The sequence below is a fragment of the Desulfallas sp. Bu1-1 genome (assembly GCF_015594625.1).
In the GTDB taxonomy this organism is placed as follows: domain Bacteria; phylum Bacillota; class Desulfotomaculia; order Desulfotomaculales; family Desulfallaceae; genus JADNRQ01.
Window position 1 is genome coordinate 57,672 of sequence record NZ_JADNRQ010000010.1, and the last position, 50,260, is coordinate 107,931.

Consider the following 50,260-nt stretch of genomic DNA (forward strand, 5'->3'; position numbering starts at 1 on the left):
TGCAGAACAACAAAATCGGCCCCGTCGTCCACCAGGTGATGGTTTTGCCGGGATACTTCCCTGTAGGTCTCAAACATTTTTTCATGCAACTGCACGGGCAGCCCGTGAAAGGCATTGTGGAACGTCTTGGTCACCATAAAAAAATCTTCCGTGCCCTGCAACACGTCCCAGCGGGGGTCAAGCCCCACGTCCATCATCAGGGGCACCAATCTTTTCAGGATCTCGGCCACCCCGCCACCCACCGCCGCAGAATTAATGTGCTGAATTCCGACCCCGCGCAGGGATCGACCCAACCGGCGAATGTTCTCGATCTGCTCACGCCCGGTGATGGGGGCGTAATCATTTAATCCGGCCAAACTGCTATTCTCCTCCCTGACCTTGGTGTATTACTTGGCGATCAGTGCGACTTGTTGCGATTGGCGCCCGGCACCACTGTTGCGATTTCGGATAAGAGGCACCGGACAAACACCCGCACTTCCCCGGGATTGCGCAGGCGGTAGCGGGCCATGGATGCCCGGGGCTCCTGAGCCACCAGCACGGTAATCCCCCTGCCCGCCAGGGCGGCAAAGGCATGTTCGTCGGTAATATCGTCACCCAAATACACCGGCAACGCGTCCGGAAACTCGTCCCAAAGGCGCAACACCGCATTGCCTTTGTGCACGCTCCGGGGACATATTTCCAGCACCTTTTTCCCGGACAGAAAAGTTAAACCGTACGTACGGGCCAGGCCGCGCGCCGCCTCCCGGAAGGCTTTCAACACCGCCGGCGTTTCGCCCGGATCGGCCAACCGGTAATGCAGGGCCAGGGAATACTTTTTTTCTTCCAGCCAAAACCCCGGCCTGCCCGCCAGCACGGGGCGCAGCGCCGCCGCCAGCTCCGCCGGCGCCGGAGTGGCTTCGGGCGCCAGGGACAGCACCCCGGCGGCGCCCGGAATCTGCAATTCCGCGCCGTGACCGCCGGCCAGGTACAAACCGGGCACTGGAAACATTCCGGCCAGGCCGGCCAGGTCCCGGCCGCTGACAAGCGCCACCCGTATTTCCGGCGTCGTCGCCAGAGCGCCCACCAACCGGACCAGTTGCGGATCCGGCCGGGCTTCCCCGGGCGTGGGAGCTATGGGCACCAGGGTGCCGTCGTAATCAAAAAACAGAAAAATTCGCTTCATTCCACCCAGCATTGCGGCCAGCGCCCGGGGAGCCACCAGGGAAGGCTGCTTGGTGCGGGTTTTAACCATCCGGCTGTTGCTTGGCAATGAAACCACCCGCTGCAATCCGGGTGCCGGCGGAAGTTTTGGCGGGCGGCGTGCCCGCGTCACCCCGGGCCAGGCCGGCCAAAACACCACGCCACCACCACTGGAGATCATATTGCCGCACGGATCGCTGTAACAGGATCATTCTGGCTTTTTGTTCCTTCTCCGGCATGTCCACGGCTTTTTTTATCTTTTCAGCCAGTTCAAACCGGTCATAAGGGTTAACCAAAATACAGCCCTTCAATTGTTCGGCCGCCCCGGCAAAGGGGCTCAGCACAAGCGCCCCGTCGCCGCCGGTGCGGCAGGCCACGTATTCCTTGGCCACCAGGTTTAGACCATCCCGCAACGGAGTGACCAGCATTACATCAGCGGCGCAATAATGCGCCACCAGGTCCGCCGGGTCCAGGGCGCTGAACTTGTACCGCACCGGCACTTGCCAGCCGGAGGAAAACTTTCCGTTGATGTTGCCCACCATTTCCTCCACTTTGCTGCGCAGGCCGGCATAACTCCGCACTTCGGTGCGGCTGGGCACGGCCACCTGCAAAAAGGCAACCTTGTTCCGGTATTCCGGGTAGCGGCTGAAAAACTCCCCTATACCACGTAATTTCTCAATAATTCCCTTGGTATAGTCCAGCCGCTCCACGCTGAGCACCAGCCGCCGGGCGCCCACCTCCCGCCTGATTTGTCCGGCCCTTCGCCTGGTTTGTTCCGCCCGGGCCAGTTCCTCAAATTTCGTATAATCGATACCGATGGGCAGGGCGCGGACCAGAATGTTCCTGTTTTGCCACCTGATCAGCCCCCTGGCGTAATCCACTTCCGCCTTGAGCAGCCTTTCCACCACCCTGAGGAAATTTTCCACGTAGCCGGGCAGGTGAAAGGCAAGCAGGTCACATCCCAGCAGCCCTTGCAAAATATCCCCGCCCCAGGGCAGCGCGCTGTATATTTCCCGGGGGGGAAAGGGAATGTGCAGGAAAAAGGCGATTTTCCCACCATAACCCTTGTTTTTGAGCATACCGGGAACAAGGGTCAAGTGGTAATCGTGCACCCACACCAATGCATCTTCCGCAGCTTCCATTAACGCGGATTCGGTAAAGATCCGGTTGACCCGCACATAGCTCTGCCAGTTATGATGGTCAAAAACAGCCTTTTCGATAAAACAATGAAACAACGGCCACAGGCAATCGTTGGCAAAACCGTGGTAATACTGTTCGTATTCCTCCCGGCTAAGGATTACTTCCCGTAATGCGTAGGTGGCCTGTTCCAGGGGTACGGGCAAACGCTTTCCCACCCGGGATTGTTCCGCGATCCGCCCTCCCCAGCCGATCCAAGTGCCGCCACAGGCGGTCATAACCGGTTCCAGGGCGGAAACCAGCCCGCTTACCGCCCGGGTGGCCGTTATTTCCCCGTCCCCGCCCTGTAAAACATAGGGGGCGCGGTTGGATAGCACAACCAAATTTTTCAACCCGGCTTGGCGCACCTGAAACTCCAACAACTTACGCATTGTATCCACCTCCGGTCAGGGTTCCATAATCACCCTCACATTGCCTTCACGCCGCAAAACGCTGCAGTAGGTCCTGCCCTCCTTACGGGCAAACTCCAAATCCACCACACCGCCGCCCGCGCGCAGGTTGTAAAGAACCACATTGTTCAACCAGCCGGGCAGCACCGGGCGCCCGACACGCAGGTTCCGCCCGCGGCATTCGATGCCCAACAGGGCCTGCAGCAGCAGGAAGATGCTGCCAACGGCCCAGGCCTGGGGATCGCAGGCCGTGGGAAAGCGAACCGGTCCCGCCGCCCCCCGCCGGGTAAACCCGCAGAATAGTTCGGGCAACCGGTTATACGGGAAAAATGCCGCGGCCCGGTACAGGCCGTCGGCCAGCCTGCCCATTTCCTCAAACCGGCCGTAACGGCGCAACCCCCGGGCAATAATGACGTTGTCATGGGGCCACACCGAACCATTGTGATAACTCATGGGGTTATAGGGGTATTCCTGGGCGCTCATGGTGCGGATACCCCAGCCGGAATACATATCCTCCGCAAAAAGCCTGCGGACCACCAGCGCCGCCTTGTCTTCCGGCAAAATCCCGGTAAACAGGCAGTGGCCGGGGTTGGAAACAGTGCAGCATACCTGTTGTTTTTTTCCGTCCAGGGCAAAGGCCAGATATTGCTCCCCGGGCAGCCAAAAATGCCGGATAAATTTTTGCTGTAACACCTCCGCCCGGCCTTCCAGGTCCCGGGCCCGGTCCCGGTTGCCCAAAGCACGGAGCAGCCCGGCGGCCCGCCGCAGGGCCAGGTAATAATAAGCCTGCACTTCCACCAGGGCGATGGGACCCTCGGGAATAACGCCCCGCCGGTCAACCACCCCATCCCAGGAATCCTTCCAGCCCTGGTTAACCAGGCCCCGCTCGGATTCCTTGATATATTCTATAAACCCGTCGCCATCCAGATCCCCATACCGGCTGCACCATCTTAGCGCCATATTAAGAGCGGGCGCCAATTCCGTTGCAAAATCCAAGTCGCCGGTCCAGTAATAGTATTCCGAAAGCAGAATAATAAACCAGAGAGTGGAATCCACCGATCCAAAATAAGGCGTATGGGGCACTTCCCCGGCGGAAGCCATTTCGCCGAACCGGATTTCATGGAGAATCTTGCCCGGCCTTTCCTCCCGCCAGGCGTCCACTCCCTTGCCCTGCAGCGCGGCCAGGAATCTCAGCGTATTGCGGGCAATATCGGAATTGAGCAACAAAGTCTGCCAGGAGGTGATCAAGGCGTCCCGCCCGAAAGGAGCCCCGTACCAGGGAATGCCCGCCTCGACAATGGAACCCAACCCCGGGTAATGCGTGGTCAGGGCACGTAAATCCGTAATGTAGCATCTGATCATTTCATTGAATATTTCGTTGTCGGTAACGAAACTGGTGCATCTCTGCTGCCAGTGGCTGTATTCCTCGATCAGTTCACGAGCGGAGCGGTGAAATAGTTCTTTGAGATCGGAAACATCTACGTTACCACCCCCGCCACCTTCCAGCACCCGGGGAGATACCCGCATGAACAGGTATTGTTTTTCCCGCGGCGGCAGGAGGAAAGAAAAAGTCACTTCCGCGCGCATCCCGTTGATTACAACCCGGTCCGGAGACCGGGAAAACAGAATCTCGGTCAGGCGCCTTTTACCGTCCAACCCGTCGTAGAAGAAACAGATCCCGCCGGAAACAAGTTGCGGGGCCAGCAAGTCACCCCGGCGCGGTCTTTTGAGCCCCCGGATCTCGAAAACATCCAAATAATCGGCACCCAACACCAGCTTAAGCCGCAGCCGGGCGTGGAAATTGTTGAAATTGATCAGCCGGAAGCGCTGCAGGAACGAATCCCGGAGCACCCGGGAAATGCGCAGGTGCACGGTTTGCAGCGGCAGCACCCGCTCTTCTCCGGCGGATATTTCGTGGTTGGTCAGTTCAATTTGCGCGTAATGGCTGTCCCGGGTAACCCCTGAAAGCAGCACCGGCCTGGTATTTTCCAGCCATATTTCATGGCAACTCAAAAACCGGGTGTCCTGGTAATATAATCCCAGCTCACCGGGGTTTTCCGCGGGTATCTCGCCGGAGGGCAGCGACGTTAAAAACATGCGTCCCTCTTTGAGCACTTCGGTTACGTTTTTGATGTCCTCCGGGGTGATGCCCCATTCTTCCTGTTTTACCACAGTACTCATGGTTCAACCTTTCACAATTTGGTTCCGCCAACTTCCCGGTAAAACGCCAGCGTGGCTTCCACCATGGTTTCCTGGTCGAAACGGTTCTCCACAACGGCCCGGCCCAAGCGCCCCATTTTTGCGACCAGCCCGGGGTCGCCCAGCAGTTGCAGGCATCGCCTGGCCAGTTGCAGGTGATCATGCATTTCCACAATAAAACCATTGACTCCGTCCGTAATTATTTCAGGCATGCCGCCGGCCCGGCTGACCACGATGGGCTTGCCGCTGGCGTTCGCCTCCAACAAAGCCAACCCGAACGGTTCCTCAAAACAGGAGGGATAAATGCAAAACTCGGCGTCCCGGTAAACACCAGGCATTTGATCCCAGGGAATAAACTCGATATGTACATTATAGTGCAGGTTATACTCCTTTATACGACAGGCAATCTCTTCCATGTAGCTTTCTCTTAAATGCAGCCAGTCCACCATATGGCCTGTACCGGCCATAACCAGCAACACGGCGGGGAAATCAGCCTTAATTATTTTCAACGCCTCAATAGCAACATGCGTACCCTTGTCGTAACACATCCGGGCCGGGTGAAAAATCACCCTCCGGCCCGCAAACCTCCCCCGCCCCGGCCCGGGCTTGAACTGCGCGGTGTCTATGCCGTGGTGGATGACCCTGATCCGGTCCGGGTTGTAACCCATGCCGGCCAATTCTTTTTTGATGTAATGGCTGACGGCGATTACTCCGTCCCATTGGCCGGCCAGTTCGCTCATCCGGCGGCCCAGCTCGTCATGCCAGACATTATGCGCCGTAAGCACCATGGGAAGGCCGGTTTGGGCCTTTATCTCCACCAGCGCTTCCGCATGAACCGGGCTAAAGTAGTGAAAGTTATGGGCATGTACAATGTCAGGCCGGGCTTCCCGGATAAAAGCCGTCAACCTTTCCCTTATGGCCGGGGCGCAGGCCGCCAGTCGATCCCCGGACAGTTCATTTAAATCCATCAGCGGAGTACGGTACACCCTGACGCCCCTGTAGTCCTCACTACCCGGGCGGCCTTGCGCCGGGCAAGTTAATATGTGGACCTCCAAACCCCGTTTCACCAGGCTTGGCCCAAGTATGGCCAGGTGAGTTTCCACCCCTCCGATCATGGGCGGGAAGGCCCAGTGCAGCATGGCGACACGCATCCCGCTTCACACCCCCCGACCAAATAAATATGCCACACAATGTTGTTCATGCGCGTGATGATCTATCGCGACATAAATAACTGCGTGGCAGTATCATAAATAAAAACTGATTATTTTAATAATTGTTGAAAAACCAATTGCAGCTTAATACCCATATACTAATATATACCATTAGTGCTGCATTTGTCAACTACTGTCAATATTTTAACCGGGTTCATCATTCCCTTCCCCGTTACCCCGCAATGGCCCCAAACTCGCAATAAAAAACAGGTACCAATCGTCACTTTTAAAACCCCTTGCTTTTACTTGTTGAAAATGCCGGCAGTTAGCGCCAAATGAGCAAAAGAACCATGGCCTGCCCCAATCAATACCACCTTGAGATGTTAGATCAACACCGCCATCTCGTCCCGGTCCAGTACGCTGCGAATGTCGTTCATGGCCAGCCTGAGGGCCGTATCCTCGCCGGCGGCCCGCTCAATCTGCCTCAATATGTCGATTTCCCGGCGGATAATGGAAAATATATCGCCCTCGTGCAGGTTGCAGCGTTTTTGCAGTTCTTCAAAGGTGGCGCCCTTGTACCACGCTTCAGCCAGGGGGCCGGGCAGGGGCGACCAGACGCAAAGATGTTCGGGCACACCGGCGTTCAGTAATTCGCTACGTAACAGGGCCACGTTGTCCATGGGATATTCGCCGGGCAAAACCACCTCGTCCCGGCCGGGCTGGTAGTCGATTCCAGCCAAAATGGACGCTGCTTCCGCGGGAGAGGCGTCGCGGAGAATTCCGGAAAACACCAGTTCCGTGACCAGTATTTCCTGCACGTGCACATGCAGGGCAAACAATCCTCGCGGCAAGAGTTTTTTGTTTTCGTCTATAAACCCCAGTTTTTCCAGGAGATCGCACATGCGCCGGAATTCCTGGTGATAATCCGTGGCGTGTTTTTTCAGGTACCGGTTGCGCCTGACCAGTTCCTTTTTCCGTTCCACCAGGGCCGCGATTTCATCATGGGCGTCCCGGCAGTCGTGGTACAGGCATCCCTTGGCGGGCTGGGCCAGGATGGACTTGATCTCGGCGATCCGGCCCGGCGTTTCGGGATTTTTACGTCTCTTCCGGTGGCGCAGGCGGTTCAGTTCTTTTTTCAGCTTATTCCGCAGCAGCGGGCAGGCCGGCCCGTCCTTATCCTCGCAAAAGGAACCGCGCAGGGCAAAAATCTTCTCCTCCAGCGTTTTCAATTCCTGTTCCAGGTTTCTGGTTTCCTTGCTGTTCTGGTAAACCGCCAGGTTTTGGGATAAAAAACGCTCTATTTCCTCACCGGTTTTCCAGTGCAGCAGGCTGAGCACGGTGTTGGGGGAAATAATCAACCGGCCCCGCACCGGTTCCACTTCGTTTTCATCAAAGAACCCCGTTTGTTCGGGAAATTTCTCATCTATATTGATGTAAACATGGCCCACCCGGTCAAAACCGCGCCGCCCGGCCCGCCCGGCCATTTGAAAGAATTCCCGGTTCAACAGGCCGCGGTGGTTGCGCCCGTCCCATTTGCGGGTGGTATCGAACACCGTGCTTGCGGCCGGAAAATTAATCCCCACGGCGAAAGTCTCGGTACAGAACAGGACAAAGATCAGCCTGGCCTCGTACAGGTTTTCCACCAGTTCCTTCAAGGCCGGGGACAGGCCGGCGTGATGGTAACCGATCCCCTGCAGCAGCAACCGCCGCAGGTGCTTGCGCCTGCCGCCGAACAGGCCCGGGTTGCCCTTTTCGGCCCCGGCGATATATTCACTGACCCGGTCTTTTTCCTCGGGCAGCAGGAAATCCCATTCCCGTCCCAGTTCCTCGGCCAGCTGCTCCGTCCGTCCCCGGCTGAAAACAAAGTAAAGGGCGGGCAGGTGGTCCTGAATGGCCTCAATTACGCCGGCACATGACGTCGTGTTTGCCAAAACCAATTATTCTTCCTCCCGTTAAAAACACTAAACTGTATGGCGATCCGGCGGATTTCCGGAGTGAGTGGAGCACTGGATGAGGAAAAGAGGTCAGGGGACACACCTCCTCTTTAGAGCCATGGCTTTTGGGTCGGAGGTATGTCCCCAATAACACGTCGTCAGTACATATACTGGCGCCTGCTGCCAGCCTGGCGCAGCGCCTCAATTTCATCCAGCGCCTCTTCTTCGTCCAGCACCTCGTTGTCCGGGCTGATCCAGTTGATCTCCAGTGGTACCGCCCGCCGGTACTCTTCCACCACCACCACCCCGGTGCCGCGTACCTCTTCCATCCAGGCCGCCAGCTCGTGAATATTGGGTACCGTGGCGGAAAGGCCCAGGATCCGGATATGGGGCGGTGCGAAAATGATGCTTTCCTCCCATGCCGTACCCCGTTCCACGTCGTCAAGGTAGTGGATCTCGTCAAATATAACGTGAGAAATGCCTTCCATCCATTCCGGGTTGGCAAAGCACCAGTTGCGGAAAATTTCAGTGGTCATCACCAGCAGTTGCGCCCGCTCGTTGATGGATACGTCGCCCGTAATCAGTCCCACCCGGTCGTACCCGTACAGGCGGGCAAAGTCCCGGTACTTTTGATTGGACAGCGCCTTGAGCGGCGAGGTATAAATTACCTCCCGGCCCTGTTCCAGTATCCGCTCCACCAGTTTTTCCGCGATCAGGGTTTTGCCCGTCCCCGTGGGTGCCGCCACCAGCACGGAATGGCCTTCCCGCAAGGCTGCGATCGCCTTTTCCTGGTACTCGTCCAGCTTCAGCGGCCCCGGTGTTTCCACGGCCACGGGCTTTCTATTTCTGGGGCGCCGCTTTTTACGCCGGGCGGGCCGCTCCGCGCCCTGCCCGGGTAATTCCTCCCACCCCGATTTGATTTCGGGCAACCGGGCCAGCAGGTCCTCCACATCGCCCCGGCGCAGCTGGTGAACACCCTGGGCGGAACGACCGGCGCTGCGCAGGTGCCCCTCCCTGATCAATCGCTTGATTTGGTCCGGGGTGAGGCCCAGGATGCGCGCGGCGTCGGTAACTTTTATTTTTTCCACGCGCCTCAAGAAACGATCCATATTTGGGGAATTGCGCAGCGATTGAACGGAGGGGCGCCAGTAACGCATCGTTCCTTCCAGCAAAAACCCCTGCAGGTAGCCCTGTTCTTGCAGGTTGGCCACGTCGCCGGGATGTACGCCCAGCATGCGCCCCGCCTCCCGGGCGGTGAGCGAATTGTCCACCAGGTAAGCCACCGGCACCGTGGAACCCCCCCGGGAAGGAAAGTCCAGCCCGGTAATTTCGGTAAGTTCGCGGGCAATCTTTTCCTCCGGAGCCTTGATGGGAGCGCAGAACATTTCCCGCCGCCCCACCTTCAACTCCACGCACCCGGCGTCCAGCGCCTCCTGCCTGGCCAGGGCGCGCTCCCGGGGCGTAAAATCCTCCAGGGTGAAAAACGAACGCCCGCCCATTTTCTCTTTCAGGGTATAATGAACGTAAGCCAGAATCTCCCGGCGGCGCAATTCCTCCCGCCCCTCGGGCCGGGTGTCCACGGTCACGCGCCCGTCGGGCAAGATGACAAAGGGCGGTTCCTCCCGCCCCCTTTTAATCTGGGACACCAGCTTTTTATGCCGTTTGAACATGCGCGCAAATTCCTTGCGGGCCACCGGCTCGGTCCGGGACAGGTACCTGCCCACTTCCTCCCAGGCGGCATTGCTGTCCGGGTGCGTGTACTGGCCGCCGGACAGCCGCATCAGGTGGGAAACCGACTCGGGCAGCAATTTTTCTCCCAGGGCCCGCTCGATTTCTTCTCTGGCCAGCGCTTCGTGTTCCTCCAGGAGTTCGTCGACCCGGCGGCGCTGCCGTCGCACCGCCTCGCTCCGGGCGAGCGCTTCCTCCGCGCGCCGGGCCAGTTCGGCTTCCCCGGCCGGCGTGTCCTTTAGCGTATACGCGCCGCCGGGCAGCATCACCACGTCGGGCAGCGCTCCGGGCATCCGGGGCGGTAGTTCCGTCATGGCAGCCAGTTCCTCCCGGGTGCGGGGTACGCCGTCGCGCAGAATCTCCCTGATTCTGTCCGCGGCCTGCGCTCTAAGCATGGCCTTTAACCCGGGCATGCCGGAGGCCACCAGCTTGCCGGCCCGCACCCTGTCTTTCCCGGAAGGAGCTCCGGCCGGGTCCCCGGCGACGTTTTCCGCCCGGCTAAGCAAGATTTGTTCCGGGTCGCCGCCGTTGGAGCCCGAAACCATTAAATCACCATGATAAGCCAGGGATTGCAACGCTCCGGAAAATAGATCAACCCCACCGCCCACCCGGCTCCATAATTCCTGCAAACTGATACTGCCGCCGGCTGGTATGAGTTCCAGCAACTTTTTTTTGATTTCTTCGGTTCTGGCGTTGGTCAATGTAACAACTCTCCTGACAGGTCTTGTTTTTTTTAATTAAACCTTACCGCGGCTATGCAACTCGTTCCACAATAAATCCATGGTTTGCCCGGCCCGGTTGTTAATAACCAGCAAAGCCCTGCGGTCGGCCATGGTCGGCCCGAGGTTGACAATGGCCAGCTTACCGGCCAGCATGGGCAGGTAGTTGACCGGGGATACCTCCAGGCTGGAACCAACCACCAGCAACAGCTCGCTGGTTGTCGCTTCCCTGGTGGCCTCCGTAAAATCCGCCGTCATGCTGTCACCGAAAAACACGCAGTCGGGCTTGTAAATCCCCCGGCAGTCGCCGCACCGCGGCGGCACCTGGCCCGCAAATACCTTATCGAGCAAGTGATCCCAGGTAATTTTCGAGCCGCAACTCATGCACGTCGCCGAGCGCAGGTGCCCGTGCACTTCCAGCACCCTGGTTGAACCGGCACGCTGGTGAAGGCCGTCCACGTTCTGGGTGATCACACATGAAATCAACCCCGCCTTCTCCAGGCCGGCCAGCACTTCATGGGCCCGGTTCGGCCGGGCCGTAGTTATTGAAGTCAAGTGGGGCAACCCGGCCTTGTAAAACACCTCCGGCCGGTGAATAAAGGTTTCCGCTGAAAAAGCGTACATCGGGTCGATTTTGGACCACAGTCCGCCCGGGCTACGGAAATCGGGGATTCCGCTTTCCGTTGAAATGCCGGCGCCGGTGAGCACCACCGTTTTTTTACTGGCCAGCAGAATATCGGCCAGTTCCGCCACCCGCTCCTGCAGGCTGTTCATTTCATATCCCCCCTGTGATAAACAAAACCAAAAGCCACCGGATCGCCCTTCAACACATTGATATTACCTACATCACCACGGAAATTTTTTCCCCGCACCCGGCGCAGGCACCCTCCGCCAGCTTACCTACCCGAACCTGGTAGCCCTCCCGGTTCACCAGCACCTCCCTGCAACCCGGACAGAGGGTGCTGGAGGCTCCTAACTGCGGGGCGTTACCAATATAAACATAACGTAATTTACGCCGGGCTATCTCCCGGGCCCGCTGCAGCGTTTCCAACGGGGTCGGGGGCAAATCCATTTTATAATTGGGAAAATACCTGGAAAAATGTAAAGGTATCTCCGGGTCCAGGCCGGCCAACCAGTCCACCAGGCTTTCAATTTCTTCGGGGCTGTCATTGAGGCCGGTCACCAGCAGGGTGGTAATTTCAATATGGCAATGTCCATGTGACGTTTCCACCGTGCGCAACACTGGATCAAGCCGCCCCGCGCACGTGGTCCGGTAAAACTTGTCGGTAAACGCTTTGACGTCAACATTCATGGCGTCAATATAGGGAAGCAGATCCCGGAGCGGTTCCTCGTTGACATACCCGTTGGTCACCAGCACGTTTTTCAGGCCGGCTTCCCGGGCCAGTTTCGCCGTGTCGTAAACATACTCGTACCACATGAATGGTTCGGAATAGGTATAAGCCAGGCCGACGCAGGGGTAGCCGCGCTCTTTTTGCTGCAGGGTCAACTCCACCGCCCGCCGGGGGCTGAGATAAGTGGTGGGCGGGTCCTCATGGGCGATCTGCCAGTTCTGGCAAAAACCGCAGCGCAGGTTACACCCCACGGTGCCCAGGGAAAAAATGAAGCTGCCCGGGTAAAAGTGGTACAGGGGTTTCTTCTCAATGGGATCGAGGGCATAGGAGGAACACTCGCCGTAATTGGTGGCGTAAAGGGTCCCCTCCCGGTTTTCCCGCACCCGGCAAAATCCCCGCTTGCCCGGAGGTATATTGCACAGCCGGGGGCACACTTTGCAATTGGCCGCGCCTCCGGCGCCCCTGGTATAAAACATGACCTCGCGCCTCATTCGGGATCGCCCCCTACTTTAAATGATTCCATTTATCCACCAACCACCATTATTTGTACCTGATTACTTCGAACCGCTCCAGTTTTACCGGTTCACCGGGCGCGATGCCCGCCTTTTGCCTGGCGATGGCCACCTGCTCCTCCACGGTATTGATGCCCTCCAAGTCGGGCAGCAAAAGCCCCCGCCTGCCGCCGGCGGAAACAATCACCCCGTATTTTTTGGGGTCCAGTTCGTCCATGCCTCGCACCGGTTCCGGATCGGTAAGAATATCCACGGAGATGTCCAGTTCGGGTAATTCTTCCGGTTCCACGGCGTAAAATCGGGGGTCCCGGGTGGCGGCGCTGACGGCGTTTTCGGCGATTTCCTCAACAATGCTATCGTACACGGGAGCGACGGTCCCGATACATCCCCTCAACTGCCCGTGCTTTTTCAGCGAAACGAACACGCCCGCCCGGCGCCCGGCAAATTCGGGGGGCGCCCCCTCAAGATCGAATAGCTTGTAATTCTTCCCGCTGTAATACCGTTCCAGTGCCTTGCGCGCAACTTGCACGGGGTAGCTTTCCCCGGCTCTTTTTTGCCTGGTTCTTTCGGATGCCTCATCCAGCAACTTCCTTTCCAGGCTGCGGCTGTCGTCCGGCGCCCCCGGCTCCAAGGCGGCCACCAGGTAGCCGACGCCGAAGGGCCCCTGGTAGGATAGCACCTCGCTCCGCACCGCCATGCCGTCCAGGGCGCCCAGCATCATGATAATGGGCCGCAGGCCGCACTCCCCGGCCCTCTCCACCAGCTCGGGGTCCAGCTTCAAAATGCCTTCCACGTCCACCACGCCGACCAGTTCCACCAGCCTGCGGTCAAAATCCCCGCCGGACGGATCGTAACCCGCCGGAGCGCCGGGGGACAGCCGGTGGGAAAGATCGCCGCTGGCCAGCACGGCAACTTTTTTGCCCCGCCTGGCGGCGGCTTCGCGCACCGCCACCCCGAAGGCATACAGCTTGGAATAAGGCAACATCCCCATGGATACATGCACCAGCGGCAGGTTAACGCCCGCTTCCCTGATGAAGTAAAGGGGGGCGGTAACGCCGTGGTCCAGGCCCGCTGAGAGCTCATGCCTGGCGGCCATCTCGTTGTCGATGCCCACCACCATGATGCCCTTTGCCCTTGCCACCGCCTTGATCTCCCGGGCCAGGTCCAGATCACTGGGCAGTTCAAACCGCACACCCGGCGCGCCAAACTGGCCCAGGTCTCCTTTTAACTTCGGAAAAGTGCTGATGCCGATACCATCCGCAAAAACCGTGCCGTGCGGGGTAATCATCACCAGGGTTTGGGCGCCGCTTGCCGCGACCCGCCGCCCCAGTTCAAGCATGGCTCGCTTGGTTTCGGCCACTTCCTCGTCCCTGCCCCGCCCCACCTCGGGAACCATGATGGGCGGGTGCGGGCAGATTCCGCCAAAAACTACCGACATTTCGTTCCCCTCAACGGCAAGCGCCGTAACCGGGTATTCAACTCCTTTCCTTAAATTCCGGCCAAAATTCCACCTGGATATACATATTTCGCCTGCCGGTTAAATTGCCGCTTGAAAATAACTTCCACCATAATTTTGCCATAAATATTTGTTAATGCAGCAAATTTAAACGAATTTTTATCCAGTGCTCCACTCACTCCAGAAATCCACCGGATCGCCTGTCACTGTAGTGTTTTTGCAGTTAAATCATTTTTAAATCTAATAACTTACACCAGCCCGCTGTATACGAAATATGCCCCCAAACCCACCAGAAATATACCACAGGCCACGATTAAACCGCGGTAGACAGCCTGGCTCATAAAGCGGCGCCCGCCGGCCACCGCGCCCGACACCGCCCCGTACCACAACAAGTCGGCCAGCAGGTGCCCGCTTAAAAATGCCACCAGACCGGATACACCCCGGGCCATGGAAGTGGTGATATAGGTCAGGCCCACCGTGGCCCACCACAAGCTCCAGTAGGGATTGGACAGGCTGATTAGAATTCCCGCCGGGACGGGGTGCAAGCCCGCCGGAACTTTTTCGTTGCCGCTTTCTTCTTTATTGTTATTGTTCTCCAACTGCAAGGAAACCCGTCCTTTCACGGCATCCCGGTACATGGACCAGCCCATGAAAACAAGAAAAGCGCCCCCCACCACGGCAATGGCCGTATGAACCCGGCCGGAGGCCAGAAATTCGGCCGCCCCCAGCACAAGCAACCCCACCAGCGTTATTTCCAGTATGGCATGGCCCAGCACCAGCAGCAGACCGGCCGCGAAGCCCCGCCTGGCGGTTTCACCAATGGTCATGGTCAACAGCGGGCCCGGCATCATGGCGCCGGAAAAACCCACCAGCAGTGCCGTCCAAAATATAGTACCCAGTTCCAACCCCGATCACTCCCGAAAATTTGTCAACACTTTTGTTTTTGTTTTATTTTATGCTTATTTAGTGGTTGCCACCGTTAAATTTTTACAAAAACTTTCTTGATCCGGTACTACAATTCCTTCTCTCCATCCTGAAAAAAATTAATCGTCCAGCGGCACGGGTTTATGCCCAACAATAATTGCGGGGCGGGCCCCAACCGGTCAGGTGGAGATGGGAAAGCGGCGCCCGGTTGACAGCGGCGCCGCTTGATGATCATGCAATTAATTTATTTGTTGACCCGGGATTCACCCTGAACCCTGGCCTGGACATATTTAAGTAAACCGCCGGCCAGCAAGATTTGAATTTGCCGTTCCGACAAGCTGTGCTTAACGGAATAGGTATTGCCCCTGGTTGCATTGAGCACTTTGATTGTGTTGGCGGCCAGGTTATCCCGCAACCCTTCGATCACCAGCCTGTCGCCGGGCTGGATATCCTCAAAATCATCTTCATGCTCAAACATCAACGGCAGCAGGCCGAAATTGACCAGGTTTTGCATGTGAATCCGGGCAAAGGACTTGGCGATTACCGCCTTGACACCCAGGTATAGCGGCGCCAACGCGGCGTGTTCCCGGCTGGACCCCTGACCGTAATTCAACCCGCCGACAACGATGCCTCCCCCGGCGGCCAGCGCTCGCCCGGCGAACGTGGCATCCACCCGCTCAAAGGCGTGCATGGATATGGCCGGTATATTGGACCGCAAGGCTAAAATCTTGGCGCCCGCCGGCATAATGTGGTCGGTGGTGATGTTGTCGCCCACTTTCAGCAGCACTTCGCCGGAAATTTCTTCCGGCAGCGGCGAAGCCACGGGAAGGGGTTTGATGTTGGGCCCCCTGACCAGCTCAATATTCTCCCCGTGTTCCGGCGGTGGAATAATCATCCGGTCGTCCACCGGGAATTTTTCCGGCATGGTCACCTCAATGGGCTCGCCCAGGTCACGGGGATCGGTAATTTTCCCGGTGATGGCGGAAGCAGCCGCGGTTTCGCAACTGACCAGGTAGATTTTGGCGTCGGCAGTACCGCTGCGCCCTTCAAAGTTGCGGTTGGAGGTGCGCAGGGACACGCCGCCCGATGGGGGAGACTGGCCCACCCCAACGCAAGGACCGCAGGCGCACTCCAGGATGCGGGCACCCGCGTCCACCAGGTCGGCCAGCGCGCCGTTGGCGGCCAGACTCTTCAGCACCTGGCGCGACCCCGGGGCGATCACCAGGCTGACTTCCGGGTGCACCATCTTCCCCTTGAGGATGGCGGCCACCCGCATCAAATCGGTGTACGAGGAATTGGTACAACTGCCGATGAATACTTGATCCACCTTTTGACCCGCCACCCCGGCAACTTTAACCACGTTGTCCGGCATGTGCGGCAGGGCAATCAGCGGCTCAAGCTCGCTTAAATCTATATCCACCACCTGATCGTATTCCGCATCGGGGTCGGGCAGCAGTTCCACGAAATCGCCCTCCCGGTCCTGGGCCGCCAGAAACTTTCTGGTGATTTCGTCGCTGGGGAAAATCGAAGAGGTGGCCCCCAGCTCGGCGCCCATGTTGGTGATGGTGGCCCGCTCCGGCACGCTCAGGTAGGAGATGCCATCACCGGTATACTCCATTACCTTGCCCAGCCCGCCCTTGACGCTCAGGCGCCGCAGCACCTCGAGGATGATGTCCTTGGCGGCCACCCAGGGCGCCGGTTTGCCGTGCAGCCTGACGTTGACCACCTCGGGCATTTTGACATAAAACGGGTATCCCGCCATGGCGGCGGCCACGTCCAACCCCCCGGCACCGATGGCCAGCATGCCCAGGCCGCCACAGGTGGGGGTGTGGCTGTCCGAACCCAGCAAAGTTTTCCCCGGCACGCCAAAGCGTTCCAGGTGCACCTGGTGGCAAATCCCGTTACCCATGCGGGAGAAATAAACCCCGAATTTGGCGGCGGCGCTCTGCAGGAATCTATGATCGTCGGCGTTTTCAAACCCGACCTGCAGTGTATTATGGTCGATGTAGCTGACCGAAAGCTCGGTTCTCACCGAGGGGATGCCGATCGCCTCGAACTCCAGGTAAGCCATGGTGCCTGTGGCATCCTGGGTGAGGGTCTGGTCGATCCTGAGGGCAATCTCTTTCCCCGGGACCATTTCACCTTCCACAAGGTGAGCAGCGATAATTTTTTGCGTAATGTTCCGGCCCAATTCAGGCAACTCCTTTCTCCTACTTACATCGAAATCAGGTATAAATTTCGACCTGGCCGGTTCCGATACCTTTCTCTGGAACGTAATTCATAAAATTTAAACAAACCTTAACCTCTTGACCGTTTACATTATCACTTGACGCCGGCCGGCTGACGTGTTACGCTGGGTAAAAATTACATTTACCGGGGGAAATGAGCATGGCCAGAACAGCCCACACGCCCGGATTAATCAACATTGAGCCATTTATTCCAGCCCTGCTTAAATATTTTGCCAATAATAACGATATTACAGCTGCCTACCTTTACGGTTCCTACGGCACGGACGCGCAAACCCCCCTGAGTGATGTGGATCTCGGCATTTTACTAACTCAAGGGGTTAAACGAACTCTTATCAAACAAATGGAAATTGAAAGCGATATTGCCGGGATATGCCGCAATAATGATATCAACGTGTTGATTCTCAATGACGGCCCAGTGTTGCTTCAATTTAAAGTTAAGAGTAATACTATCTGCATTTGATGAAGTTTGAAGTTAATGCTATTCTCTGAAATTCCCCTTTTTCAGGGAGAACTAGCAATAAAAAGATTATATATTAGTAGCTTTGGAGGTGTTTGTTTTGAAGTTGCCAGATATTGTAAGAACTCATTTTATTGTAAAAGTATCTATGTTATGCGTGTACCTCATTGGCTTATTGTTATCGATTTTAGAACATAAATTAGGTTATATTTGGCTACAAGGTTTAGTAAAAAATGTTTGGAATGTCTTTATAATGTTGGTTTTTATAAATGCTTTTGTGTATTGGAAAAAAAAATCGAATTCTATCCAAAAAAAGGACACTTAATATTGATTAAGTGTCCCCGAATGATTAAATTTGTTTTAGTAATAACCCAGAACGGTAACTGAATAAGGTAAGTCAAATTGTTCATTAGTATTTGGATTAGTATATGTTTTAAAATAAATAGATAATCTGACTTTACTTACCGCAGGGTCGTATTGCAATCTATTTTTTATGTCCTGGAGTTTATCAAGAGTAACCTGAATTCTACTGTCTTGTTCGTCTAAAGCTTGCATATGGGCCTGCCATAACAATGTGAGTGCGGCAGCTCCGTATGGACATACTAGACCAGCCAGGAAAGACCAACCAAATACTACCCACGTTGATACTTTTTCGTATTTATCGTACATTTGTTTTATGTCTTCCAACTCCGCTATTGCTGCTTCAACTTGACTTTGATTCATCTCACGTACTTGTGTAAAACCCATAAAAACATCTCCTTTTCATTTTAAATTTGTAAGACTTCTTTTGGTCGACTGTTTTGAGAATTTACCCCTTGCAGCCAAAGCCAGGAGGAAATAAAATAAAGCATTCTTCCCTGCCTTCGGGTACGAGGTGATTGCCCATCCTGGATGAGGCTCTATCTGACGGTGGGTTCGTCCAGGACAAATTGTTTTTTTCACTCCTAAAAATCTGAAAAGCTCACTGAAGGGAACGAAGAAATTTTACTGAGCCGTTCCCAAACTTAGAAAATTTCTTTTCAGTTGACCCTTTCACTTATAAAGGTAAATTGGATGATATAAAGATATAAATACAACCCAAATCATAAAATATGGCTTACATGGTACACTTATCATAGTCCCTAAGATTCGGGAGGCTACGAGGTGTCTACAACGATATAGAACGACGCCTGCGGGAAAAAGGACTCTCGGAATCACCTCCCGCGGTATTAACCCAACTGCAAAAATGCCAGATTAATCGTTTGGAGTTCAAAAAGCAACAGCAGAGTAAATTGAGTATTACCGAACTCTCTAAGGAACAGAAGAGATACCTCCAAGTTTTGGGTTGTGAAAGCACTATTGATGCCTACCGGATAAAACGTGTACTAAAAAAGATGGAAAACTGGTTGTAGTGACGAAACTGTTTTTGATGATCACCTCAAACCCTTGATATGCTTAGCATTGGAAAATTTTGTCGCCAAACTCGGGTTATGCCCTAAAACATTTCGCGTTCATTTCCTAAAGAAATAATAAACCTGCCTTTTAAAACATGGGCAGGTTTTTTATTATAGTAGCAGCTAGGCTGTCATGATACATTAGTACTTTAAACCCATTAGCTTTGTGTCTCCACCTTTCGATGAGTTTGCCCTTAGCACTATATTTGACTTTAATTACTATAATAAGGATTATTTAACATTATGACGTTCAAAAATTGAAAAAGGTTTCCTGTTGAGCACAATAAGGTGTCGTATTAATCCGGCATTGTTCGACGGATATTGCTGGTGATTCAAACGATTCAGAATCCGTCCTTAAACTGTTAGAATTTATTAGGAAAGACATCTTAACATTAAGCCAATTTGCCAGTCGGCCCGGGAAGACGCCATACAAAGCCGTGTTTGGCAACAAAAAATAATGACGAATTCGGCAATTTAACAATACCATAGTTTGATCTATGTCTTGCCTGGTAAAGCTACCAGGATATCCACGCGTTTTGCGTGACAGTAAACACACATTATCACTTGACGCCGGCCGGCTGACGTGTTACGCTGGGTAAAAATTACATTTTAATGGGGAAATGAGCATGGCCAGAACAGCCCACACGCCCGGATTAATCAACATTGAGCCATTTATTCCAGCCCTGCTTAAATATTTTGCCAATAATAACGATATTACAGCTGCCTACCTTTACGGCTCCTACGGCACGGGCGCGCAAACCCCCCTGAGTGATGTGGATCTCGGCATTTTACTAACTCAAGGGGTTAAACGAACTCTTATCAAACAAATGGAAATTGAAAGCGATATTGCCGGGATATGCCGCAATGATGATATCAACGTGTTGATTCTCAATGACGGCCCAGTGTTGCTTCAATTTAAAGTTATCAGCACGGGACGCCTGCTTTATGAACGTGACCCGCACACGGTAAATAATTTTCAGGAAATTTTTTATCCGAGGAGCATTTTTTAAGCCCTCCACTGGCTGAACGCTTGATCCAAATGGCCAAGTTCCGCAACCTGTTAATCCACCGTTATGGTGACATGGATGATCGCAAGGTTTACAACATCATTTGCAATAACTTGGGCGACCTGGAACTATACCTGGCTGAAATTGCAGCCGGGTTAAAATGCGATCTGTAACTATTCGAAAGGAATGGTTTTATGCACAGGCGATTTACCCTGCCGGAAAAAGAACGCCAATCGATTTGCCGGCTGGCCACCCGCCTGCTGGCTAAAAGAAAAGAAGTTATCTTCGCCTATGCCTTTGGTTCTTTTTTGGAAGAAGCCACCTTCCGGGATATTGACATAGGAGTGTATTTGCAAAAGGAAACCATCCCCCGGGAAAAGGCTCTTAAATACGAACTTTCTCTAGGCGCGGAACTGGAGCGGGAAGTACATTACCCGGTGGATATCAAGGTATTAAATTATGCTCCCGTAACCTTGTGCCATTCGGTTACCGGCGGCAAGGTGCTTTTCAGCCGCGACGACGAGGTACGGTACGAATGGGTGGAAAAGACCTGGGATATATACCTTGACATGCAATATTTTTTGCGCAATTCCCTGCGGGATTTGTTGTTACCCCATACGATATCCACCGGTACACAGTGGGCTCGTGATCAAGGTTACCGGTCCAGTTTAGACTAATTGAAAGGGGCTGGGCCATGCACGTCTCCAGCATCATCCCGGTGCTGCTGAACATCATTTTAAGTGAGCAGCAAAGCCGGAAGAAGGCGTCCCGGGAACAGGTCATATCACAGACCACTCCCCAAATGCGACCGCAAGCGACCGCTGCCGCCGAAACGAAAACCGAGGCAGAACCCCGGCAGTGGAACGCTGCCGCTGAACCGTCATTATTTCCATTGCCGCTGAAAAGCCCCCTCTTTCCGGACACCCAATTTTTTGTCTTCCACCGGTATGGAAAAGAAAAGAATAAACAGCAGGACGGTGAAAGCGAAACGGGGATTGTGTTCAGCCTGGCCACCGCCAGCCTGGGCCGGTTGTTTTTTCTAATCACCAGCCGGCCGGAAACTGTAAATATCACCTGTCATGTCGAAAATGCAGAAATTGCGGCACGGTTGAACGCGCGCTCGGCCGAGCTGGAACAACAGGTGCGAAAAACCGGTTTTAAGCGGGTTGTTTTGAGATGGACCGTGCTGGAACACAGCCTGGCCGGCCCGCAAAAGGACTTTACAACTCCCGGCCTGCTGGACCGGAAAGTTTAGCTATGCGCTGCATGACGTGGTTTGAACGGACGATTGATACAGCCGGAGCGCCGGATACAAGTAACGGTTTTTGCTGCGAAATCGAGAGTGTATTCATCAAAGGCAAACTTAAAGGCGGTTGATATTGATTATGGATGATCAAGACAAAAGACACTCGGAACAATATGCCGTCGCCCTGCGCTATGAACCGGGCCGGGACGACGCACCCCGCGTTACCGCCGCGGGCCGGGGCGAGCTGGCCCGCAAGATCAAGGAGATGGCCGAAAACAGCGGCGTGCCGGTGTATGAAGACGCCGCCCTGGCTCAAACATTGTACAAACTGGGCGTAAATACCGAAATACCACCCGAATTGTACGAGGTGATAGCCCAAATCCTGGTTTATGTAGCCCGGATCGACCGGAACAAGACCCCCCACAAAAAATTCTGATTATCCCCCAAATGTCACTTTTAGCATCTAAATGGTTAAATATAAGCGGTGAATGGTCGTTCAGCACAATTGAGCGGTCGGGCGTATCCGGCCTCGCCTATTGATTTTTCTTTGATAATGCAATATCTTTATATTAACAAATGACTGAACGTTCAGTCAGTTAAACTTGTCGGGATTTGGGTTCAAACCCTTTTCCGGATCACGCCCGCACTTAACGGCGCGGGCACATTAAGCAAATTTTGCGGTCAAAGGAGGAACCGGAAGATGAAGCGCAGCATCAACAAGGCCGCCGTTCTGGGTGCCGGCGTAATGGGCGCCACCATTGCCGCGCACCTGGCCAACGTGGGCATCCCCACCTACCTGCTGGATATCGTACCCAACCAGCTCACCCCCGAGGAGGAGAAAAAGGGCCTGACCCTGGAAAGCCCGCAGGTGAGGAACCGTCTGGCGACGGGCGCCATTCAGGCCTTGCTCAAGGCCAAGCCGGCGCCGTTTTACGTGCCTGAAAACGCGGCCCTTTTGACACCCGGCAACTTTGAAGACAACATGAACGTACTGGCCGAGTGCGACTGGATTATCGAAGTGGTTGTGGAAAGGCTGGACATCAAGCAGGGCTTGCTGAAAAAAGTGGAGGCAGCCCGCAAGCCCGGGTCGATCGTATCCTCCAATACTTCAGGCATTTCCATCAATAAAATGTGCGAGGGCCTGTCGCAGGAATTCAAGCAGCACTTCCTGGGCACCCATTTCTTCAACCCGCCCCGGTACATGAAACTTCTTGAACTCATCCCCTGCAGTGAAACCTTGCCGGAAATCATGGAGTTTATGCGCGATTTCGGCGAAAGGGTCCTGGGCAAGGGAGTTGTCATTTGTAAGGATACCCCCAACTTTATCGCCAACCGCATCGGTGTTTACGGCATGTGCGCAACCATCAAGGCCATGATGGAGTTCGGCCTGACCGTGGAGGAAGTGGACGCGCTGACCGGGCGCGTTATGGGCAGGCCCAAGAGCGCGTCATTCCGCACGCTGGATATGGTGGGCCTGGACGTAATGCTGCACGTAGCCAAGAACGTGTATGACGTGGCCACCGATCCCAAGGAAAAGGCCGTATTCGAGCCCGCCGGGTTTCTCCTGAAAATGCTTGATAATAAGTGGCTCGGGGACAAGACCAAGCAGGGATTCTACAAGAAGGTCAAAACCGAAAAGGGCCGCGAGGTCCTGGTTTTGGATTACAACACCATGGAGTACAGGCCTAAACAGGAAGTCAAGTTCGCTTCCCTGGAAGCGGCCAAGCAGGCCGGCAAGCCCGCCAAACAAATGAAGGCGCTTCTGTCCGGCAAAGACAAGGGAGCGCAGTTTGTCTGGTCCGTAACGAGAGACGCTTTGATCTATGCCGCCAACCTGCTGGGCGAAATCGCCGGCGACATCCAGTCCATCGACGACGCCATGAAATGGGGCTTCAACTGGGATTTCGGCCCGTTTGAAACCTGGGACATCCTGGGCGTGCAGGAGGTTGCCGACCGGATCAAGGCGGAAGGCGGAACCGTACCCAAAGTGGTGGAAAACCTGCTGGCTTCGGGCCGCACCAGTTTCTATGAGAAAAAGGACGGTGTGCGTTTCTACTTTGATCACAATACCGGGGAAAGCGTTCAAGAGCGTATCCCCGAGGGCGTTATTTTCCTGGCCCCGCTCAAAGAACAGAACAAGGTGCTCAAGTCCAACAGCGGCGCCAGCCTGATCGACATCGGCGACGGCGTGCTGTGCCTGGAATTCCATAGCAAGGCCAACGCCATCGGCGATGATATCGTCAACATGATGAATTACGCCGTCAAGGAAGTGGAGCAAAACTACGAGGGCCTGGTGATCGGAAACTTTGGCCAGCATTTTTCCGTGGGCGCCAACCTGTTCCTCGTGTTAATGGAAGCTGAAGACGACGAGTTCGATGAATTGGACATCATGGTGGATGAGTTCCAAAAGGCCAACATGCGCCTCAAGTATTGCAAAAAGCCAGTGGTGGCGGCGCCGCACGGCATGACCGTGGGCGGGGGATGCGAAATTTGCTTGCACTCGCACAAGGTCAACGCCGCGGCCGAAACATACATGGGCCTGGTGGAAGTGGGCGTAGGCCTGGTGCCAGGCGGCGGCGGCTGCAAGGAGCTTGCTTTCCGGGCTGCGGACCTGATGCCGCCCAAGAGCATGGTCACCGTCGGCGGTGTCAATACCGTACAACCCATGATCAACCGCGCCTTTGAAAATATCGCCATGGCCAAAGTAGCCACCAGCGCCTACGAGGCAATCAAGCTCGGGTATATGCGTCCCACCGACCTGGTCAGCGCCAATCGCGACCGGATCATCGGCGACGCCAAGCGCCAGGTGCTGAAAATGGCCGAAGAGGGATTCAGGCCTTTACAACCGAAGAAAATGAAAGCCGCCGGCGACGCGGGGTACGCGGCCCTGGAACTGGCCATCCAAACCATGGTCTGGGGCAAGCAGATCAGCGAACACGACGCCAAAATCGCCAAAAAAGTGGCTTACATCCTTACCGGCGGCGGCGTAACGCCGGGAACCGAAGTTACGGAGCAAGACCTGTTGGATCTGGAACGGGAAGCATTCCTGAGCCTGCTTGGCGAGCCCAAAACCCTGGACCGGATGAGATATATGCTGAAATACAATAAACCGCTGAGGAATTAGGGGGGAGAAAAATGCAAGAAGCCGTAATCGTTAGCGCAGTCCGCACGGCAGTAGGCAAAGCGCCCCGCGGCACGCTGAGGAACACCCGCCCGGAACACATGGGTGCCACTGTAATTAAAGCCCTGCTGGAAAGAACACCCGGCCTGAACCCCGCTGAAATAGACGACGTGATATTTGGTTGTTCGTTCCCTGAAGCCGAGCAGGGCATGAACCTCGCCCGCATGCTTGTGCTTAAAGCCGGCCTGCCCAACACTGTAGCGGGCGCCACGGTAAACCGTTTCTGCTCTTCCGGGCTGGAAGCCATTGCCATCGGCGCCACCCGGGTCATGGCCGGGTTTGCCGACGTGTACCTGTGCGGCGGCGTTGAAAGCATGAGCATCGTTCCCATGGGCGGCAACAAGACCATGCCAGACCCGGAACTGATGCAAATTTGCCCCGAAGCGTACATGGGCATGGGTTTGACCGCGGAAAACGTGGCGGAGCAGTACGGCATCACCAGGGAGATGCAGGACGAATTTTCCGTGGGCAGCCACGCCAAGGCCGCCCGGGCCATCCAGGAGGGCCGGTTTAAAGAACAAATCGTCCCCCTGACCGTCACCCAAAAGTACCGTGAAAAGGGCAAGCTGGTGGAAAAGAGCATTATTTTCGATACCGACGAAGGCGTCAGGCCGGGCACCAATATGGAAGTTCTGGCCAAACTGCGCCCCGTATTCAAGGCGGGCGGTACAGTCACTGCCGGCAACAGCTCCCAAACCAGCGACGGGGCCGCGGCCGTAATGATCATGAGTAAAAGGAAAGCCGAAGAACTGGGCCTGAAACCCCTGGCGGTGTTCCGTTCCTATGCCGTGGGCGGGTGCCCGCCGGAAGTCATGGGGATAGGTCCCACCGTGGCCATACCCAAAGCGCTGAAACTGGCCGGCATCACCAAGGACCAGGTGGACGTGTTCGAACTGAACGAGGCATTTGCCGCCCAAGCCCTGGCCTGCATCAAGGTGCTGGAACTGGACCCGGCCAAAATTAATCCTAACGGCGGCGCCGTCGCCCTCGGCCACCCGCTGGGCTGCACGGGAGCCAAATTGACCACCCAGCTGCTCTACGAAATGAAGCGGCAAAACGCCCGTTACGGCGTGGTCAGCATGTGTATCGGCGGCGGCATGGGCGCGGCCGGCGTATTTGAAATGATCGACTAAATGGGCAAGCGCCGCGGCTGCCCGAACGGGCGGCCGCGGCAGCCGAAATAAAAACCCAAATATTCAGCAAAATATGAAGGGGGAAATTGATCATGCAAAAGGGAGCCATGTTCTTATTGGAAAACATCGACCCTGAAAACATTTTCACACCGGAAGATTTTACCGACGAGCACAAGATGATTGCGGATACAGTAGCCGATTTCGTTGAAAACGAAATTCTCCCCAACATTGAAGAGCTGGACCACCAAAAAGAAGGTTTAATGCGCTCCATGCTGGAAAAAGCCGGCGAGCTGGGCCTGCTGTCCGCCGACATTCCCGAGGAATATGAAGGCGGAGAAATGGGTAAAATCGCCGCCGCCATCATTACCGAAAACGTGTCCCTGGGCGGCTCCTTCGCGGTGAGCCACGGTGCGCATACCGGTATCGGCTCCCTGCCGATCATCCTGTTCGGCAACGAAGAGCAAAAGAAAAAGTACCTGCCCGGCCTGGCCACCGGTAAATTAGTGGCGGCCTACGCCCTGACCGAACCCATGGCCGGATCCGACGCCCTGGGCGCCAGGACCAAGGCCGTGCTGTCGGAAGACGGCAAGTACTACATCCTGAACGGCGAGAAAATATTCATCACCAATGCGGGATTTGCCGACGTTTTCGTCACCTACGCCAAAATTGACGGCGACAAGTTTACCGCTTTTATCGTAGACAGGGGTACCCCGGGCTTTACGGTGGGAGCGGAAGAAAAGAAACTGGGGATCAAGGGTTCCTCCACCTGCTCGCTGGTGTTTGAAGACGCCAAGGTGCCCGTGGAAAACCTGCTTGGTGAAATCGGCAAGGGCCACGTCATCGCCTTCAACATCCTGAACATCGGCCGCTACAAGCTGGGTGTGGGCGGTGTAGGCTCCGCCAAGGGAGCCCTGGCCGTTGCCGCCAAATATGCCCTGGAGCGCCAGCAGTTCGGCCTGCCCATTGCCAAGTTCGGCATGATCAAGAATAAAATCGCCCAAATGGCCGCCAAGACTTATGCGTCTGAAAGCCTGGTCTACCGGCTGGTGGGCGAGATTGAAGAAGCGCTGGAAAATAAAACCGACGGCAGGGAAATCGGGGCCGCTATTGAAGACTATGCCATTGAGTGCTCCATTGCCAAGGTGCACGCTTCCGAGACCCTGGATTACGTGGTTGACGAATGCGTACAGATTCACGGCGGCTATGGCTATACCCAGGAGTTCCCGGCCGAGCGTTTTTACCGCGACGCCAGGATCAACCGGATTTTTGAGGGCACCAACGAGGTAAACCGCCTGATCATCCCGGCCACCCTGCTGCGCCGCGGCATGAAGGGACAGTTGCCTCTGCTCCAGGCCGCCCAGGCGCTGGCCGGCGAAGTAACCTCACTGCGGGCCAAAGCTCCAACCGGAGACGAAGCCCCGCTGGAAATTGAATTTGACATGGTCGACCGGGCCAAGAAGCTGTTCCTGATGGTTGGCGGAACCGCGGCCCAGAAGTTCATGCAAAAAATTGCCAAGGAACAGGAAATTATTGAAATCATGGCCAATATGGCCATTGAAATCTACGCCATGGAAAGCGCTCTGCTCAGGGCCAAGAAAGCCCTGAACCAGGATCCCGAAAACGCCGAAACCAAGGTCGAACTGGCGCTGGCCTACGTCTACGACGCATTCCCGAAACTGGATGCGTGGGCCAAGCAGGCATTAACCTATATGTTCGAGCCCGGCGACATGCTGCGCACCAACCTGAGCATCGCCAAGCGCCTGGCCAAATATCATCCCATTAACCTGATCGGCGTTCGCCAGAAAATTGCCGCAAAAGTCCTGGATGCGGGCAAGTACGCAGTGTAAACCGGTTTATCCCCTCCAAGTGCCGTTTCATAACCCTCAGGTTATGTACACAGGGAGTTCAGGGAGGCAATTGATTCCCTGGCTCCCGGCGGCCTTTTTTTAAAAAAATAAGGGAGGAGGTGGCACATGGCAAAACGTACTGGAGAAAAATACCACGCCATCATTGAAGCAGCCGTCAAGGTTATTGCTGAAAACGGCTACCATAACTCCCAGGTATCCAAAATCGCCAGGGAAGCGGGAGTGGCAGACGGTACTATTTACCTGTATTTTAAAAACAAGGAGGACGTCTTGATCTCCCTTTTCCGGACCAAAATGGGAGAATTTACCGCCAGTGCCCGCAAAGAACTAAAAAATCTGCAAGACCCGTTTGATAAGCTGGCCAAATTGATCGAACTTCACTTTACCCGGTTGGAAGCCGACCGTAACCTGGCACTGGTCTTACAGATTCAATTACGGCAATCCGATGCGTCCATCCGCTCGGGCATCGCCGCTCCCCTCAAGGAATACTTCAATATTATTGAAGATGTTGTCAGCCAGGGCATCAGCGAAGGCTATTTCAGAAACGACGTCAGCCCAAAACTGGTTCGCCAAATGATTTTCGGCACCATGGATGAGGTGGCCACTTCCTGGGTGATGTCACACCGGGTTTACAAGCTGACGGACCAGATCGAGCCCGTATATAGCTTACTGGCCCGGGCGCTGGCAAAGCAATAGGATTAAAACCATTCACCAGAAAAAAAGCCGGGAAATCTCCCGGCTTTTTTTCCGGACTGGTGTCACTGGAGCGCAACTCCCATATCATTGCTGGCGCCGAATTCTTCGGACTGCCCCAGCAATATATTAAACGCTTGAAAAATATCCCTTACCTTGGAGCACGAAAAAAATAGCAACAGAAGTAAAACCCCGCATAACCCGTTACAGGAATTTACATTTGGAACGTCCCCAATGTGGCTTAAATCAAGCCACCGGCTTTCAGTTTTTCCATTATTTTGTTTATCGCCAGCAACGTTTTTTCTTTGCCCAGTTCCTGCTTGGCCAGGCCGATTTCAAACATGTTCCGGTCCCATTTAATTTCCCTGGCAGCCATGTCCGGCTTGATATGCTCGTTTATCATTTCAATGCCATCGATAAAATCGTTAAATGCAACCAGCAAATTGTGATGTTCGGGGCTTGTTCCGAAAATGTCGGTAAAAGAACAAAGACTTCTCTGGCACCTTTTATATTCTTCAAAACAGGTATTAAATTTGTCGTAACATGACCATAGATTTTCGCTGCCTTCATTACTTTGCTGAAGCATGTTTGACAGCTCACCGGATAAGTCAATTACAAGGTTCCCAATCAGGTTGATTAGTTCGGCATATTTAACCGTATGGTCTTTAACCTGTGCCGGGTACGCCATCAACATCAACCCCCTTTTGGTCTTTTGTTCATTATATGCCAAAACAGGGGGTGTTGTCTTTATCTAATCAAGTCGTTTTTTGTCGCTTACATTAATTGCGGACCTTGATAAATGAATCGTTCAAAGCGTCTTCAAACATCTCACCCAGCGCCACCACTTCACCACAGTTCGACAAGGCCAACCATAACCCCTCGCATTGCACAAGCACCGGATACTCAAATGCCATTCCCAAAACCTCCTTGAAATAAAATTAGGCCACCCCAACAAGGGGTGGCCGGTTTAATGCCGAAAATACAGGCCTGGTTTTATTCCCACTCCATGTCCGGGGGTCGCAATGCTTTTAAATTAAGCAGCACAAAATACCCACACATGCCCATGCACATGAGGGTCATGGTAGTACCCATGCAATTGTTTTGCACCGCTTTAATCAATGCATTTTCCTCCCGAAACAATCTTGTATACAATATAACATTTGCCGGCCAAGCTGTAAATAAGTTTGCAAAAAAAATTTAAGGAGCATTGAAGACTTTGCCTTCGTTATTCATGAATGTTTCCAGCGCCCTTTCCTTATCCACGGGGCCGTTGGTAACGGTGGCGCTGCTTGCAAAATACTTGACTATCCCGGAATAGATCGCATAGGCCACCTTGCCCTGGTAATCGGGATCGCACATCAACCGTTCTTCCCGGGGGTTGGATATGAAACCTATCTCCACTATCACCGCCGGCATCTTGGCGTTGCGGGTGGTATAGTAATCCACCGCTTTGGCCCTGCGCTTGGTGTTTTTTAATAAGCGTACCAGTTCGCCCTGAATGCTTTTAGCCAGCTTTTCCCCTTCTTTGGACCCGGGCTGGTAAAATGTCTGGGCCCCGTGTTCCCGGGGACCGGACTTGAAACTATTGACATGAACACTGATAAACGCGTCGGCATTGCGCTCGTTGGCCATGCCCACCCGCTTGGCCAGGTCCTCCCGCTTGCGGGTAATCAACCGGCCGCCTTCCGAATCACTCAGATCAACATCCGTTTCCCTGGTCATCAAAACTACCGCTCCGGCCTGGCCAAGTACGGTGGCCAGTTTGCGGGACACCTCCAGGGTTACGTCCTTTTCGATTACTCCGCCGGGCCCTTTTGATCCGGGGTCGATTCCTCCGTGCCCCGGGTCGATAACAACCAGTTTATTGGCCACCGACCACGACAGCGCGGACACTCTGCGGTTTTCCAGCCCGTCCACCACTATCCGGGCGGTGTAATAACCCGTTAAAATTAAAAAAGCCAATAGCAAAACATAGCGTCCCCTGAACCTTAATACCCTGATCATTTGGCGCATCCCTCCCGGCACTTTAACGGAGGGCTTATTTAGCCCCCGTAAAAAAGTATGCCGGTCCGGGTGCAGTTATGAAAAAGGTTGGCCATGCTGTGCATAAAAAAGGTAGATATCGTGCAACACGGTATCTACCTTTTTAAGTCATCAGTGGCCGGTGGTCGGTTGTCGGAATAGCCAAAGCAACATCCAACATCAGTATATTCGACTCTCTTTCCCAACACCACCCTAAACCACCGGATTGCTTTGTAAACCAGTTATGCAAATGCGCGTGCAGCCGTTTCGACTTTATACCCGCTATTGATTTACGGTACCGGCTGCAGGGCCATTTCCTTGACGGATGCTTAAGATTAGCGCTTGGAGTATTGCGGTGCGCGGCGGGCCTTTTTGAGGCCGTACTTGCGCCTTTCCTTCATCCGCGGGTCCCTGGTGAGAAATCCCGCCTTTTTAAGCACCGGTCGCATATTGGGGTCAGCCTGGATTAACGCCCGGGCAATGCCAAGCTTGATGGCTCCCGCCTGGCCGCTGACACCGCCGCCCAGCACTTTGGCAATCACATCGAAACGCCCGCTGGTTCCGGTTAATTCCAGTGGCTGACGGGCAATAATCTCCAGCGTTTTTCTGCCGAAATATTCGTTTATATTTTTGTTGTTTACCAGGAACTTGCCTTCACCGGGGCGCAAAAATACCCGCGCCACTGAATTTTTTCTGCGTCCGGTGCCGTAAAACTGGACCTGAGCCACTTATGCTCCTCCTTCCCGTCCGTTACATTTCCCAAACTTCAGGCTTTTGCGCCTGGTGGGGGTGCTCACTGCCGCGATATACCCGTAACTTTCTGGCCATATCCCTACCCAGGCTGTTATGGGGCAGCATGCCGGTGATGGCCTTATACACCGCCAGTTCGGGCCTGGTTTGCATCAATTTGTCATACCTGGTGGCTTTCAAGCCGCCCGGGTAACCGGAATGCCGGTAATACATCTTTTGCTGCAATTTTTTGCCGGTCAGCACGACTTTGTCGGCATTGATGACAATCACGTGATCTCCGGTATTAACATGGGGAGTGAAGTCCGGCTTGTGCTTTCCCCGTAAAATCCTGGCCGCCTCGGCTGCCAGCCGTCCCAGCACTTTACCTTCAGCGTCGATGATGTACCACTTGCGTTTAACCTCACTGGGCTTGGCCATGTATGTCGTTCTCATTATATTTACTACCTCCCATGACAGAAAGAAAACCCGTGGCACGCCGGGGGCTCAGCGGCTGCCATAAGGTCACACATATGTATATTTTATTATAGAGAATTACCAGTGTCAAGTTTTTCCCGAGCGGCTTTGAGCAGCTCGAGCAGCTTTTCCCCCGGGCAGCAACAATAATAATTAACACCGACCGCCATTTAGTATTCCACCTGCTCCAGGCATAGCCCCTGGGGCGGCATTGTCGGTCCCGCCTCAATCCTGTCCCGGGATTCCAAAATCAGCTTAACCCGTTCCGGAGAGATCTTGCCCGTTCCAACCTGCACCAGCGTACCCACCATAATTCGCACCATGTTATACAAAAAACCGTTGCCCTGGAATATAAACTGTACCAGGGGCCCTTCCCGCCGGATGTCAGCCCGCCACAAAACGCGCACCGTGTCCGTCACGGCGGAGCCGGCCGCCTGGAAACATTTAAAGTCGTGCCGGCCCAGCAGGTAGGCAGATGCCCTGGACATGGCCTCAAGGTCCAACGGCACCGGTAAAAAATAGCTATACAAGCGATGAAAAGGCGAGGGAAGGCGGTCGTTCCAAATACTGTAACGGTAAGTCTTGGACCGGGCGGAAAACCTGGCATGGAAGTCGCCGGCCACCTCCTCGGCGCCGGTTACCACAATATCGCCCGGCAGTACACCGTTCATAGCCAGGGGAATGCGTTCCACCGGTATGGGCCAGCCTTCCGCGTTAAAATTTACCACCTGCCCCCGGGCATGCACTCCGGCGTCGGTGCGCCCCGCCCCGATAACCTGCACCCTGCGGCCTGCCAGGCGGGAAAGGCATTTTTCCAGCGTCTCCTGCACGGTGGGCAAACCCGTGCCCCTCTGTTCCTGAAACCCGTGGTAATTGGTGCCGTCATACGCCACTATGAGCTTGATATTCCGCAATCAACCACCTCAAACTTAAAACAACCGGCATACCAATAGCGTGGCAAGTATGGCCAGGCCGGTGAAAACCGCCACGTAATCAACGATTGAAAACCGCAGTACAATCATGCGGGAACGGGCCGCCCCCACCCGGTAACACCTGATCTCCATGGCCAGGGCCAGTTCGTCCGCGCGTCGAAAAATATTAGCCAGCAGCGGTACCAGAAACGGTATCAACCCCCTGACCCGCTCCCGGATACCGCCCCGGGTAAAATCAGCTCCCCTGGATCTTTGTGCCATAAGCAATAACTGTGCCTCATCAAACAGGGTGGGCACAAATCGCAGGGCCAAATTGACGGTCATCGCCAGTTCCCGCACCGGTAATCCGAGTCTGGTCAGTGGCGCCAGTATCCACTCCAGGGCCGCCGTCAATTGCAGGGGAGTAGTGGTGAACGAAAGCGCGGAAGCCAGCACCAGCAACAAAGTCAGCCGCCAGAGCATCCAGCCGCCTTCCACCAACCCCTGCCGGGAAACCCTTAAAAAGCCGGCGGCAGCCAGCGTATCACCAGGTGTAAACAGCACTTGGACCAAAAAACTGATTAATAATAACAGCCAGATGATTTTTAAGCTGCGCCAGTAGATCAAGGGCCTGATTCCGGACAACCCGGCCCCCAGGAGCACCCACGCCGAAACCGCCACCACAGAAGGCGGATCCGCGGCAACAAGCACCGCCGGAGTCGCCAGCGCCGCAACGATCAGCTTGGCCCGTGGATCCATCCGGTGGACCGGCGAGCCGGCCGGCAGGTATTGTCCCATGGCAATGCCGTTCAACATAAGACGCCGCCTCCCGGTTTTCCGCGGGCGGAAGCCAGCATTCGGCCAACAACCCGGGTGGCTTCCTCGAGGGTCAACGGCAGTTCCGGCAGATTTACGCCGGCACGGGCCAGCCTGCGAGCCAGTTCCACGGCGCGGGGGGGTTCAAGCCCTGCTTCCTCCAGCAAGCCCACACAGCTGAAAACCTCCCGCAGATTCCCGGCGCGGAGCAGTTTTCCCCGTCGCAGCACAGCCACCCGGTCGGCGTAAGTGGCCGCATCCTCAAGGTCATGCGTGATTAATATCACCGTGGTCCCGCCGCCCGCCTGAACTTGTTTGATCTTGTTCAGAATATCCTTCTTTGCCCCCGGTTCCAGCCCGGCCCCGGGTTCATCCAGGATTAAAATTTCCGGCCGCATGGCCAGCACCCCGGCGATGGCAACCCGCCGGCGCGTGCCGCCGCTTAGCGTGCTCGGATCAGCACGGCCCGCTTCCCGGGGCAGGCCCACCGTTTCCAGCGCTTCCTCAACCCGCTCGGCCACCGCGGGCTCGCCCAGCCCCATGTTACGCGGTCCGAAGGCCACGTCCTCAAAAACCGTCGCGTTGAAAATTTGTCGCTCGGGAAATTGGAACACCACCCCTACCCTGCGCCAGAGCTCTTTACGGTGTTTCGGGTCCGTTACGTCCCGGCCCAGAACATTCACCCGCCCGGACGTGGGCAGGAGTAAACCGTTAAAATGCAGCACCAGGGTTGATTTACCGCTGCCGGCGGCGCCCACGAGGGCCAGAAACTCGCCCCGGTTCACCGCCAGGTCAATATCCCGCAGAGCAACGGTCTCCAGCGGCGTGCCGGGAAAATATACGTGGGTTAGCTTGTCTGTTTCAATACAGAACATAAAAAGCACACCAGGTCTTCCATGGTCACAATACCGGTCGGCACATCAACGCCCGGGGCGGCAACGCTACACGCCAGTTCGGCGCTGAAAGGCAGGCCAAGCCCCAGTTCGCGCAGCATTCCGGGCCGGCTGAAAACCGCCCCGGGGCTGTCATTTGCCGCCAAACCGCCATCCGCCAGAACCCATACCCGGTCCGACAGGGCTGCCTCTTCCATGAGGTGGGTGATCAAAATGACGGAAATACCGCTTTGCGCAAGGTTACGCAACACCCGCAGCACCTCCCGGCGACCCAACGGGTCCAGCATGGAGGTGGGCTCGTCCAAAACCAGGTACCTCGGGCGCAGCGCCAGGATGCCGGCGATGGCCAGCCGCTGCTTTTCGCCCCCGGAAAGCAGGTGGGGCGGGCGCGCCCTCAGTCCGCTTAAGTTCACCGCTTCCAGAGATTCATCAACCCGCCGGCGAATTTCCGCCGGCGGTAAGTTCAGGTTTCCGGGGCCAAAAGCTACATCTTCCTCTACTTGCACGGCCACCAGCTGGTTGTCCGGGTTTTGCAGAACCAGCCCGACCCGGCGCCTGATTTCTTCCCGGGCTTCCGGCGTGCCTGTATCCAGGCCGTCGATTAACACCTGTCCCCGGGCAGGCAGCAGCAGGCCGGACATCAACCGGGCCAGGGTGGACTTGCCTGAGCCGTTGGGGCCGATCACCGCGATAAATTCACCGCATTCCACCTTGGCGTCAATCCCGCGCAACACAAAGCGATCACTGCCCGGGTAGGTGTAGAAAACATTCTTTAATTCGATCACGATGCACTCCAACTCCACCAGTGGGCCGGCGCCCCCCCGCAGGTGATGGTGCGGAGAGGCCCCGTAAAATGGCAAGAGGAAACCGCAACGGCGATTTCCCGGCCAGCAAAGAGAGTTAAACCATTTCCAAAAGTACCATTTGAGCGGCGTCGCCACGCCTGTACCCAAGCTTGACAATCCGGGTGTACCCGCCCTGACGGTCGGCGTACTTGGGCCCGTAGGTGTCAAACAGTTTTCGTACCACTTTTTCCTCGTAAATATATTCCAGTGCCTGGCGGCGGGCGTTCAGATCCCCCCGCTTGGCCAGGGTGATCATCTTTTCCGCAATGCTTTTTACTTCCTTGGCCCGGCTCTCGGTGGTGGTTATCCGTTCGTCACGCAGCAGTGAAGTCACCAGGTTGCGCAACATGGCCTTTCTGTGACCGGTGTTGCGACCCAACTTAGCGTAAGCCACCGTTCATCCCTCCTTACTCGTCGTCCTTGCGCAGGCTCAAACCAAGTTCAGCCAGTTTGTTGATAACCTCTTCCAGGGACTTTTTGCCGAGGTTGCGCACCTTCATCATGTCCTCTTCGTTGCGCTGGATCAATTCCTCCACGGTATTGATACCCGCCCGTTTCAGACAGTTGTAAGAGCGCACGCTTAAATCCAGCTCCTCGATGGGCATTTCCAGAATTTTATCTTTCTGTTCTTCTTCCTTTTCCACCATTATCTCCACATCGTCCGCCGATTCGGTCAGACCGATGAACAGGCGCAGGTGTTCGCTTAAAATTTTGGCGCTGAGGCTAATGGCCTCCTCGGGCCCGATACTTCCGTCCGTCCACACTTCCATGGTCAGCTTGTCGTAATCGGTGCGCTGTCCCACCCTGGTGTTTTCAACATAATAATTCACCTTTTTCACCGGGGTGAAAATGGAGTCCACCGGTATAACCCCAATGATGTGGTCGCCCTGCTTGTTGCGCTCCGCAGAAATATAGCCCCGCCCCCGGGCAACGGTCATTTCCATGAACAGCCTTGCCCCCTCCGCCAGGGTGGCAATATGCATCTCCGGGTTTAAAATCTCCACATCGGCATCGCCCAAAATGTCACCGGCTTTAACCACGCCCTCGCCCTGGGCTTCGATGCGTAAAATTCTTTCTTCATCGGTATGCATCTTCAGGCACAAGCCCTTGAGATTCAAAATTATCTCAGTGACATCTTCCTTGACTCCGGGAATGGTGGAAAATTCGTGCAGCACCCCGTCGATTTTAATTGAAGTAACAGCGGCACCGGGCAGAGAGGAGAGCAAAATGCGCCGCAACGAATTTCCCAGGGTTATCCCGTAGCCTCTTTCAAGCGGCTCAACTACAAATTTACCGTAGTTATTTTCCTTATCGGATTCCACACATTCGATTCTCGGCTTCTCTATTTCCAACATACTCAGGTTTAACCCCTCCTTGGGACGGAATGGGATCGACGCGTAATCACCCGCATTACTTGGAGTAAAGCTCCACGATAAGGGTTTCTTGAACGGGGGCGTCTATCTGTTCCCGGGAGGGAAGCGCTACCACCCGGCCCTTGATTTGGTCGGCGTTATATTCCAGCCATGCCGGGGGAGTGTTGTCAGCAGCGCGTTCCAGTAATTCCTTAACCCGCGGCGATTCCAAACTCCTTTCTCTGACCGTAATCTCATCCCCCACACGCACCAGGAAAGAGGGGATATTGGTTTTACGGCCGTTGACCTTGAAATGCCCGTGGCGTACCAGCTGGCGGGCCTCATTGCGGGAGGCGGCCAGCCCCAGGCGATATACCACATTATCCAGGCGGCGCTCAAGCAGGCGCAGCAAATTTTCCCCGGTCATCCCCGGCTGCCTGGAAGCCTTGTGATAATAGTTTCTGAATTGCTTTTCCAAAACCCCGTAAAAACGGCGGGCTTTTTGTTTTTCTCTTAATTGCAAACCGTATTCGGATATCTTTTTCCGGCTCTGACCGTGCTGACCCGGAGCATAGCTGCGGCGATCAATGCCGCATTTACCAGTGTAGCAGCGGTCTCCCTTGAGGTACAGCTTTTGACCTTCACGACGGCACAGCTTGCATTGCGCTCCCGTATATCTTGCCATAAACCGGTAAATACACCTCCTTAAACTCTCCGGCGCTTGGGCGGCCGGCAGCCGTTATGAGGAATCGGCGTAACATCCTTGATCATACTGACTTCCAAACCGGCGGCCTGCAGGGAACGGATAGCGGCCTCCCTGCCCGCACCGGGGCCTTTTACCGTTACCTCGACTTCTTTCATCCCGTGTTCCATTGCTTCCCGGGCTGCCTTTTCGGCGGCCATTTGCGCGGCAAAGGGGGTACTCTTTCTCGATCCCTTGAAACCGACCCCGCCGGCGCTGGCCCAGGAAATCGCGTTACCCTTCATATCAGTAATGGTAACGATAGTGTTGTTAAACGTGGACTTGATATGTGCCACGCCCTGTTCGACGTTTTTACGCTCCCGCTTTCTGGTTCTGGCAACTCTTCGCGCCAACTATTTTCCCCCCTTATTTCTTCCTTTTCACACCGACAGTCCGCCTGGGACCCTTGCGCGTTCTAGCATTGTTTTTGGTGTTTTGCCCGCGTACCGGCAAGCCGCGGCGGTGACGCAGTCCCCGGTAGCAGCCGATTTCCATGAGCCGTTTGATATTCAGGGCCACTTCCCGGCGCAGGTCGCCCTCCACACGGTAATTCTTTTCAATTATATCCCTTAATTTGTTGACTTCTTCCTCGGTCAGATCCCTGATGCGGGTATCCGGGTTGACTCCAGCCTGCTGCAAAATTTTTTGCGAGGTTGACCGGCCGATTCCATAAATATAGGTAATGCCCACTTCAACTCTTTTATCCCGCGGTAAATCAACGCCCGCGATACGTGCCATTCCTTATCAACACCTCCAATTCTACCCTTGCCGCTGTTTATGCTTGGGGTTTTCGCAGATCACCATAATTCTGCCTTTACGGCGGATTATTTTGCACTTCTCGCAAATCGGCTTAACAGAAGGCCTGACTTTCATAATACAACCTCCCCCGGCCAAAAGCAAAGCTTTCAGCTGTACTGCAAATTTATTTAAACCGGTATACAATCCTGCCCCGCGTCAAATCATATGGAGACAACTCGACCATAACCCTGTCTCCGGCCAAGATTCGAATAAAATTCATTCTAATTTTCCCGCTAACGTGTGCCAGTACCTTGTGCCCGTTTTTCAGCTCCACGCGGAACATAGCGTTGGGCAACGGCTCGATCACGGTACCTTCCACTTCAATAACATCCTTGCCTGACATTAGGTAAAAAACCAACCTCCTTTTAAATGGTTACTCTTCCGGTCTCCTCCATAAGACGCTGAACAGCCTGGCGCAATTCCGTATTGGTAATGCGCTCGCCCGATTTCAGCTTTTCCGCGAGTTCACCGGCGACCTGGGAATGAAAATTAAGATGTTTAACGTTCTTTTTCTTGGGGTTTTCCAGTCGCCTGCTCGAACCGTCGGCAACAAGAACATAATTATCCCCGATAACTTCCATCACCAGATAAAACCTGCCGCTATCTCGCCCGGACCTGGATTCCACCAGTTGTCCCGGGATAGCTTTTACCTCCATTATCCATCACCCTCCCGATCGGGTGCAGGCCCCATCACACACAAACATCAATCGACATCGTCCTAAAGCGCTGGCATTTTAATCAACGCACCAATTTAGCGGCCCCTAACATCTGCCGTCGGGTAATCGACCAGCGCATCCAGCGCATCATTATTACCGGCGACTGGCGACCGGCGACCAATCTAAGGTAAGGTAAGGATTAACGGCTCATCGTCGGTAATGGCGATTGTGTGTTCAAAATGAGCTGAAGGTTTGCCGTCCCGGGTAACCACAGTCCAGTTATCCGGAAGAGTGTGCACCTCGTAGGTGCCCATGTTCACCATCGGTTCTATTGCTAATGTCATTCCAGTTCTCAGGCGTGGCCCCCGACCGGGCCTGCCGAAGTTAGGTACCTGGGGTTCCTCGTGCATCCTGGTGCCGATACCGTGCCCCACGTAATCTCTAACCACCGAGAAACCGTGTTGTTCCACGTAAGACTGCACCGCGTGGGATATGTCGGACAGCCTGTTGCCGTTGCGGGCCATGTTGATACCCCTTACCAGCGCTTCCCTGGTTACATCCAGCAATTTTTCCAACTCGGGCGAAATATCGCCCACTGGAAACGTTTGCGCGGCATCCCCGAAGTATCCATTTATTTCCGCCCCGATATCAATACTGATAATATCTCCATTTTCCAATTTTTTTAAACCGGGTATGCCGTGCACCACCTGATCGTTGACCGAAGCGCAGATGGTGGCCGGAAAGCCATAAAGGCCTTTAAAGGCCGGCCTGGCCCCCCTGGAAACAATGTACTCCTCGGCTATCCGGTCCAGTTCCGCGGTGGTCACCCCCGGCCGGATCGCCTTCGCCACCGCTTCAAAAGCGCCCGCCACCACCCGGCCGGCTTCACGCATAAAACTTAGTTCCCGTTCGGACTTACAGATAATCACAGGGCAACACCTCGGCTACTTAATAAAGCCCTGGTAACTGCGCATAAGCAGGTGAGATTCGATTTGCTTCATCGTGTCCAGCGCCACGCCCACCACGATAAGCAAAGCCGTGCCGCCGAAGTAAATATTGGGGATGCGGGTTGCCAGCAACACAAAGTTGGGCAATATGGCAATGAGAGCCAGGAACACCGCCCCGGCCAGGGTTACCCTGCTCATCACCCGGGAAATATATTCCGCCGTGGGCCGGCCCGGCCTGATCCCCGGTATGAATCCACCATACTTTTTAATGTTATCTGCAACGTCCACCGGGTTCATGATTACCGCTGTATAAAAATAGGTAAAGCCGATAATCAGCAAGGCGTAAATCACGGCATGTGCCGCTGTGCCCCAGCCGAAGTACCTGGTATAGAAATCGGCAAACGCCGAGCCCTGGAACCACTGGGCAATTTGCGAGGGGAACATCAACAGCGATGAAGCAAAGATTACCGGGATTACGCCGGCCTGGTTCACCTTGAGGGGTAGGTGGGTGGACTGCCCGCCGTACACCCGGCGACCCACTACCCGCTTGGCATATTGCACCGGAATCCGCCGCTGGCCTTCCTGCACCGCCACGACGGCGGCAATGACCAGGGCGCCGATGACAGCCAGAATAAGTATGCTTAGAATATTGACGGTTCCGGCCTCCAGCTGCATGTACAGGTTCTGCAGCCCCGCGGGCAGCCGGCTGACGATACCGGCAAAAATAAGCAGCGATATGCCGTTGCCGATACCGTGTTCGGTAATTTGTTCGCCGATCCACATGAGCAAGGCCGTACCCGCGGTCAGGGTGATGGCAATTATTGCGTAACTGACAAATCCGGGATTATGAATAATGCCGGAACGGCCCATAACCGCGCTCATCCCGATAGCCTGCAACAGCGCCAGCACAACGGTGAAATACCTGGTATACTGGGTGATTTTTTTGCGCCCTTCCTCGCCTTCCTTGGCCAGCTTCTCCAGGTGGGGAATGACCACTGTCAGCAATTGCATGATGATTGAGGCGTTGATATAGGGCACAATACTCATGGCGAATACCGAAAAGCTTTTAAAGGCGCCGCCGGAAATCACGTCGAAAAACCCGAACAGCATGCCGCCCGCGATCAAATCTCTGAACTTTTCAACATCCACCCCGGGCACCGGTATATGCGTCCCGACGCGGAATACAAAGATCATGAACAGGGTAAACAACAACTTGGTGCGTAGTTCACTAACCTTGAAGGCACCTTTCAAGCCGTCCACTATTTGAGCCAATTAAATCACCTCGGCCTTGCCACCCGCGGATTCGATTTTTTCCACCGCGGACTTGCTGAATGCATGGGCCCTGACCGTAAGCGACTTTTCCAGGTTACCCTCACCCAGTATCTTAACCCCGTCGCCGACTTTTCTGATGACCCTTGCCTGGAGCAGGATCTCCGGGGTAACCTCGGTTCCATTTTCAAACCGGTTTAATTTCTCCAGGTTTACAGCGATGATTTCCTTTTTAAAAGGCGCATTGGTAAATCCCCGCTTGGGCATACGGCGCTGCAGGGGCATTTGCCCGCCTTCAAAGCCCGGCCTTACTCCCCCACCGCTGCGGGCCTTTTGACCTTTGTGGCCGCGTCCCGCGGTTTTGCCCAGTCCGGATCCGATGCCCTGGCCTTTGCGGGTTGGTTTATGCCTGGAACCGGGTGTGGGTTTCAATTCGTGCAGGTTCATGGTGCACCTCCTTTTACACTTCCTCCACTTTCAGCAGGTGTGTGACTTTATTAATCATGCCCCTGATCTGAGGCGTATCTTCATGAATAACGGAACTGTTGGTTTTAGTCAACCCCAGGGAGCGAACCGTTTTCCTTTGAGACTCCGGCCGCCCGATGAGGCTCCTGACCAGGGTGATTTTTAGCTTGGCCACAAAACTACCCCCTAACCCAGCAATTCTTCCACGGATTTATTGCGCAGGCGGGCCACTTGCTCGGGCGTTTTCAAGCTTTTTATGGCTTCCATGGTGGCGCGCACCACGTTGTTGGCGTTGTTTGATCCCAGTGATTTGGTTAAAATATCCTTCACACCGGCCAGTTCCATGATGGCCCGCACCGGCCCGCCCGCAATCACGCCGGTACCGGGTGCGGCCGGTTTCAATAATACCTTGCCGGCGCCGAATACACCGATCACCTCGTGAGGTATCGTGGTTCCGGCCAGAGGAACGTTGATTAAATTCTTTTTGGCATCATCAATGCCCTTGCGGATGGCCTCGGGCACCTCGCCGGCTTTACCCAGACCCGCGCCAACCCGGCCGTTGCCGTCGCCTACAACCACCAGGGCCGAAAAACTAAAACGCCTGCCGCCCTTGACCACTTTGGCCACGCGGTTGATAAACACAACCTTTTCGGAAAACTCGGACTTAGCCGGTTCAAACTTTGACACCATTTCCCCTCCTTTTGGTCCGGTCCATTCCTAAAATTCGAGGCCGCCCTCCCTGGCTGCATCGGCCAGGACCTTGATCCGGCCATGGTAGAGATAACCGGCACGGTCGAACACAACTTTTTTGATGCCCTTTTCCAGAGCCTTGGCCGCGATCAATTTACCCACCGCCTCGGCCCCCTCTTTATTGCCGCCCTGTATCTTGCCTTTTAATTCGGGCGAAAGGGATGACGCGGCAACCAGGGTTTCCCCCAGGTCATCGTTGATAATCTGGGCATAAATATTGTTCACACTGCGGTATACGTTCAGCCTCGGGCGTTCGGCGGTTCCGTGAACCTTGTTGCGTACGCGCAGGTGACGTTTTTTCCGCAGCGCATTGCGATTAGGCTTGGTAATCACGCCACTTCACTCCTTCCCCCTGTATTAACGCTTGGCACCAGCCTTGCCAACCTTACGGCGGATGCGCTCGCCTTCGTACTTGATTCCCTTGCCCTTGTACGGCTCGGGTTCCCGCACCGCACGGATATTGGCGGCCACGGCACCCACCAGTTCCTTGTCAATACCCTTGATCGTAATCTTGGTGGCGGCCGGCACTTCTATTTCGATCCCTTCCGGGGGTACGATTTCCACCGGGTGCGAATAACCCACCGTCAGCACCAGCTTATTGCCCTGTTTGGCAGCCCGGTAGCCCACGCCGACCAGTTCCAGGTTTTTTTGGTACCCGTTGGCCACGCCCTGCACCATATTGTTCAGCAGCGTGCGGGTGAGGCCGTGCAGGGATTTGTGCAGCTTGTTGTCGGAGGGTCTCTTCACCACCAGCGTCTTTTCGTCCACCTTTTCAATAATCATATCCTTGTGAAACACTTTCTCCAGCTTCCCCTTGGGGCCCTCAACCCGGACGGTGTTTCCTTCCACTGTGGCCTTGACGTTATCGGGAAGCAGGACTGGTTTTTTGCCGATTCTACTCATGCCTTACACCTCCTGTGCCCCTCTTTTCTACCAGACGTAGCAGATAACCTCGCCACCGAGGTTTTCCTGGCGGGCTCTTTTGTCGGTCATAATCCCCTTGGAGGTGGATATAATGGCTATACCCAGCCCACCAAGCACCTTGGGGATGGAATCCTTGCGGGTATAAACCCGCAAACCGGGCTTGGATATGCGCTTCAGTCCGGTAATCACCCGCTCCTTGCCCGAACCGTACTTCATGTAAATGCGCAGTATGCCCTGTTTGCCATCCTCAATGTACTCATAATCCTTGATGAAGCCCTCTTGCTTCAAGATTTCCGCAATGGCGCGCTTCATTTTGGAAGAGGGCACCTCGACTTTATCGTGGTAAACCATATTGGCGTTGCGAATGCGAGTTAAAAAATCGGCAACAGGATCAGTCATAACCATACCGGGAATACCTCCTTCCTTTTACCAACTGGCCTTCCTCAGTCCGGGTATTTCGCCCCTGTAAGCCAACTCCCGGAAACAAATCCGGCAGATTCCAAACTTGCGCATGTAAGCGCGGGGCCGGCCGCAAAGTTTACATCTATTGTAGGCCCTGACCTTGAATTTTTGGGGACGCTGGGCCTTATTGACCATTGCTTTTTTTGCCACCTGGTTCCCTCCTTTGCTTTGAGGATGGATTACGATCAGGCCGCCCTGAAGGGCATTCCCATCAGCCGGAGCAACTCCCGGGCCTCTTCGTCGGTTTTGGCCGTAGTCACGAAGATGATGTCCATACCTCTGACCTTGTCGATCTTATCATAATCGATTTCAGGGAAAATCAGCTGCTCCCTGATCCCCAGGCTGTAATTGCCCCGCCCGTCGAAGGATTTGGGCGACACCCCGCGGAAATCGCGCACCCGCGGCAGGGCGATGTTGAACAGCCTGTCAACAAACTCGTACATGCGGTCGCCCCGCAAAGTTACCTTGCAGCCTATTGTCATCCCCTGGCGCAACTTAAACGCCGCAATTGATTTCTTCGCCTTGGTAACCACGGGGCGCTGGCCGGTGATGGTCATTAAATCGTTTACCGCAGCATCGATGGCCTTGCTGTTTTGGATGGCCTCACCAACACCCATATTGATAACAACCTTTTCCAGCTTTGGAACTTGCATAATGTTTTTATAGCCGAACTTTTCCATCATGGCTTTGACGACATCTTGATTGTATTTGTCTTTAAGCCTGGGCACACCGCTTCCCTCCTTCCGCGCGCGTCAGCTCAGCACTTCACCGCAGTGCTTGCACTGACGGACTTTTTTGCCGTCTTCCAAAAATTTCTTCGCCACCCGGGTGGGTTTATTGCACTTTGTGCAATAAAGCATCACGTTTGAGCTATGGATGGGGGCCTCCCTTTCCATAATGCCGCCCTGGGGATTCTTCTGGGTGGGCCTGGTATGGCGTTTGACTTTATTAACGCCCTCAACTATGACGCGGCTTTTATCGGGCTGCACCTCGAGCACTTTACCTTTTTTTCCGGCGCTCTTGCCGCGAATGACTAATACCGTATCGCCTTTGCGCACGTGCACTTTGGGTTTGGTCATATCCGTTACACCTCCTGAAGCGGCATTCGTTACAGAACTTCCGGAGCCAGGGAGACAATTTTCATGTAGTCCTTTTCGCGCAATTCCCGTGCCACCGGCCCGAAGATCCGTGTGCCCCGGGGGGTACCGTCATCTTTAATGATTACGGCAGCGTTTTCATCAAACTTGATGTAAGAGCCGTCGGGACGGCGCACTTCTTTTTTGGTCCGGACGATTACGGCCTTCACTACGTCCCCCTTCTTAACAACGCCGCCTGGCGTAGCTTCCTTGACGGAAGCAATAATGATATCACCAAGGCTGGCATATCGGCGCAGCGCCCCGCCCATCACACGGATGCACATAAGCTTGCGGGCTCCGGTATTGTCTGCCGCCCTGAGCATTGATTGCACTTGGATCACCGAACAATCCTCCTTTACACGACAATCAGCGGATTACCGGCGGCTAGATTTGCTCCGTCTTGCGTAAAATTTCCACTACGCGCCACCGTTTATCCTTGGACAGGGGCCTGGTTTCCATAATCTTGACCCTATCACCGATGTTGCAAGCGTTTTCCTCGTCATGCGCTTTATATTTTTTGGTTCTCCGGATGGTACGGCCGTAAAGCGGGTGCCTGACCAGCGTTTCCACCGCCACCACCACGGTTTTATCCATTTTATCGCTTACTACTGTACCCGTTTGGGTTTTGCGCATTTTGCGCTCAGACAATATGGCTACCCCCTTTCGCCAGCGGGTTTTATTTACAGCCGTGTCTAATCATACACTTCATGCTGGCCTGCAAAATGATCAATGCATTTGGATAAAGTTTCTAGGCCCGGTTAATCCCGATCTCCCTTTCCCGAATAATGGTTTTAACGCGGGCGATGTTCCGGCGCACTTCCTTGATGCGCATTGGATTATCCAGCTGTCCGGTGGCCAGTTGAAAACGCAGCCTGAACAGCTCGTCCTTGGCGTCGGCCAATTTTTTGATCAATTCCTGATCGGTCATTTCACGCAGTTCACTAGCCTTCACTGGCCTCACCCACTTCCCCACGTCTTACGAATTTGGTTTTAACAGGCAGCTTGTGCGAGGCTAAACGCATGGCTTCCCGGGCCACTTCTTCGCTGACGCCGGCCAGTTCGAACAGAATCCGGCCCGGCTTCACCACAGCCACCCACCACTCGGGCGCGCCTTTACCGCTGCCCATGCGGGTTTCAGCCGGCTTCTTGGTGATTGGCTTATCCGGGAATATCTTAATCCACACCTTGCCGCCGCGCTTGATATAACGGGTCATGGCGATACGAGCGGCTTCAATTTGCCTGTTGGTGATCCAACCCGGCTCCAGCGCCTGCAGCCCGTAATCTCCGAAGTGGACCTCGTTTCCCCCCTTGGATTTACCCTTGGGGATTCCCCCGCGGCGCTGCTTGCGGTACTTTACCCTTTTCGGAATGAGCATAGAGCCTATTCGCCTCCTTTACCGGCAGCGGTCTTCCTGACTTCCGGCAAAACTTCTCCTTTGTAGATCCAAACTTTGATCCCGATTTTTCCGTAAGTTGTATTGGCTTCGGCAAACCCGTAATCGATGTCGGCCCGCAGCGTATGCAGGGGCACCTTGCCTTCGCTGTACCATTCGGTCCGGGCGATTTCCGCGCCGGCCAGGCGGCCGCTGACGGAGATCTTGATGCCCTTGGCGCCCATCTTCATCGCCCGGCTGACGCTTTGCTTCATGGCCCGGCGAAAAGCCACCCTTTTTTCCAGCTGGGCGGCCACGTTTTCGGCCATCAGCTGAGCATCAAGTTCCGGGACTTTAATTTCCACAATATTGATATTAACCTGCTTGCCGGTCATTTTTTCCAGTTCGCCGCGCAGAGCATCCACCTCTGCTCCACCGCGCCCGATCACAATGCCGGGCTTGGCCGTGTGAATGGAAACCTTGACTTTATTCGCCGCCCTTTCAATTTGAATTCGGGAAATGCCGGCGGCATATAACTTTTGCTTGATATACTTCCGGATCTTTTGATCTTCCAGCAAAAGACTCGCAAAGTTCTTTTTATCGGCAAACCACTTGGCATCCCAATCCTTGATAATACCGATCCGCAATCCCTTGGGGTTTACCTTCTGGCCCACGCTAGCCCTCCTTCTTTTCTTTTACTATCACGGTTATGTGGCTGGTGCGGTGGCGGAGCAGGTCGGCGCGCCCCATGGCCCGGGGTTGCCACCGCTTCAGGGTGGGTCCCTGGTCCACATAACAGGCGGCTACGTACAGGTTGTCACCATCCATTTCGTAGTTATGCTCGGCGTTGGCAACCGCCGACTTGACCACCTTGGCCACCGGAACAGAGGCCCGTTTGGGTGTGAATTTCAATATAGCCAGGGCTTCTTTCACATCCTTGCCCCTGATGAGGTCTACTACCTGACGCACTTTACGCGGGGAGATGCGGATATATTTAGCTACCGCTTTTGCTTCTGCCATGAATTTCATCCCCTTTTCTTCGTTACTTCAAAGCCGTCGACCTTTCAGTATGCGCTCCGTGCCCCCTGAAAAGCCGGGTTGGGGCGAACTCGCCCAGCTTGTGGCCCACCATATCTTCGGTAATGTAAACGGGCACGTGTTTTCTACCATCGTGCACGGCAATGGTGTGGCCGATCATATCCGGGAAAATGGTGGAACGGCGAGACCAGGTCTTGATGACCCGCTTGTCGCCCTTTTCGTTCATCTCTCGAATTTTCTTAAGGAGCTTTTCGTCACAATACGGGCCCTTTTTGAGGGAACGACCCATCGATTAGCCTCCTTCCTGCATATCAATGCGTTTGTTAACTACCGCGACGTTTCACAATCAAGCGGTCGCTGGGCTTCTTCTTCCTGGTGCGCGCGCCCAGGGCCGGCTTACCCCATGGTGTTACAGGGTTTCTGCCGATGGGCGAGCGGCCTTCGCCACCGCCGTGGGGGTGATCAACGGGGTTCATGACCACACCGCGCACCGTTGGCCGGCGACCCAGCCACCGGGAGCGGCCGGCTTTACCAATGGTGATGTTTTCGTGGTCCACGTTGCCCACCTGGCCGATGGTGGCCCGGCAATCCTGCAGGATCAGGCGCATTTCGCCCGAAGGCATCCGTACGTGGGCGTACTTGCCCTCCTTGGCCATCAGCTGGGCCGCGGTTCCGGCGGCACGTACCAACTGGCCGCCTCCCCTGGGGTGCAATTCAATATTATGAATCATGGTACCCACGGGTATATTGCGCAACGGCAAGGCGTTACCCACCTTAATGTCGGCCTCCGGGCCGGATTCCACCTGCTGGCCCACTTTCAATCCCACCGGGGCGATGATATAACGCTTTTCGCCGTCCGCGTAATGCAGCAGAGCAATCCTGGCCGAGCGGTTCGGATCATATTCAATAGTGGCAACCTTGGCCGGTATGCCATCCTTATCCCGCTTAAAATCAATGATGCGGTATTTCCGCTTGTGCCCGCCACCCCGGTGCCGCACCGTTATTCTGCCTTTGTTGTTTCTGCCGCTTTTCTTCTTCAGCGGTTCGAGCAGGGACTTTTCCGGTTCGGTGGTGGTTATTTCTTCAAAAGTTGATACGGTGACAAACCTCCGGCCCGGAGATGTCGGCTTGAATTTCTTAATCCCCACCTGGCTTCCCTCCTTATCGCACCCGTCCCATGCCGTTGCCGGGACAGGGCTGTGAACTATACGCCCTCGAAGAGCTGGATTTTATTGCCCGGTTTCAAGGTGACAATCGCCTTTTTCCGGTCGGGCGCCTTGCCCCAGCGGTTACGGACGCGCTTCCACTTGCCCTTCACCCGCATGGTGCGCACCTTGTCGACCTTGACGTTGAACAGTTCTTCGACGGCTTTCTTGATTTCAATCTTATTGGCGTTTAAGTCCACAATAAAGGTATACTTGTTTTCCTCCAATAACCCCATGCTTTTTTCTGTGACCACCGGTCTGATTAAAATGTCCCGCGGGTCCTTCATTACGCGAACACCTCCTCGACCTTGGCCACCGCGTCCCTGGTAATCACCAGCGTCGGATGCGCCAGCAGGTCGTAAACGTTCAGACCCGGAACGCTCAATGGTTTTACTCCGGGAATGTTACGGGCCGATTTATATACGGTCTCGTCCCTTTCCGCGGTTACCACCAGGGCCTTGTTGTTTACTTTTAAGTTTTCCAGGATCTTGATCATATCCTTGGTTTTGGGAGCGTCGATCTTCAGTTCATCCAGTACCACAATGGTACCGCCGCTGACCTTGGATGACAGCGCCGATTTCATAGCCAGCCGGCGCACCTTCCTGGGAACTCTGAAACTGTAATCCCGGGGATGCGGGCCGAAAACGATACCGCCACCCCGCCAGATCGGCGAACGAATGGAACCGTGCCTGGCGCGGCCGGTACCTTTCTGGCGCCACGGCTTGCGGCCGCCGCCGCTCACTTCGGCTCTTGTTTTGGTGTCGTGGGTGCCCCTCCGCCTGCCGGCCAGCTGCATGGTCACGGCATCGTGCAGAGCCTGCTGGTGCACCGGTACGCCGAAAACTTCGTCCTTCAAGTCGATTTCACCGACCTGGTCACCGTTCATGTTATATAAGGCAACTCTGGGCATGAACACTTCCTCCTTTCGCTGCACCGCCGCTACCTGGCCTTAACGGAATCCCTGATCATTACCAGGCCGCCCCGCGGTCCCGGAACGGCGCCCTTGACGGCCAGGATGTTTTGCCCGGCGTCCACCCGGACAACCTCCAGGTTTTGCACGGTTACCCGTTCCACGCCGTAATGGCCGGGCAGTTTTCTACCCTTGAACACCCGGGCCGGGCCCTTGGCCGCCTGCGAACCGGGTCTCCGGTGATACTTGGAGCCGTGCGCCATGGGGCCGCGGTGAAACCCGTGCCGCTTGATGCCGCCGGCAAAACCGCGTCCCTTGGAGGTGCCCACAACGTCCACCTTGTCACCGGGAGCAAAAATGTCGGCCTTGATTTCCTGGCCCACCTCGTAGGCATCCACGTCTTCCACGCGGACTTCCCTGAGGTACCGCTTGGGTTTTACCCCGGCCTTTTCAAAGTGTCCTTTCAACGGCTTGTTGAATAAATTCTCCCTTTTATCGCCGAATCCCATCTGAATGGCGTTGTACCCGTCTTTTTCCACGTTCTTTTTCTGTACCACCACGCAGGGACCGGCCTCAATCACGGTCACCGGCACGGCTTCGCCGGCCTCCGTAAAAACCTGGGTCATACCCACTTTCCTACCTAGTATTGCTTTTGGCATTGCTTGCATCGCACCTCCCGAGCCTTCTCGAAGTCAATGCTTCCGAGGCTTTCAGATGCCGTCAGAGGTTCACGATTGGGTCGCAGGTGGTTGGTGGTTGGTCGTTGGTATTACAAGTTGTCACGACCTGCCCGGCAATACCGTGTGACCAATCGGTGAACTTGACCTTCGAGACAGCTGTTGAAACTTGGATTAAAGTTTTATTTCAATGTCCACGCCGGCGGGCAGATCCAGGCGCATCAGCGCGTCCACCGTTTTGGGCGTGGGTTCCATGATATCAATCAACCGCTTGTGGGTTCTCATTTCAAATTGTTCCCGGGAGTCCTTGTTGACGTGCGGGGAACGTAAAATGGTATAGATGTTTTTTTCCGTGGGCAGGGGTACGGGACCCGCCACGTTGGCACCGGTACGGCGCGCGGTTTCCACTATTTTTTGGGCCGACTGGTCCAGCATGTGGTGGTCGTACGCCTTGAGCCGGATACGGATCTTTTGACTCTTCATGCACTGACCTCCTTTCGCCGTAAAAGCGGTAACGGCTACTCGATAATGCTGGTAACAACCCCGGCGCCCACGGTACGGCCGCCCTCACGAATGGCGAAACGCAAACCTTCCTCTATGGCAATGGGGGTGATCAGCTCGATTTCAATCTTGATGTTGTCGCCGGGCATCACCATTTCCACGCCCTCGGGCAGCTTGATCACGCCGGTCACGTCGGTGGTCCGGAAGTAAAATTGCGGACGGTAGCCGTTGAAGAACGGGGTGTGACGGCCGCCCTCTTCCTTGGTCAGCACGTACACTTCGGCGTTGAACTTGGTGTGCGGTTTGATGCTGCCGGGCTTGGCGAGCACCTGGCCGCGCTCGATTTCTTTACGCTCCACGC

General features: G+C 55.0%; 65 protein-coding genes, 1 pseudogene and 1 riboswitch (1 of these 67 running past the window's edge). Of the genes and pseudogenes, 10 read left to right on the forward strand and 56 right to left on the reverse strand.

The window, feature by feature from the left end; all coding sequences use genetic code 11:
* The 13 genes from IT084_RS10730 to IT084_RS10790 all read right to left on the reverse strand — a co-directional run.
* A protein-coding gene (locus tag IT084_RS10730) for a glycosyltransferase (RefSeq protein WP_195712864.1) crosses the window boundary here: on the reverse strand, nucleotides 1–356 show its 5' end (the start). It extends 847 nt beyond the left edge of the window; 356 of the gene's 1,203 nt are visible here — the first part of the coding sequence; the start codon lies at nucleotides 354–356; the stop codon falls past the left edge of the window.
* Between the two features lie 41 nt (nucleotides 357–397).
* Nucleotides 398–1,249 (reverse strand): trehalose-phosphatase, encoded by an 852-nt coding sequence (gene otsB / locus IT084_RS10735; RefSeq protein ID WP_195712865.1) that lies wholly within the window; start codon nucleotides 1,247–1,249, stop codon nucleotides 398–400.
* The gene (locus IT084_RS10740; protein ID WP_195712866.1) at nucleotides 1,224–2,747 is read right to left on the reverse strand and encodes a trehalose-6-phosphate synthase; all 1,524 of its coding nucleotides are present in this window, start codon (nucleotides 2,745–2,747) and stop codon (nucleotides 1,224–1,226) included. The genes otsB and IT084_RS10740 overlap by 26 nt, the downstream gene beginning before the upstream one ends.
* A 15-nt stretch (nucleotides 2,748–2,762) precedes the next feature.
* On the reverse strand, nucleotides 2,763–4,946 hold the full coding sequence (locus IT084_RS10745) for an amylo-alpha-1,6-glucosidase (protein WP_195712867.1): 2,184 nt from the start codon (nucleotides 4,944–4,946) through the stop codon (nucleotides 2,763–2,765).
* A gap of 11 nt (nucleotides 4,947–4,957) precedes the next feature.
* A complete protein-coding gene (locus IT084_RS10750; RefSeq protein ID WP_195712868.1) occupies nucleotides 4,958–6,115 on the reverse strand; it encodes a glycosyltransferase family 4 protein in 1,158 nt (385 codons plus the stop codon).
* A 383-nt stretch (nucleotides 6,116–6,498) separates the two neighbouring features.
* Nucleotides 6,499–8,052 carry a helicase-related protein gene (locus tag IT084_RS10755; RefSeq protein ID WP_195712869.1) on the reverse strand — a complete coding sequence of 518 codons (1,554 nt, stop codon included), beginning with the start codon at nucleotides 8,050–8,052 and terminating at the stop codon, nucleotides 6,499–6,501.
* 155 nt (nucleotides 8,053–8,207) lie between these two features.
* Nucleotides 8,208–10,478, reverse strand: coding sequence for a helix-turn-helix domain-containing protein (locus tag IT084_RS18215; RefSeq protein ID WP_243276910.1), 2,271 nt, complete (start codon nucleotides 10,476–10,478; stop codon nucleotides 8,208–8,210).
* A gap of 36 nt (nucleotides 10,479–10,514) precedes the next feature.
* Nucleotides 10,515–11,270: a Sir2 family NAD-dependent protein deacetylase gene (locus IT084_RS10765; protein ID WP_195712870.1), complete on the reverse strand. Its 756-nt coding sequence runs from the start codon at nucleotides 11,268–11,270 to the stop codon at nucleotides 10,515–10,517.
* Nucleotides 11,271–11,337: 67 nt separating this feature from the next.
* The gene (amrS, locus tag IT084_RS10770; protein ID WP_243276911.1) at nucleotides 11,338–12,339 is read right to left on the reverse strand and encodes an AmmeMemoRadiSam system radical SAM enzyme; all 1,002 of its coding nucleotides are present in this window, start codon (nucleotides 12,337–12,339) and stop codon (nucleotides 11,338–11,340) included.
* Between the two features lie 49 nt (nucleotides 12,340–12,388).
* Nucleotides 12,389–13,798, reverse strand: a complete 1,410-nt coding sequence (gene amrA, locus IT084_RS10775) for an AmmeMemoRadiSam system protein A (RefSeq protein WP_195712871.1) — start codon at nucleotides 13,796–13,798, stop codon at nucleotides 12,389–12,391.
* Between the two features lie 50 nt (nucleotides 13,799–13,848).
* The gene (locus IT084_RS10780) at nucleotides 13,849–13,995 is read right to left on the reverse strand and encodes a hypothetical protein (RefSeq protein WP_195712872.1); all 147 of its coding nucleotides are present in this window, start codon (nucleotides 13,993–13,995) and stop codon (nucleotides 13,849–13,851) included.
* A 69-nt stretch (nucleotides 13,996–14,064) separates the two neighbouring features.
* Entirely contained in the window at nucleotides 14,065–14,721 is a 657-nt protein-coding gene (locus IT084_RS10785; protein ID WP_195712873.1) for a LysE family transporter, read from the reverse strand.
* Between the two features lie 263 nt (nucleotides 14,722–14,984).
* Nucleotides 14,985–16,931, reverse strand: coding sequence for an aconitate hydratase (locus tag IT084_RS10790; RefSeq protein WP_195712925.1), 1,947 nt, complete (start codon nucleotides 16,929–16,931; stop codon nucleotides 14,985–14,987).
* Nucleotides 16,932–17,128: 197 nt separating this feature from the next.
* Between IT084_RS10790 and IT084_RS10795 the strand changes: the two genes are divergently transcribed.
* Nucleotides 17,129–17,449 (forward strand): nucleotidyltransferase domain-containing protein, encoded by a 321-nt coding sequence (locus tag IT084_RS10795; protein WP_195712874.1) that lies wholly within the window; start codon nucleotides 17,129–17,131, stop codon nucleotides 17,447–17,449.
* Between the two features lie 357 nt (nucleotides 17,450–17,806).
* On the opposite strand, the gene IT084_RS10800 is transcribed toward IT084_RS10795, so the two are convergent.
* Nucleotides 17,807–18,193, reverse strand: a complete 387-nt coding sequence (locus IT084_RS10800) for a hypothetical protein (protein ID WP_195712875.1) — start codon at nucleotides 18,191–18,193, stop codon at nucleotides 17,807–17,809.
* A gap of 801 nt (nucleotides 18,194–18,994) precedes the next feature.
* Nucleotides 18,995–19,082, reverse strand: a riboswitch (cyclic di-GMP riboswitch).
* A 423-nt stretch (nucleotides 19,083–19,505) separates the two neighbouring features.
* On the opposite strand from IT084_RS10800, the gene IT084_RS10805 reads away from it, so the two are divergent.
* From IT084_RS10805 to IT084_RS10845, 9 genes are all read left to right on the forward strand, one after another.
* Nucleotides 19,506–19,889 carry a type VII toxin-antitoxin system MntA family adenylyltransferase antitoxin gene (locus IT084_RS10805; protein ID WP_195712876.1) on the forward strand — a complete coding sequence of 128 codons (384 nt, stop codon included), beginning with the start codon at nucleotides 19,506–19,508 and terminating at the stop codon, nucleotides 19,887–19,889.
* A 29-nt stretch (nucleotides 19,890–19,918) separates the two neighbouring features.
* Complete coding sequence (locus IT084_RS10810; protein WP_243276912.1) at nucleotides 19,919–20,059, forward strand: HepT-like ribonuclease domain-containing protein; 141 nt, start codon at nucleotides 19,919–19,921, stop codon at nucleotides 20,057–20,059.
* Between the two features lie 21 nt (nucleotides 20,060–20,080).
* Nucleotides 20,081–20,563, forward strand: coding sequence for a nucleotidyltransferase domain-containing protein (locus tag IT084_RS10815; protein WP_195712877.1), 483 nt, complete (start codon nucleotides 20,081–20,083; stop codon nucleotides 20,561–20,563).
* Between the two features lie 17 nt (nucleotides 20,564–20,580).
* Complete coding sequence (locus IT084_RS10820; protein WP_195712878.1) at nucleotides 20,581–21,141, forward strand: flagellar hook-length control protein FliK; 561 nt, start codon at nucleotides 20,581–20,583, stop codon at nucleotides 21,139–21,141.
* A gap of 130 nt (nucleotides 21,142–21,271) precedes the next feature.
* Nucleotides 21,272–21,568, forward strand: a complete 297-nt coding sequence (locus tag IT084_RS10825) for an EscU/YscU/HrcU family type III secretion system export apparatus switch protein (RefSeq protein ID WP_195712879.1) — start codon at nucleotides 21,272–21,274, stop codon at nucleotides 21,566–21,568.
* Between the two features lie 264 nt (nucleotides 21,569–21,832).
* Nucleotides 21,833–24,256 carry a 3-hydroxyacyl-CoA dehydrogenase/enoyl-CoA hydratase family protein gene (locus IT084_RS10830; protein WP_195712880.1) on the forward strand — a complete coding sequence of 808 codons (2,424 nt, stop codon included), beginning with the start codon at nucleotides 21,833–21,835 and terminating at the stop codon, nucleotides 24,254–24,256.
* An 11-nt stretch (nucleotides 24,257–24,267) separates the two neighbouring features.
* Complete coding sequence (locus IT084_RS10835) at nucleotides 24,268–25,446, forward strand: thiolase family protein (protein WP_195712881.1); 1,179 nt, start codon at nucleotides 24,268–24,270, stop codon at nucleotides 25,444–25,446.
* A gap of 92 nt (nucleotides 25,447–25,538) precedes the next feature.
* Complete coding sequence (locus IT084_RS10840; protein ID WP_195712882.1) at nucleotides 25,539–27,293, forward strand: acyl-CoA dehydrogenase family protein; 1,755 nt, start codon at nucleotides 25,539–25,541, stop codon at nucleotides 27,291–27,293.
* Between the two features lie 126 nt (nucleotides 27,294–27,419).
* Nucleotides 27,420–28,007, forward strand: coding sequence for a TetR/AcrR family transcriptional regulator (locus tag IT084_RS10845; RefSeq protein WP_195712883.1), 588 nt, complete (start codon nucleotides 27,420–27,422; stop codon nucleotides 28,005–28,007).
* Nucleotides 28,008–28,245: 238 nt separating this feature from the next.
* Here IT084_RS10845 and IT084_RS10850 read toward each other — a convergent pair whose 3' ends face one another.
* From IT084_RS10850 to tuf, 42 genes and pseudogenes are all read right to left on the reverse strand, one after another.
* Entirely contained in the window at nucleotides 28,246–28,692 is a 447-nt protein-coding gene (locus tag IT084_RS10850; protein ID WP_195712884.1) for a hypothetical protein, read from the reverse strand.
* Nucleotides 28,693–28,783: 91 nt separating this feature from the next.
* Nucleotides 28,784–28,918 (reverse strand): hypothetical protein, encoded by a 135-nt coding sequence (locus IT084_RS18635; RefSeq protein WP_279327865.1) that lies wholly within the window; start codon nucleotides 28,916–28,918, stop codon nucleotides 28,784–28,786.
* Between the two features lie 79 nt (nucleotides 28,919–28,997).
* On the reverse strand, nucleotides 28,998–29,123 hold the full coding sequence (locus IT084_RS18640) for a hypothetical protein (RefSeq protein WP_279327866.1): 126 nt from the start codon (nucleotides 29,121–29,123) through the stop codon (nucleotides 28,998–29,000).
* Between the two features lie 78 nt (nucleotides 29,124–29,201).
* Nucleotides 29,202–30,008 carry an N-acetylmuramoyl-L-alanine amidase CwlD gene (gene cwlD, locus IT084_RS10855; protein WP_195712885.1) on the reverse strand — a complete coding sequence of 269 codons (807 nt, stop codon included), beginning with the start codon at nucleotides 30,006–30,008 and terminating at the stop codon, nucleotides 29,202–29,204.
* Nucleotides 30,009–30,361: 353 nt separating this feature from the next.
* Nucleotides 30,362–30,754, reverse strand: a complete 393-nt coding sequence (gene rpsI, locus IT084_RS10860; protein ID WP_195712886.1) for a 30S ribosomal protein S9 — start codon at nucleotides 30,752–30,754, stop codon at nucleotides 30,362–30,364.
* Between the two features lie 22 nt (nucleotides 30,755–30,776).
* Entirely contained in the window at nucleotides 30,777–31,208 is a 432-nt protein-coding gene (rplM, locus tag IT084_RS10865; RefSeq protein ID WP_195712887.1) for a 50S ribosomal protein L13, read from the reverse strand.
* A 191-nt stretch (nucleotides 31,209–31,399) separates the two neighbouring features.
* Nucleotides 31,400–32,143 (reverse strand): tRNA pseudouridine(38-40) synthase TruA, encoded by a 744-nt coding sequence (truA, locus tag IT084_RS10870; RefSeq protein WP_195712888.1) that lies wholly within the window; start codon nucleotides 32,141–32,143, stop codon nucleotides 31,400–31,402.
* Nucleotides 32,144–32,158: 15 nt separating this feature from the next.
* The gene (locus IT084_RS10875; RefSeq protein ID WP_195712889.1) at nucleotides 32,159–32,956 is read right to left on the reverse strand and encodes an energy-coupling factor transporter transmembrane protein EcfT; all 798 of its coding nucleotides are present in this window, start codon (nucleotides 32,954–32,956) and stop codon (nucleotides 32,159–32,161) included.
* Nucleotides 32,950–33,831 (reverse strand): energy-coupling factor transporter ATPase, encoded by an 882-nt coding sequence (locus tag IT084_RS10880; protein WP_195712890.1) that lies wholly within the window; start codon nucleotides 33,829–33,831, stop codon nucleotides 32,950–32,952. The genes IT084_RS10875 and IT084_RS10880 overlap by 7 nt, the downstream gene beginning before the upstream one ends.
* Nucleotides 33,804–34,652: an energy-coupling factor transporter ATPase gene (locus IT084_RS10885; protein ID WP_313885462.1), complete on the reverse strand. Its 849-nt coding sequence runs from the start codon at nucleotides 34,650–34,652 to the stop codon at nucleotides 33,804–33,806. The genes IT084_RS10880 and IT084_RS10885 overlap by 28 nt, the downstream gene beginning before the upstream one ends.
* Nucleotides 34,653–34,749: 97 nt before the next feature.
* On the reverse strand, nucleotides 34,750–35,088 hold the full coding sequence (gene rplQ, locus IT084_RS10890; protein WP_195712891.1) for a 50S ribosomal protein L17: 339 nt from the start codon (nucleotides 35,086–35,088) through the stop codon (nucleotides 34,750–34,752).
* Between the two features lie 13 nt (nucleotides 35,089–35,101).
* Nucleotides 35,102–36,049 carry a DNA-directed RNA polymerase subunit alpha gene (locus IT084_RS10895; RefSeq protein ID WP_195712892.1) on the reverse strand — a complete coding sequence of 316 codons (948 nt, stop codon included), beginning with the start codon at nucleotides 36,047–36,049 and terminating at the stop codon, nucleotides 35,102–35,104.
* A 55-nt stretch (nucleotides 36,050–36,104) separates the two neighbouring features.
* Complete coding sequence (gene rpsD / locus IT084_RS10900; RefSeq protein WP_195712893.1) at nucleotides 36,105–36,731, reverse strand: 30S ribosomal protein S4; 627 nt, start codon at nucleotides 36,729–36,731, stop codon at nucleotides 36,105–36,107.
* 20 nt (nucleotides 36,732–36,751) lie between these two features.
* Nucleotides 36,752–37,141, reverse strand: a complete 390-nt coding sequence (rpsK, locus tag IT084_RS10905; protein WP_195712894.1) for a 30S ribosomal protein S11 — start codon at nucleotides 37,139–37,141, stop codon at nucleotides 36,752–36,754.
* 13 nt (nucleotides 37,142–37,154) lie between these two features.
* A complete protein-coding gene (gene rpsM, locus IT084_RS10910; RefSeq protein ID WP_195712895.1) occupies nucleotides 37,155–37,526 on the reverse strand; it encodes a 30S ribosomal protein S13 in 372 nt (123 codons plus the stop codon).
* A gap of 21 nt (nucleotides 37,527–37,547) precedes the next feature.
* On the reverse strand, nucleotides 37,548–37,661 hold the full coding sequence (gene rpmJ, locus IT084_RS10915) for a 50S ribosomal protein L36 (RefSeq protein ID WP_195712896.1): 114 nt from the start codon (nucleotides 37,659–37,661) through the stop codon (nucleotides 37,548–37,550).
* Nucleotides 37,662–37,710: 49 nt separating this feature from the next.
* A complete protein-coding gene (infA, locus tag IT084_RS10920) occupies nucleotides 37,711–37,929 on the reverse strand; it encodes a translation initiation factor IF-1 (RefSeq protein ID WP_195712928.1) in 219 nt (72 codons plus the stop codon).
* A gap of 22 nt (nucleotides 37,930–37,951) precedes the next feature.
* Nucleotides 37,952–38,242, reverse strand: coding sequence for a KOW domain-containing RNA-binding protein (locus IT084_RS10925; RefSeq protein ID WP_195712897.1), 291 nt, complete (start codon nucleotides 38,240–38,242; stop codon nucleotides 37,952–37,954).
* A gap of 182 nt (nucleotides 38,243–38,424) precedes the next feature.
* Nucleotides 38,425–39,171, reverse strand: a complete 747-nt coding sequence (gene map / locus IT084_RS10930) for a type I methionyl aminopeptidase (RefSeq protein WP_195712898.1) — start codon at nucleotides 39,169–39,171, stop codon at nucleotides 38,425–38,427.
* Nucleotides 39,172–39,186: 15 nt separating this feature from the next.
* Entirely contained in the window at nucleotides 39,187–40,461 is a 1,275-nt protein-coding gene (gene secY / locus IT084_RS10935; protein ID WP_207744529.1) for a preprotein translocase subunit SecY, read from the reverse strand.
* Nucleotides 40,462–40,905, reverse strand: coding sequence for a 50S ribosomal protein L15 (gene rplO / locus IT084_RS10940; RefSeq protein WP_195712899.1), 444 nt, complete (start codon nucleotides 40,903–40,905; stop codon nucleotides 40,462–40,464).
* 13 nt (nucleotides 40,906–40,918) lie between these two features.
* Complete coding sequence (rpmD, locus tag IT084_RS10945) at nucleotides 40,919–41,098, reverse strand: 50S ribosomal protein L30 (RefSeq protein ID WP_195712900.1); 180 nt, start codon at nucleotides 41,096–41,098, stop codon at nucleotides 40,919–40,921.
* A gap of 11 nt (nucleotides 41,099–41,109) precedes the next feature.
* Nucleotides 41,110–41,610 (reverse strand): 30S ribosomal protein S5, encoded by a 501-nt coding sequence (gene rpsE / locus IT084_RS10950; protein WP_313885463.1) that lies wholly within the window; start codon nucleotides 41,608–41,610, stop codon nucleotides 41,110–41,112.
* A 30-nt stretch (nucleotides 41,611–41,640) separates the two neighbouring features.
* On the reverse strand, nucleotides 41,641–42,006 hold the full coding sequence (gene rplR / locus IT084_RS10955; protein WP_195712902.1) for a 50S ribosomal protein L18: 366 nt from the start codon (nucleotides 42,004–42,006) through the stop codon (nucleotides 41,641–41,643).
* 24 nt (nucleotides 42,007–42,030) lie between these two features.
* On the reverse strand, nucleotides 42,031–42,576 hold the full coding sequence (rplF, locus tag IT084_RS10960; RefSeq protein WP_195712903.1) for a 50S ribosomal protein L6: 546 nt from the start codon (nucleotides 42,574–42,576) through the stop codon (nucleotides 42,031–42,033).
* Between the two features lie 27 nt (nucleotides 42,577–42,603).
* Nucleotides 42,604–43,002 carry a 30S ribosomal protein S8 gene (gene rpsH, locus IT084_RS10965; protein ID WP_195712904.1) on the reverse strand — a complete coding sequence of 133 codons (399 nt, stop codon included), beginning with the start codon at nucleotides 43,000–43,002 and terminating at the stop codon, nucleotides 42,604–42,606.
* A 21-nt stretch (nucleotides 43,003–43,023) separates the two neighbouring features.
* Entirely contained in the window at nucleotides 43,024–43,209 is a 186-nt protein-coding gene (locus tag IT084_RS10970) for a type Z 30S ribosomal protein S14 (RefSeq protein WP_195712905.1), read from the reverse strand.
* Between the two features lie 35 nt (nucleotides 43,210–43,244).
* Nucleotides 43,245–43,787 carry a 50S ribosomal protein L5 gene (gene rplE, locus IT084_RS10975; protein ID WP_195712906.1) on the reverse strand — a complete coding sequence of 181 codons (543 nt, stop codon included), beginning with the start codon at nucleotides 43,785–43,787 and terminating at the stop codon, nucleotides 43,245–43,247.
* A gap of 24 nt (nucleotides 43,788–43,811) precedes the next feature.
* A complete protein-coding gene (gene rplX / locus IT084_RS10980; protein ID WP_207744530.1) occupies nucleotides 43,812–44,138 on the reverse strand; it encodes a 50S ribosomal protein L24 in 327 nt (108 codons plus the stop codon).
* Between the two features lie 29 nt (nucleotides 44,139–44,167).
* Nucleotides 44,168–44,536: a 50S ribosomal protein L14 gene (gene rplN, locus IT084_RS10985; RefSeq protein ID WP_195712907.1), complete on the reverse strand. Its 369-nt coding sequence runs from the start codon at nucleotides 44,534–44,536 to the stop codon at nucleotides 44,168–44,170.
* Between the two features lie 43 nt (nucleotides 44,537–44,579).
* Nucleotides 44,580–44,828 carry a 30S ribosomal protein S17 gene (gene rpsQ, locus IT084_RS10990; RefSeq protein WP_279327868.1) on the reverse strand — a complete coding sequence of 83 codons (249 nt, stop codon included), beginning with the start codon at nucleotides 44,826–44,828 and terminating at the stop codon, nucleotides 44,580–44,582.
* A 115-nt stretch (nucleotides 44,829–44,943) separates the two neighbouring features.
* Entirely contained in the window at nucleotides 44,944–45,147 is a 204-nt protein-coding gene (gene rpmC, locus IT084_RS10995) for a 50S ribosomal protein L29 (RefSeq protein ID WP_195712909.1), read from the reverse strand.
* Nucleotides 45,137–45,571, reverse strand: coding sequence for a 50S ribosomal protein L16 (gene rplP, locus IT084_RS11000; RefSeq protein ID WP_195712910.1), 435 nt, complete (start codon nucleotides 45,569–45,571; stop codon nucleotides 45,137–45,139). The genes rpmC and rplP overlap by 11 nt, the downstream gene beginning before the upstream one ends.
* A gap of 5 nt (nucleotides 45,572–45,576) precedes the next feature.
* Nucleotides 45,577–46,242 carry a 30S ribosomal protein S3 gene (gene rpsC, locus IT084_RS11005; RefSeq protein ID WP_195712911.1) on the reverse strand — a complete coding sequence of 222 codons (666 nt, stop codon included), beginning with the start codon at nucleotides 46,240–46,242 and terminating at the stop codon, nucleotides 45,577–45,579.
* A 1-nt stretch (nucleotide 46,243) separates the two neighbouring features.
* Complete coding sequence (rplV, locus tag IT084_RS11010; RefSeq protein ID WP_195712912.1) at nucleotides 46,244–46,588, reverse strand: 50S ribosomal protein L22; 345 nt, start codon at nucleotides 46,586–46,588, stop codon at nucleotides 46,244–46,246.
* 22 nt (nucleotides 46,589–46,610) lie between these two features.
* Nucleotides 46,611–46,895, reverse strand: coding sequence for a 30S ribosomal protein S19 (rpsS, locus tag IT084_RS11015; protein WP_195712913.1), 285 nt, complete (start codon nucleotides 46,893–46,895; stop codon nucleotides 46,611–46,613).
* A gap of 34 nt (nucleotides 46,896–46,929) precedes the next feature.
* On the reverse strand, nucleotides 46,930–47,754 hold the full coding sequence (rplB, locus tag IT084_RS11020; RefSeq protein WP_195712914.1) for a 50S ribosomal protein L2: 825 nt from the start codon (nucleotides 47,752–47,754) through the stop codon (nucleotides 46,930–46,932).
* A 56-nt stretch (nucleotides 47,755–47,810) separates the two neighbouring features.
* Nucleotides 47,811–48,098, reverse strand: coding sequence for a 50S ribosomal protein L23 (rplW, locus tag IT084_RS11025; RefSeq protein WP_195712915.1), 288 nt, complete (start codon nucleotides 48,096–48,098; stop codon nucleotides 47,811–47,813).
* Nucleotides 48,098–48,721, reverse strand: coding sequence for a 50S ribosomal protein L4 (rplD, locus tag IT084_RS11030; protein WP_195712916.1), 624 nt, complete (start codon nucleotides 48,719–48,721; stop codon nucleotides 48,098–48,100). The genes rplW and rplD overlap by 1 nt, the downstream gene beginning before the upstream one ends.
* A gap of 29 nt (nucleotides 48,722–48,750) precedes the next feature.
* Nucleotides 48,751–49,380, reverse strand: a complete 630-nt coding sequence (rplC, locus tag IT084_RS11035; protein WP_195712931.1) for a 50S ribosomal protein L3 — start codon at nucleotides 49,378–49,380, stop codon at nucleotides 48,751–48,753.
* 192 nt (nucleotides 49,381–49,572) lie between these two features.
* Entirely contained in the window at nucleotides 49,573–49,881 is a 309-nt protein-coding gene (rpsJ, locus tag IT084_RS11040) for a 30S ribosomal protein S10 (RefSeq protein WP_195712917.1), read from the reverse strand.
* Between the two features lie 35 nt (nucleotides 49,882–49,916).
* A pseudogene (gene tuf / locus IT084_RS11045) lies at nucleotides 49,917–50,260 on the reverse strand (elongation factor Tu); the annotation flags it as partial.

Excerpts from the sequence above, each read along its gene's own strand:
- rplO (WP_195712899.1), bottom strand. The coding sequence starts at position 40,905 with ATGAACCTGCACGAATTGAAACCCACACCCGGTTCCAGGCATAAACCA.
- IT084_RS10925 (WP_195712897.1), bottom strand. The coding sequence starts at position 38,242 with ATGGAGGTAAAAGCTATCCCGGGACAACTGGTGGAATCCAGGTCCGGG.
- rplP (WP_195712910.1), bottom strand. The coding sequence starts at position 45,571 with ATGCTCATTCCGAAAAGGGTAAAGTACCGCAAGCAGCGCCGCGGGGGA.
- rpsD (WP_195712893.1), bottom strand. The coding sequence starts at position 36,731 with ATGGCAAGATATACGGGAGCGCAATGCAAGCTGTGCCGTCGTGAAGGT.
- IT084_RS10805 (WP_195712876.1), top strand. The coding sequence starts at position 19,506 with ATGGCCAGAACAGCCCACACGCCCGGATTAATCAACATTGAGCCATTT.
- IT084_RS10835 (WP_195712881.1), top strand. The coding sequence starts at position 24,268 with ATGCAAGAAGCCGTAATCGTTAGCGCAGTCCGCACGGCAGTAGGCAAA.
- rplD (WP_195712916.1), bottom strand. The coding sequence starts at position 48,721 with ATGCCCAGAGTTGCCTTATATAACATGAACGGTGACCAGGTCGGTGAA.
- IT084_RS10850 (WP_195712884.1), bottom strand. The coding sequence starts at position 28,692 with ATGGCGTACCCGGCACAGGTTAAAGACCATACGGTTAAATATGCCGAA.
- rpsH (WP_195712904.1), bottom strand. The coding sequence starts at position 43,002 with ATGGTTATGACTGATCCTGTTGCCGATTTTTTAACTCGCATTCGCAAC.
- rplC (WP_195712931.1), bottom strand. The coding sequence starts at position 49,380 with ATGCCAAAAGCAATACTAGGTAGGAAAGTGGGTATGACCCAGGTTTTT.
- IT084_RS10745 (WP_195712867.1), bottom strand. The coding sequence starts at position 4,946 with ATGAGTACTGTGGTAAAACAGGAAGAATGGGGCATCACCCCGGAGGAC.
- IT084_RS10825 (WP_195712879.1), top strand. The coding sequence starts at position 21,272 with ATGGATGATCAAGACAAAAGACACTCGGAACAATATGCCGTCGCCCTG.
- infA (WP_195712928.1), bottom strand. The coding sequence starts at position 37,929 with ATGTCAGGCAAGGATGTTATTGAAGTGGAAGGTACCGTGATCGAGCCG.
- rpsM (WP_195712895.1), bottom strand. The coding sequence starts at position 37,526 with ATGGCACGTATCGCGGGCGTTGATTTACCGCGGGATAAAAGAGTTGAA.
- rplM (WP_195712887.1), bottom strand. The coding sequence starts at position 31,208 with ATGAGAACGACATACATGGCCAAGCCCAGTGAGGTTAAACGCAAGTGG.
- IT084_RS10750 (WP_195712868.1), bottom strand. The coding sequence starts at position 6,115 with ATGCGTGTCGCCATGCTGCACTGGGCCTTCCCGCCCATGATCGGAGGG.
- IT084_RS10800 (WP_195712875.1), bottom strand. The coding sequence starts at position 18,193 with ATGGGTTTTACACAAGTACGTGAGATGAATCAAAGTCAAGTTGAAGCA.
- IT084_RS18635 (WP_279327865.1), bottom strand. The coding sequence starts at position 28,918 with ATGGCATTTGAGTATCCGGTGCTTGTGCAATGCGAGGGGTTATGGTTG.
- IT084_RS10765 (WP_195712870.1), bottom strand. The coding sequence starts at position 11,270 with ATGAACAGCCTGCAGGAGCGGGTGGCGGAACTGGCCGATATTCTGCTG.
- rplW (WP_195712915.1), bottom strand. The coding sequence starts at position 48,098 with ATGAAGGACCCGCGGGACATTTTAATCAGACCGGTGGTCACAGAAAAA.
- IT084_RS10815 (WP_195712877.1), top strand. The coding sequence starts at position 20,081 with ATGCACAGGCGATTTACCCTGCCGGAAAAAGAACGCCAATCGATTTGC.
- amrA (WP_195712871.1), bottom strand. The coding sequence starts at position 13,798 with ATGTCGGTAGTTTTTGGCGGAATCTGCCCGCACCCGCCCATCATGGTT.
- rpsS (WP_195712913.1), bottom strand. The coding sequence starts at position 46,895 with ATGGGTCGTTCCCTCAAAAAGGGCCCGTATTGTGACGAAAAGCTCCTT.
- rplX (WP_207744530.1), bottom strand. The coding sequence starts at position 44,138 with ATGACCAAACCCAAAGTGCACGTGCGCAAAGGCGATACGGTATTAGTC.
- IT084_RS10795 (WP_195712874.1), top strand. The coding sequence starts at position 17,129 with ATGGCCAGAACAGCCCACACGCCCGGATTAATCAACATTGAGCCATTT.
- amrS (WP_243276911.1), bottom strand. The coding sequence starts at position 12,339 with ATGAGGCGCGAGGTCATGTTTTATACCAGGGGCGCCGGAGGCGCGGCC.
- IT084_RS10820 (WP_195712878.1), top strand. The coding sequence starts at position 20,581 with ATGCACGTCTCCAGCATCATCCCGGTGCTGCTGAACATCATTTTAAGT.
- IT084_RS10845 (WP_195712883.1), top strand. The coding sequence starts at position 27,420 with ATGGCAAAACGTACTGGAGAAAAATACCACGCCATCATTGAAGCAGCC.
- rplF (WP_195712903.1), bottom strand. The coding sequence starts at position 42,576 with ATGAGTAGAATCGGCAAAAAACCAGTCCTGCTTCCCGATAACGTCAAG.
- cwlD (WP_195712885.1), bottom strand. The coding sequence starts at position 30,008 with ATGATCAGGGTATTAAGGTTCAGGGGACGCTATGTTTTGCTATTGGCT.
- IT084_RS10895 (WP_195712892.1), bottom strand. The coding sequence starts at position 36,049 with ATGTTGGAAATAGAGAAGCCGAGAATCGAATGTGTGGAATCCGATAAG.
- IT084_RS10810 (WP_243276912.1), top strand. The coding sequence starts at position 19,919 with ATGGCCAAGTTCCGCAACCTGTTAATCCACCGTTATGGTGACATGGAT.
- rpmJ (WP_195712896.1), bottom strand. The coding sequence starts at position 37,661 with ATGAAAGTCAGGCCTTCTGTTAAGCCGATTTGCGAGAAGTGCAAAATA.
- rpsJ (WP_195712917.1), bottom strand. The coding sequence starts at position 49,881 with ATGAAGAGTCAAAAGATCCGTATCCGGCTCAAGGCGTACGACCACCAC.
- rpsQ (WP_279327868.1), bottom strand. The coding sequence starts at position 44,828 with ATGCGCAAAACCCAAACGGGTACAGTAGTAAGCGATAAAATGGATAAA.
- IT084_RS10740 (WP_195712866.1), bottom strand. The coding sequence starts at position 2,747 with ATGCGTAAGTTGTTGGAGTTTCAGGTGCGCCAAGCCGGGTTGAAAAAT.
- IT084_RS10880 (WP_195712890.1), bottom strand. The coding sequence starts at position 33,831 with ATGTTCTGTATTGAAACAGACAAGCTAACCCACGTATATTTTCCCGGC.
- IT084_RS10830 (WP_195712880.1), top strand. The coding sequence starts at position 21,833 with ATGAAGCGCAGCATCAACAAGGCCGCCGTTCTGGGTGCCGGCGTAATG.
- IT084_RS10875 (WP_195712889.1), bottom strand. The coding sequence starts at position 32,956 with ATGTTGAACGGCATTGCCATGGGACAATACCTGCCGGCCGGCTCGCCG.
- IT084_RS10840 (WP_195712882.1), top strand. The coding sequence starts at position 25,539 with ATGCAAAAGGGAGCCATGTTCTTATTGGAAAACATCGACCCTGAAAAC.
- rplV (WP_195712912.1), bottom strand. The coding sequence starts at position 46,588 with ATGGCAGAAGCAAAAGCGGTAGCTAAATATATCCGCATCTCCCCGCGT.